General features: G+C 36.4%; 62 protein-coding genes, 1 pseudogene and 1 riboswitch (1 of these 64 running past the window's edge). Of the genes and pseudogenes, 22 read left to right on the top strand and 41 right to left on the bottom strand.

What is annotated here, in order from left to right; genetic code table 11:
* Positions 1–37 precede the first annotated feature (37 nt).
* Together GFO_RS05385 and GFO_RS05380 are read right to left on the bottom strand one after the other, a co-directional pair.
* Entirely contained in the window at positions 38–1,114 is a 1,077-nt protein-coding gene (locus tag GFO_RS05385; protein WP_011709041.1) for a polysaccharide lyase family 7 protein, read from the bottom strand.
* A 6-nt stretch (positions 1,115–1,120) separates the two neighbouring features.
* Positions 1,121–3,421, bottom strand: a complete 2,301-nt coding sequence (locus GFO_RS05380; RefSeq protein WP_011709040.1) for a chondroitinase-B domain-containing protein — start codon at positions 3,419–3,421, stop codon at positions 1,121–1,123.
* A 179-nt stretch (positions 3,422–3,600) separates the two neighbouring features.
* Here GFO_RS05380 and GFO_RS05375 point away from each other — a divergent pair, with 179 nt between their 5' ends.
* Positions 3,601–4,548, top strand: coding sequence for a sugar phosphate isomerase/epimerase family protein (locus GFO_RS05375; RefSeq protein ID WP_198408248.1), 948 nt, complete (start codon positions 3,601–3,603; stop codon positions 4,546–4,548).
* Positions 4,549–4,615: 67 nt separating this feature from the next.
* Positions 4,616–5,683, top strand: coding sequence for a polysaccharide lyase family 7 protein (locus GFO_RS05370; protein ID WP_011709038.1), 1,068 nt, complete (start codon positions 4,616–4,618; stop codon positions 5,681–5,683).
* A gap of 432 nt (positions 5,684–6,115) precedes the next feature.
* On the opposite strand, the gene GFO_RS05365 is transcribed toward GFO_RS05370, so the two are convergent.
* The 11 genes and pseudogenes from GFO_RS05365 to GFO_RS05320 all read right to left on the bottom strand — a co-directional run bounded on the left by GFO_RS05365 (position 6,116) and on the right by GFO_RS05320 (position 13,131).
* On the bottom strand, positions 6,116–6,691 hold the full coding sequence (locus GFO_RS05365) for a TMEM175 family protein (RefSeq protein ID WP_011709036.1): 576 nt from the start codon (positions 6,689–6,691) through the stop codon (positions 6,116–6,118).
* Positions 6,688–7,581, bottom strand: a complete 894-nt coding sequence (locus tag GFO_RS05360) for a pirin family protein (protein WP_041250019.1) — start codon at positions 7,579–7,581, stop codon at positions 6,688–6,690. The genes GFO_RS05365 and GFO_RS05360 overlap by 4 nt, the downstream gene beginning before the upstream one ends.
* Positions 7,582–7,888: 307 nt before the next feature.
* Positions 7,889–8,173: a GNAT family N-acetyltransferase gene (locus GFO_RS05355; protein WP_011709034.1), complete on the bottom strand. Its 285-nt coding sequence runs from the start codon at positions 8,171–8,173 to the stop codon at positions 7,889–7,891.
* 250 nt (positions 8,174–8,423) lie between these two features.
* Positions 8,424–9,302, bottom strand: coding sequence for a pirin family protein (locus GFO_RS05350; RefSeq protein WP_011709032.1), 879 nt, complete (start codon positions 9,300–9,302; stop codon positions 8,424–8,426).
* Between the two features lie 36 nt (positions 9,303–9,338).
* Positions 9,339–9,452, bottom strand: a complete 114-nt coding sequence (locus GFO_RS18115; RefSeq protein ID WP_423738265.1) for a hypothetical protein — start codon at positions 9,450–9,452, stop codon at positions 9,339–9,341.
* A gap of 13 nt (positions 9,453–9,465) precedes the next feature.
* Positions 9,466–9,792, bottom strand: a pseudogene (locus GFO_RS17925) (YceI family protein).
* Positions 9,793–10,224: 432 nt separating this feature from the next.
* Positions 10,225–10,818 carry a Crp/Fnr family transcriptional regulator gene (locus tag GFO_RS05340; RefSeq protein WP_011709029.1) on the bottom strand — a complete coding sequence of 198 codons (594 nt, stop codon included), beginning with the start codon at positions 10,816–10,818 and terminating at the stop codon, positions 10,225–10,227.
* Positions 10,819–11,802: 984 nt separating this feature from the next.
* Positions 11,803–11,961, bottom strand: a complete 159-nt coding sequence (locus GFO_RS05335) for a type II toxin-antitoxin system RelE/ParE family toxin (protein ID WP_011709027.1) — start codon at positions 11,959–11,961, stop codon at positions 11,803–11,805.
* Complete coding sequence (locus tag GFO_RS05330) at positions 11,961–12,179, bottom strand: hypothetical protein (protein WP_041250256.1); 219 nt, start codon at positions 12,177–12,179, stop codon at positions 11,961–11,963. Before GFO_RS05330 ends, GFO_RS05335 begins: the two co-directional genes overlap by 1 nt.
* 299 nt (positions 12,180–12,478) lie before the next feature.
* Positions 12,479–12,787, bottom strand: a complete 309-nt coding sequence (locus GFO_RS05325; RefSeq protein ID WP_011709024.1) for an SUMF1/EgtB/PvdO family nonheme iron enzyme — start codon at positions 12,785–12,787, stop codon at positions 12,479–12,481.
* Between the two features lie 50 nt (positions 12,788–12,837).
* Positions 12,838–13,131 (bottom strand): hypothetical protein, encoded by a 294-nt coding sequence (locus GFO_RS05320; RefSeq protein WP_011709023.1) that lies wholly within the window; start codon positions 13,129–13,131, stop codon positions 12,838–12,840.
* 227 nt (positions 13,132–13,358) lie between these two features.
* On the opposite strand from GFO_RS05320, the gene GFO_RS05315 reads away from it, so the two are divergent.
* From GFO_RS05315 to GFO_RS17920, 4 genes are read left to right on the top strand one after another with little or no spacing between them, the layout of a single operon-like run.
* On the top strand, positions 13,359–13,730 hold the full coding sequence (locus tag GFO_RS05315; RefSeq protein WP_011709022.1) for an ArsR/SmtB family transcription factor: 372 nt from the start codon (positions 13,359–13,361) through the stop codon (positions 13,728–13,730).
* 1 nt (position 13,731) lies between these two features.
* Complete coding sequence (gene merTP / locus GFO_RS05310; protein WP_011709021.1) at positions 13,732–14,346, top strand: mercuric transport protein MerTP; 615 nt, start codon at positions 13,732–13,734, stop codon at positions 14,344–14,346.
* Positions 14,347–14,351: 5 nt separating this feature from the next.
* On the top strand, positions 14,352–15,698 hold the full coding sequence (locus GFO_RS05305) for a dihydrolipoyl dehydrogenase family protein (protein ID WP_011709020.1): 1,347 nt from the start codon (positions 14,352–14,354) through the stop codon (positions 15,696–15,698).
* A gap of 13 nt (positions 15,699–15,711) precedes the next feature.
* Positions 15,712–15,918: a GDCCVxC domain-containing (seleno)protein gene (locus GFO_RS17920; protein ID WP_083830800.1), complete on the top strand. Its 207-nt coding sequence runs from the start codon at positions 15,712–15,714 to the stop codon at positions 15,916–15,918.
* Between the two features lie 193 nt (positions 15,919–16,111).
* Here the strand turns inward: GFO_RS17920 and GFO_RS05300 are convergent, their stop codons facing one another.
* The 9 genes from GFO_RS05300 to GFO_RS05260 form a co-directional block, all read right to left on the bottom strand.
* The gene (locus GFO_RS05300) at positions 16,112–19,192 is read right to left on the bottom strand and encodes an efflux RND transporter permease subunit (protein ID WP_011709019.1); all 3,081 of its coding nucleotides are present in this window, start codon (positions 19,190–19,192) and stop codon (positions 16,112–16,114) included.
* 25 nt (positions 19,193–19,217) lie between these two features.
* Positions 19,218–19,574 (bottom strand): four helix bundle protein, encoded by a 357-nt coding sequence (locus GFO_RS05295; RefSeq protein ID WP_011709018.1) that lies wholly within the window; start codon positions 19,572–19,574, stop codon positions 19,218–19,220.
* Positions 19,575–19,719: 145 nt separating this feature from the next.
* Positions 19,720–21,222 carry an efflux RND transporter periplasmic adaptor subunit gene (locus GFO_RS05290; protein ID WP_011709017.1) on the bottom strand — a complete coding sequence of 501 codons (1,503 nt, stop codon included), beginning with the start codon at positions 21,220–21,222 and terminating at the stop codon, positions 19,720–19,722.
* A gap of 15 nt (positions 21,223–21,237) precedes the next feature.
* Positions 21,238–21,516, bottom strand: a complete 279-nt coding sequence (locus GFO_RS05285; RefSeq protein ID WP_011709016.1) for a hypothetical protein — start codon at positions 21,514–21,516, stop codon at positions 21,238–21,240.
* 15 nt (positions 21,517–21,531) lie between these two features.
* On the bottom strand, positions 21,532–22,716 hold the full coding sequence (locus tag GFO_RS05280) for a TolC family protein (protein WP_011709015.1): 1,185 nt from the start codon (positions 22,714–22,716) through the stop codon (positions 21,532–21,534).
* A 72-nt stretch (positions 22,717–22,788) separates the two neighbouring features.
* A complete protein-coding gene (locus GFO_RS05275; protein ID WP_229664769.1) occupies positions 22,789–23,172 on the bottom strand; it encodes a hypothetical protein in 384 nt (127 codons plus the stop codon).
* 161 nt (positions 23,173–23,333) lie between these two features.
* Positions 23,334–23,756 carry a DsrE family protein gene (locus tag GFO_RS05270; protein ID WP_011709013.1) on the bottom strand — a complete coding sequence of 141 codons (423 nt, stop codon included), beginning with the start codon at positions 23,754–23,756 and terminating at the stop codon, positions 23,334–23,336.
* Positions 23,753–24,160: a DoxX family protein gene (locus tag GFO_RS05265; protein WP_041250017.1), complete on the bottom strand. Its 408-nt coding sequence runs from the start codon at positions 24,158–24,160 to the stop codon at positions 23,753–23,755. The genes GFO_RS05270 and GFO_RS05265 overlap by 4 nt, the downstream gene beginning before the upstream one ends.
* A gap of 65 nt (positions 24,161–24,225) precedes the next feature.
* Positions 24,226–24,588, bottom strand: coding sequence for a hypothetical protein (locus tag GFO_RS05260; RefSeq protein WP_041250016.1), 363 nt, complete (start codon positions 24,586–24,588; stop codon positions 24,226–24,228).
* 144 nt (positions 24,589–24,732) lie between these two features.
* Here GFO_RS05260 and GFO_RS05255 point away from each other — a divergent pair, with 144 nt between their 5' ends.
* From GFO_RS05255 to GFO_RS05245, 3 genes are all read left to right on the top strand, one after another.
* Positions 24,733–25,119, top strand: coding sequence for a DUF302 domain-containing protein (locus tag GFO_RS05255; RefSeq protein ID WP_011709010.1), 387 nt, complete (start codon positions 24,733–24,735; stop codon positions 25,117–25,119).
* Between the two features lie 242 nt (positions 25,120–25,361).
* On the top strand, positions 25,362–26,333 hold the full coding sequence (locus tag GFO_RS05250; RefSeq protein ID WP_011709009.1) for a TerC family protein: 972 nt from the start codon (positions 25,362–25,364) through the stop codon (positions 26,331–26,333).
* 131 nt (positions 26,334–26,464) lie between these two features.
* The gene (locus tag GFO_RS05245; protein WP_011709007.1) at positions 26,465–27,415 is read left to right on the top strand and encodes an aldo/keto reductase; all 951 of its coding nucleotides are present in this window, start codon (positions 26,465–26,467) and stop codon (positions 27,413–27,415) included.
* A 76-nt stretch (positions 27,416–27,491) separates the two neighbouring features.
* Here the strand turns inward: GFO_RS05245 and hisS are convergent, their stop codons facing one another.
* On the bottom strand, positions 27,492–28,862 hold the full coding sequence (gene hisS, locus GFO_RS05240; RefSeq protein ID WP_011709006.1) for a histidine--tRNA ligase: 1,371 nt from the start codon (positions 28,860–28,862) through the stop codon (positions 27,492–27,494).
* Between the two features lie 133 nt (positions 28,863–28,995).
* Between hisS and GFO_RS05235 the strand changes: the two genes are divergently transcribed.
* Positions 28,996–30,234, top strand: coding sequence for an ABC transporter permease (locus GFO_RS05235; RefSeq protein ID WP_011709005.1), 1,239 nt, complete (start codon positions 28,996–28,998; stop codon positions 30,232–30,234).
* Between the two features lie 62 nt (positions 30,235–30,296).
* On the opposite strand, the gene GFO_RS05230 is transcribed toward GFO_RS05235, so the two are convergent.
* The 4 genes from GFO_RS05230 to rpsF form a co-directional block, all read right to left on the bottom strand.
* Positions 30,297–30,770: a DUF6495 family protein gene (locus tag GFO_RS05230; protein WP_041250254.1), complete on the bottom strand. Its 474-nt coding sequence runs from the start codon at positions 30,768–30,770 to the stop codon at positions 30,297–30,299.
* A gap of 139 nt (positions 30,771–30,909) precedes the next feature.
* Positions 30,910–31,359, bottom strand: a complete 450-nt coding sequence (rplI, locus tag GFO_RS05225; protein WP_011709003.1) for a 50S ribosomal protein L9 — start codon at positions 31,357–31,359, stop codon at positions 30,910–30,912.
* 12 nt (positions 31,360–31,371) lie between these two features.
* Positions 31,372–31,671 (bottom strand): 30S ribosomal protein S18, encoded by a 300-nt coding sequence (rpsR, locus tag GFO_RS05220; protein WP_011709002.1) that lies wholly within the window; start codon positions 31,669–31,671, stop codon positions 31,372–31,374.
* Between the two features lie 2 nt (positions 31,672–31,673).
* Positions 31,674–32,012, bottom strand: coding sequence for a 30S ribosomal protein S6 (rpsF, locus tag GFO_RS05215; protein ID WP_011709001.1), 339 nt, complete (start codon positions 32,010–32,012; stop codon positions 31,674–31,676).
* 163 nt (positions 32,013–32,175) lie between these two features.
* On the opposite strand from rpsF, the gene GFO_RS05210 reads away from it, so the two are divergent.
* Positions 32,176–32,889, top strand: a complete 714-nt coding sequence (locus tag GFO_RS05210) for a LytR/AlgR family response regulator transcription factor (protein WP_011709000.1) — start codon at positions 32,176–32,178, stop codon at positions 32,887–32,889.
* 50 nt (positions 32,890–32,939) lie between these two features.
* Here GFO_RS05210 and priA read toward each other — a convergent pair whose 3' ends face one another.
* From priA to nadC, 5 genes are all read right to left on the bottom strand, one after another.
* Positions 32,940–35,393 carry a replication restart helicase PriA gene (gene priA, locus GFO_RS05205; protein WP_011708999.1) on the bottom strand — a complete coding sequence of 818 codons (2,454 nt, stop codon included), beginning with the start codon at positions 35,391–35,393 and terminating at the stop codon, positions 32,940–32,942.
* Positions 35,394–35,536: 143 nt separating this feature from the next.
* Entirely contained in the window at positions 35,537–35,962 is a 426-nt protein-coding gene (locus tag GFO_RS05200) for a DUF2147 domain-containing protein (RefSeq protein ID WP_011708998.1), read from the bottom strand.
* A 1-nt stretch (position 35,963) separates the two neighbouring features.
* A complete protein-coding gene (locus GFO_RS05195; protein ID WP_011708997.1) occupies positions 35,964–36,524 on the bottom strand; it encodes a chalcone isomerase family protein in 561 nt (186 codons plus the stop codon).
* A gap of 27 nt (positions 36,525–36,551) precedes the next feature.
* Positions 36,552–37,475 carry a YihY/virulence factor BrkB family protein gene (locus GFO_RS05190; protein ID WP_011708996.1) on the bottom strand — a complete coding sequence of 308 codons (924 nt, stop codon included), beginning with the start codon at positions 37,473–37,475 and terminating at the stop codon, positions 36,552–36,554.
* Position 37,476: 1 nt separating this feature from the next.
* The gene (gene nadC, locus GFO_RS05185) at positions 37,477–38,334 is read right to left on the bottom strand and encodes a carboxylating nicotinate-nucleotide diphosphorylase (protein WP_011708995.1); all 858 of its coding nucleotides are present in this window, start codon (positions 38,332–38,334) and stop codon (positions 37,477–37,479) included.
* Positions 38,335–38,385: 51 nt separating this feature from the next.
* Between nadC and rlmH the strand changes: the two genes are divergently transcribed.
* The 4 genes from rlmH to GFO_RS05165 all read left to right on the top strand — a co-directional run bounded on the left by rlmH (position 38,386) and on the right by GFO_RS05165 (position 42,281).
* Positions 38,386–38,859, top strand: a complete 474-nt coding sequence (gene rlmH / locus GFO_RS05180) for a 23S rRNA (pseudouridine(1915)-N(3))-methyltransferase RlmH (protein WP_011708994.1) — start codon at positions 38,386–38,388, stop codon at positions 38,857–38,859.
* Positions 38,860–38,868: 9 nt separating this feature from the next.
* The gene (locus tag GFO_RS05175; RefSeq protein ID WP_011708993.1) at positions 38,869–39,441 is read left to right on the top strand and encodes a non-canonical purine NTP diphosphatase; all 573 of its coding nucleotides are present in this window, start codon (positions 38,869–38,871) and stop codon (positions 39,439–39,441) included.
* Between the two features lie 206 nt (positions 39,442–39,647).
* The gene (locus GFO_RS05170) at positions 39,648–41,441 is read left to right on the top strand and encodes a DEAD/DEAH box helicase (protein ID WP_011708992.1); all 1,794 of its coding nucleotides are present in this window, start codon (positions 39,648–39,650) and stop codon (positions 41,439–41,441) included.
* An 87-nt stretch (positions 41,442–41,528) separates the two neighbouring features.
* Positions 41,529–42,281: a carboxypeptidase-like regulatory domain-containing protein gene (locus tag GFO_RS05165; protein WP_011708991.1), complete on the top strand. Its 753-nt coding sequence runs from the start codon at positions 41,529–41,531 to the stop codon at positions 42,279–42,281.
* Here GFO_RS05165 and GFO_RS05160 read toward each other — a convergent pair.
* From GFO_RS05160 to GFO_RS05150, 3 genes are all read right to left on the bottom strand, one after another.
* The gene (locus GFO_RS05160; protein ID WP_011708990.1) at positions 42,278–42,808 is read right to left on the bottom strand and encodes an SRPBCC family protein; all 531 of its coding nucleotides are present in this window, start codon (positions 42,806–42,808) and stop codon (positions 42,278–42,280) included. The genes GFO_RS05165 and GFO_RS05160 overlap by 4 nt on opposite strands.
* Before the next feature lie 36 nt (positions 42,809–42,844).
* A complete protein-coding gene (locus GFO_RS05155) occupies positions 42,845–43,498 on the bottom strand; it encodes a TrmH family RNA methyltransferase (RefSeq protein ID WP_011708989.1) in 654 nt (217 codons plus the stop codon).
* 64 nt (positions 43,499–43,562) lie between these two features.
* Positions 43,563–44,390 carry a CHRD domain-containing protein gene (locus GFO_RS05150; RefSeq protein WP_011708988.1) on the bottom strand — a complete coding sequence of 276 codons (828 nt, stop codon included), beginning with the start codon at positions 44,388–44,390 and terminating at the stop codon, positions 43,563–43,565.
* Positions 44,391–44,592: 202 nt separating this feature from the next.
* On the opposite strand from GFO_RS05150, the gene GFO_RS05145 reads away from it, so the two are divergent.
* From GFO_RS05145 to purB, 3 genes are read left to right on the top strand one after another with little or no spacing between them, the layout of a single operon-like run.
* The gene (locus GFO_RS05145; RefSeq protein ID WP_011708987.1) at positions 44,593–45,273 is read left to right on the top strand and encodes an SIR2 family NAD-dependent protein deacylase; all 681 of its coding nucleotides are present in this window, start codon (positions 44,593–44,595) and stop codon (positions 45,271–45,273) included.
* A gap of 2 nt (positions 45,274–45,275) precedes the next feature.
* Complete coding sequence (locus GFO_RS05140; protein WP_011708986.1) at positions 45,276–45,821, top strand: hypothetical protein; 546 nt, start codon at positions 45,276–45,278, stop codon at positions 45,819–45,821.
* Between the two features lie 56 nt (positions 45,822–45,877).
* Entirely contained in the window at positions 45,878–47,215 is a 1,338-nt protein-coding gene (purB, locus tag GFO_RS05135) for an adenylosuccinate lyase (RefSeq protein ID WP_011708985.1), read from the top strand.
* Positions 47,216–47,264: 49 nt separating this feature from the next.
* Here the strand turns inward: purB and GFO_RS05130 are convergent, their stop codons facing one another.
* From GFO_RS05130 to GFO_RS05115, 4 genes are all read right to left on the bottom strand, one after another.
* Positions 47,265–47,894: a DUF4252 domain-containing protein gene (locus GFO_RS05130; protein WP_011708984.1), complete on the bottom strand. Its 630-nt coding sequence runs from the start codon at positions 47,892–47,894 to the stop codon at positions 47,265–47,267.
* Between the two features lie 63 nt (positions 47,895–47,957).
* The gene (locus tag GFO_RS05125) at positions 47,958–48,485 is read right to left on the bottom strand and encodes a DUF4252 domain-containing protein (RefSeq protein WP_011708983.1); all 528 of its coding nucleotides are present in this window, start codon (positions 48,483–48,485) and stop codon (positions 47,958–47,960) included.
* A gap of 11 nt (positions 48,486–48,496) precedes the next feature.
* The gene (locus GFO_RS05120; protein ID WP_011708982.1) at positions 48,497–48,943 is read right to left on the bottom strand and encodes a hypothetical protein; all 447 of its coding nucleotides are present in this window, start codon (positions 48,941–48,943) and stop codon (positions 48,497–48,499) included.
* The gene (locus tag GFO_RS05115; protein WP_011708981.1) at positions 48,930–49,439 is read right to left on the bottom strand and encodes an RNA polymerase sigma factor; all 510 of its coding nucleotides are present in this window, start codon (positions 49,437–49,439) and stop codon (positions 48,930–48,932) included. Before GFO_RS05115 ends, GFO_RS05120 begins: the two co-directional genes overlap by 14 nt.
* A 140-nt stretch (positions 49,440–49,579) precedes the next feature.
* Here GFO_RS05115 and GFO_RS05110 point away from each other — a divergent pair, with 140 nt between their 5' ends.
* Positions 49,580–51,070, top strand: coding sequence for a S41 family peptidase (locus GFO_RS05110; protein WP_011708980.1), 1,491 nt, complete (start codon positions 49,580–49,582; stop codon positions 51,068–51,070).
* A 69-nt stretch (positions 51,071–51,139) separates the two neighbouring features.
* Here GFO_RS05110 and GFO_RS05105 read toward each other — a convergent pair whose 3' ends face one another.
* Both GFO_RS05105 and GFO_RS05100 read right to left on the bottom strand, forming a co-directional pair.
* Complete coding sequence (locus GFO_RS05105) at positions 51,140–52,183, bottom strand: YncE family protein (RefSeq protein ID WP_011708979.1); 1,044 nt, start codon at positions 52,181–52,183, stop codon at positions 51,140–51,142.
* A gap of 12 nt (positions 52,184–52,195) precedes the next feature.
* Positions 52,196–54,031, bottom strand: a complete 1,836-nt coding sequence (locus GFO_RS05100; RefSeq protein WP_011708978.1) for a TonB-dependent receptor plug domain-containing protein — start codon at positions 54,029–54,031, stop codon at positions 52,196–52,198.
* Positions 54,032–54,063: 32 nt separating this feature from the next.
* A riboswitch (cobalamin riboswitch) is annotated at positions 54,064–54,281 on the bottom strand.
* A gap of 70 nt (positions 54,282–54,351) precedes the next feature.
* Here GFO_RS05100 and GFO_RS05095 point away from each other — a divergent pair.
* The 3 genes in view from GFO_RS05095 to GFO_RS05085 are tightly spaced (each overlapping or abutting the next) and all read left to right on the top strand, a layout consistent with a single transcriptional unit that may run on beyond the window.
* Entirely contained in the window at positions 54,352–55,485 is a 1,134-nt protein-coding gene (locus GFO_RS05095) for an ABC transporter substrate-binding protein (RefSeq protein WP_011708977.1), read from the top strand.
* On the top strand, positions 55,485–56,516 hold the full coding sequence (locus tag GFO_RS05090; RefSeq protein WP_011708976.1) for an iron ABC transporter permease: 1,032 nt from the start codon (positions 55,485–55,487) through the stop codon (positions 56,514–56,516). Before GFO_RS05095 ends, GFO_RS05090 begins: the two co-directional genes overlap by 1 nt.
* Positions 56,517–57,042, top strand: partial view of an ABC transporter ATP-binding protein gene (locus GFO_RS05085; RefSeq protein WP_011708975.1) — the 5' portion only. It continues 266 nt past the right edge of the window; only the first 526 of its 792 coding nucleotides appear in the window; the start codon lies at positions 56,517–56,519; its stop codon lies off the right edge, out of view.

Below are 57,042 nucleotides of genomic sequence, written 5' to 3'. Positions count from 1 at the left end.
CTAGGAATACGCTGTTTGATTGTTGATTCTCTAATGCCTAATCATTTTTAGTAAAATAAGCTTTATTAGAAATGGCTGCATCACTAATAGTTATGCTTGCGTCCTTAAACCATACTTCAGCATAGTTCCCGTCTGCATATTGTTTTTCTATATCGCCTCCATGGGTTTCTGCCCCGGAACACCAATTTTTATTTACTATAGGTGATTTTCCATTAGTTTGATTGTAAGCTCCCAACTTAAAAAAACATCCCTCGCCAGCATACGCGTTCTTACGCTCCACACCATCCTGCCCAACTGGTACAAATAAATCCTGTGTTTGCTTAGGTATCTCAGTAGTTATGGAATATTCAGATTTGGTTAGATTTTTTGTAAAGGATTTGGTTTCATGTTCTTCACTAGTGAATTTTAAGTTCATAATACCGCCTTTCACCTCGATTTCATAACTGAACTCTTCACCCAAAGCAATCCCATCCTCTGGTTCTTCAGGATACGTGCTTTCATCAGGGCCAACTACCGAAAAATCATGCCCCCAAACCGCTGTGGAAAAATCCCATCGTACAGAATTATCATCTCCGGCAGTATTAATTTCATAATGCCAAAACACCGACCCCTTAGTATGACCAGGAAATTTCTTGTAAAATATTTTAAGCGGCTCGTTCTCGTGGCCATCGGCGCTATGAATCTGACCGACAACTACCGAGTAGGAAGCAGCTACCCGGGCATCCCCGGTAGAAGATACATTCATTACTTTGAGTGTAGCTGAAAGTTTATCATCGGCGGTTGCGGGATACCATTTTTTAATTTGAGCTAATTCAGTTCTCGTATTGTTTGAAGTACCATGCGTGTCTCCTCCATTGGGAGCCTTAAAAACTATCCAGTTCCCAGAATCTTCAGTTTCAGTATAAAAGAAATCTTCATCTTCAAAATTATTTGCAACACCAGCATTTGAACCATCGCCCAATATTAATTTCCAGTGATCAAAAAATGGAATAACATCACTTGGGTATTTTGTTGTATCGCCTTTTTGTTCGATTTCTTTAGATGTTCCTGCGGTATTATCTTTACAGGAAAAAAAAGCGGAAAATATGAATATGGCTATGAATATTTTTTTCATGATGAATTAGTACATTAATTTCTGCTTGAGGTTTTCCTCCACTTTAATCTCGCCTGAATTTTCAATAGTATTATTCACCGGCTCCTGACCTTTGGCTCCCCAAAGAATCGCAATAAATTTCACTGGATTATCAATAAAATTGTTGTTGGCCATTTCAACATTTACAATTCCCCTGGTTTTTAAAAGAATCTCCGTAGCTTCTGATGTACCCGAATTTTTGATGGTATTACCTGTAAAGACCAGATTGCCACCTATCGTTGATTCATCATAACCGCCACGATGATAATCAAGTACTTCATTCTGGATATTTTCAAACTCAGAATTGGTTATATAAACGAATTCGGCATTATATTCACCTTTGTCATCGGTCTCCTCAGCAAGATTAATCCCCGCCTGAAGATCTTTAACACTTGAATTTGTAATAGAAATGGTATCGGCAAAAGAACGTTGTGAGACTTCCAGAAGATTTTTAAAATCCTTTATTTCAGAATTATCTACCCATAAATTATAGGCGCTGGACATATTTTCATTCAAAGTCCCAAAAGCATCACGGTTTTTATTTCCGCTTAGATCAATATTTTCAATTTTCAGGCTTCCTCCCGGGTTCATTTGAAATGCAGGAGTGGAATTACTTTCTGAAAATTGCAGTTTCGCCTTATTTTTTGATCGAAGACTAATTCTTTTATCAATAACAATCGAATTCTCAAGCTTATAAGTTCCGGACTTTAATTCGATTATGCCGCCCGACTTTGCGTTTTGTAAAGCTTTAATTAATTCTTCTGAAGTTGAAACCTGCACTACTTCAGCCTTTTTCTTTTCTATCTCAGGGTTAAACCAATCAGGACCATATAATTTTTTATTTACAAGTTTTGCATTATTAGAGACCGGTAAAGTAACCGCTCCAATACTGTTATCTTCTGTCCTATCATTTCCGAAGAGATCTTTCTCAATAGTTTCAAAATCAAAACCATCATAAACATCATTAAGATTTTCGGCAGGGGCATATAAATATTCTGAAAGCTGTTTTATTTCAAAATCCTGCGTTATCATTCCTTTATCCTGAACCTCACTCTCATTAGGACTATTTAAAATATTATTTTTAAACTTCACACCGTCTACCGTATCGTAGGCTACCACAGGAAGTTTCTGTTCCGATTCACTATAAATTAAATTATTGGCAACCAGTATCCGCTCAGGTCTGGCAGAACGAATTTCAGAAGCAGGCAAAACCTCGCTTTTATCTACATTAGACCCAACACTAAAATGCCACGGAGATTTATTATCAATAAAAGAATTATAAGCAACCACTACGTCGGTTACCTGGTTATAACGGTTAAGTGGAGATTTAGGGATTCCATTCATCACTGCTAAGGGAGCCCTAAACTCGGTTCCTTTGAGCTTATAAAAATAATTATTGGTGATCCAGTGCCCGGTATTGATTACCCGAATACCACCTATAAATTCTGAATTATCATTCCCAATAAAAATATTACCATCTATCGTAGCGTAATTCCCATGCCTTAACACCAATGAACCTTCAGATTCAAAAAATACGTTATTCTTAAAACTATTGAAATTAGACTTGCTGGAAATGATCTCTACCTCACCGTTACATCTATAAAATAAATTTTCAGAAACATTTACGTACGCTGGAGTCATCGAAGTTTCACTGGAACCTATCTGCATAGTTTCACCATGCGGACCTCCCTTTCGTGGTCGTTCCCCGAAATAATTGTGAGTTATCTGGTGATGGGTATTGATATTCTCATTTCCTTTCAGAAAAACCCGTACGGTAGGACCGGTATTTGACTTTCCCGCGATATAATTATTCTTAAGGGCATTATTCCTCCCCCAAAGTTCTACCCAATGATCTTTTGTATCCCTGCTCGGCTGGGTGAAGTTTTCAATGACACAATTCTGGACCGTGCTATTATTGGCAATATTTTCATCATCAAGCCTGTATTCAATTACCGAGTTTGATGGTGTATAGCCGTTTTTGAAATAAAGGCCATCTACAATAAGAAATTCCCCTGCTAGTTTTAAAGACGATTTTCCCGCAAGAGTTACTTTTCCTTTACTTTCAACATTTAAGGTAATAGGCTGGTCTTTAGTTCCATTTCCCTTAAAAATCAATTCTGCATCTTTCCACACCCCGTTGGCCAATGTAATTACATCACCTGGCCCGGCTTTTTCCACGGCACTATTAAATTCTGAAATGTTCGTAACAGGATTTTTAGTCGTTGTAGAATCTTGACCGACGCTAATTCCGGATACAAATAAAAAAAAAGTAAATAAGATATTTTTCATAATTTCAACTGGTTTACCAAATTGGTTTACCAAATATATGTATATTTGTTCGACTTGCAAATTTTTAACATAATTACAGTCAAATAGTATCCTATAAAAGTATTTATATGCTAATAAGCCCAATAAGTTTCGATTATCTTGAAAAGTGAGGATATCTAATAATGCTAAATTTTGATTATATGAACATGCCAAGAAGAGAGTTTATAAAAAATGTAGGCGCGGCAGTAATCGCTATGCCCTGGATCACATCTCCGTTCAGTATATTCAATTTTGATAAGTCTGATGATCCTTTAGAAGTCCATCTCTTCTCTAAACATTTGCAGTTTTTGGATATAAAAGAAGCTGCCAGAATTGCAGCGAAATTAGGATTTGAAGGGTTGGACCTGACCGTGCGCCCCAAAGGTCACATCTTACCTGAAAATGTTGAAACTGAATTACCTCAAGCCATACAGGATATAAAAGAAGCCGGATCGTCCTGTAAAATGATCACCACTACCATAAGTGATGTTAAGAATACAGATGATTTAAAAATTATCAAAACAGCTGCGGAGAATGGAGTAGAGTTTTATAGAAGCGATTGGTTCAAATATCATAAAGACAGATCCATGCAGGAGTCTATCGATATCTACCAGCAACAAATCAACGAGCTTGGGGAGGTAAATAAACAATACGGCATTACTGGCTGTTATCAAAACCATGCGGGCACAAGTATCGGTTCTACTTTCTGGGAGGTAAAACAACTTCTGGAAACGGTTAATCCAGATTGGTTCGGGACCCAATACGACATTCGTCATGCCATGGTAGATGGTGGCTTATCCTGGGAGAATGGTCTTAGGTTACTGAAAGACCATATAAAAACGATCGTTTTAAAGGATTTTAAATGGAAAAAAACAAACGGTAAATGGGAAGTTGTGAATGTGCCGATAGGCGAAGGGATGGTAGACTTCAAAAGTTATTTTAAACTTCTGAAAGATTATGATTTAAAACCTCCTGTTTCTTTACATCTGGAATATCCTCTGGGTGGAGCTGAAAAAGGAAAATCTGAAATTACCGTTGATAAGCAGTTTGTTTTTGATGCCATGCAAAAAGACCTGGCCACCGTGCAACAATTATGGCAAGAAGCTTAAAATCAAGATATTAATAAATAACGATACAAAATAATCGACAGAATTTTAAACCTTAAATATCTACTAAATGAAATTTTTTAAATTATCGTTCAAATCTTTTTTAATACTCGGTTTAGTCTTATCACTAAATAGTTGTGCAGATAATGCCAAAAAAAACAAGGAGGAAAAAGAAAAAACTAATGAAAAAGCCGAAGTTTATCCAAGCGATGTAATCTCTTTTATGGATGAATGGAGTATCCTTTTAGGTAATGGTACTCGTACAGAAGAATTGGAAGATTTTAAGCATAAGGATTTTTTCTATGTCGAAAATGAATACAATACAGAATGGGTTGTGTATAAAACACCTAATTCTGGTGTTACCTCTAAAACCTCAAGCAATACGAGAACGGAATTAGGCCAATTAGAACACTGGACTCCTGAAGAGGGAGGGAAATTAACCGGCACACTAAAAGTAATGCATGTTTCCACTTCCGGGGATGCCAGGGTCGCTGCTTCTTATTCAGTAGTAGTGGGTCAGATTCATAGCGATGAAGGTCATGAAAACGAACCTCTGAAAATCTTTTATAAGAAATTTCCAGGACACACGAAAGGTTCTGTGTTCTGGAACTATGAAATTAATACGAAAGGTGATAATTCAGAACGATGGGATTATTCCACCCCGGTTTGGGGACATGACATGTCTGTTATAGGTTCAGCCCCTGATGCCTATCCTGAAGAACCTGAAAATGGTATTGAACTGGGGGAAGAATTCAGCTATGAAATAAACGTACATAAGGGAACCATGTATCTTACTTTTAAAAGTGAAGGCCACGAAACCAAAACCTTTACCAAAAACCTGCTAAAATCAGAATTTGCAAGAACTGAAGATATTCCACAGCAAATATTAACCTTATATGAATCAATAGGTCGTGACGGAATAGAACGTGAGGAAGCATATTCAGGGGAATTAAATTACTTTAAACAAGGAGCTTATAATCAAACTAACGGAAAATCCCCGGAAGAAAACCTGGTTTGGAGCACGGGAGCAGATATTTATGAAGGTGATATCGCCAAACAATATGCCAATGGAGACTATGCAGAAGTTTGGTTTAAAGATGCAACGGTAGGAGCAGGTTCATCACCTGAGGAAGATTAACTTTCGTAGAAAATTTGTATAAAGAACTGAAAAATGGGCTTTCAGCTATGAAGAGCCAAAATTTATAAGGGGATTAGACCTTGGATCAATATTATCCAATTGAATCTAATCCCCTCTCGTTTAGATTAAAAATAAAATTAGAAAGCTTAATCGTTCTCATTGATAACCAGAATTATTCCACCTTAAGAGTCATTATTTGTAATTATTTGGGCCTAAGATCCCACTATTTCTGGCTTCATCATTCACATGTTATTTTTAAATTTTTGAAAATCGTTTTTTTAAATTATTAACCAGCTACCAATTATTTTTTGCTCTAACTCTTTCCTGATTTTTTTTGGTAATATTTTCACACATATTTCCGAATGAATGCATTTTTTGACTTTTCATTAGACAATGATTTCTCTGTTGGATATTCATTTGTTTTTACCTGATTTATTTTTTAAATGTTTGTTCAATTCTTTTATCTGGTAACACCCACAGAAGAGCAGCGACTAAATATATTAAGAGGCCTAGGAATGGTTGTAAAAATGATATGGCACTACCAGTTAAGTATAGTAAAAGTGAAATATTCAACTTTATATCATTACTGTAAACTTTCCCTACATTCGATTCTTTGCCTTCATTCTTTATAACGTAATAAACAAATATTTTGAATGCCAGAGCAGCCAGGAATAAAACCATCCCATACAATGCGGTTGGGTTGGTTTCAAAATGATTTTCTCCCATCCAACCTGTAACAAATGGAAAAAGAGAGAGCCAAAACAATAAATTCAGGTTCGCCCACAAAATTTTCCCATTTACCTTATTAACGGCTTGTAGTAGGTGATGGTGGTTGTTCCAGTAAATTCCTAAGTAAATAAAGCTCAAAATATAGGTGAGAAAAACAGGCAGAATTGGCTTTAAGACATCAAAACCGGCACCTTCCGGAACTTTCATTTCTAATACCATTATAGTGATGATAATGGCCAAAACGCCATCGCTAAAGGCTTCTAATCTTCCTGTTTTCATAATTTGCGTGGTTTTGGTAGAGGCACATATTCCTCTTCATCTCCAGGCACCTTCGGAAAAGCTTTCAGATTCTGGTCTTTCCAGTCCTTTTTAGCTTTTTCAATAACCTCCTTATCAGAGTTCACGAAATTCCAATATAGAAAACGTTCTTCTTCAAACGGAATTCCTCCAAAAACATAGAGCGTTGTGTTTGGTTCCATGTCAAAGGAGCACAATGTACTTTCCTTGGCAACTAAAATTTGTTTAGTACCATAATGATGTCCATCAGCAGTTACGCTCCCTTCTAAAATGTACAAAGCGCTTTCCCCATAGAGCTCTTTCCCTATATTTATCTGTTGTTTTTCCTTACTTTTTATCTCAATGAAATACAACTCGCTATGAACAGGAACCGGGGAAACTTTTCCAAAAGCCTTGCCAGCAATTAACTTAAATTGCGCGCCTTGCTCGCTCCAATGTGGAATATCTTTCTCTTCAAAATGAGCAAAGGTGGGTTGCATTTGCTCTAAATTTTTAGGTAATGCCACCCAAATTTGCAATCCGTGTAAAGTCTTATCTGAATCTCGTAAATATCCAGGTGTTCTTTCTGAATGTACCACCCCTTTTCCTGCAGTCATCCAGTTTACCGAACCAGGTTTAATTTCCACCTCAGAACCTAAACTATCTTTATGTACAATTGATCCTTCAAATAAATATGTAAGGGTAGACAATCCAATATGTGGGTGTGGCGGAACATCGAGATTTTCATCCTTGCTCATTCTGGCTGGCCCCATATGGTCAATAAAAGTAAAAGGTCCAACGGCCCGTTTCTGCCGGAACGGTAACAAACGACCGACCATAAAATTACCAATATCGGCTGCACGTTCTTTTATAATCAATTCTGTATTCGACATATTTTTAAAATTTAATTCACTTCTATTTAGAGACCTAAGATTATTTCTTGGTACTGTGGGCGTAGTTGAAAGGTCAATCAAAAATGTCTCGACTCCAGCCTGTCTTGAGCGAAAACGAAAGGCACAACATGAAAATTTTAATCTTGATTTGCCTGATAGGTACTTTAAAGGAAAAGCATATAAAGTGTTATCGATAAATTCTGAAAAGCCCATTCTCACCTAATTCCCATATTCTGGAAATACTGACATTTTCAGATACTACTATTATTAATTAATAGCGCAATTCAAATAATCCTTAAGATTTTACTCACGCCAAAACATCTCCTATACTTCTATCTCTATCAAATCTACTTTTTGCATATGGACAAAGCGGAATAATTTTTACATCGTTCTTCCGGGCAAAATCAACACCGGCCATTACCAATTGTTTGGCAAAGCCTTTCCCTTCAAACTTATCTTCTACTCCGGTATGGTCAATTATAAATTTTGTTTTTCCGGCCCAGGTATACGTCATTTCTCCTGCAACTTCACCATCCTCATCAATGATAAATCTTCCCTTTTTACCATTGTCTTCTCGTTTTATTTCCGCCATATTTTTTTGATTTAGTATGTGATTTAAAAGCAGTTTTTACCTACTCTATTTTTCTATACTTTTTTAAGCTTTTTCCTATTTCCTATTTAGTGAAAAGTAGCTTAATAGAATTACTCAATCTTTATGAGTTTCAAAACCCTGTCTTCATTGATAAGTTAAGTAAAAAAGGAATGATTATTTATATTACATCATTCCTTTTTTGGGTAATTTCACCAATTTCATTACTAATGATTCGCAAATAGTCAATTATTTAATCCTCTAAATAACCAAACTTCCCGGTATTAAAATCATTGAAGGCTTGTATCAATTCTTCCCTGGTGTTCATTACAAAAGGACCCTGGGCAGCAATGGGTTCATTGATAGGTTCACCACTAAGAACCAGTACCACGGCATCATCTTTTGCTTCGATTTCAAAAGTTTCGCCATCATTAGCCATTAATGCCAGGTGATCTGTTGGAGTTTCTTCTTTCCCGTTAACAATAATGCTTCCTTCCAGGACCAGAAGTACCGTATTATACGCTGCCGGAAATTGAAAATCTGCCTTTCCTCCTTTTTTCAATTTGGCATTGAACATATGTATGGGTGTAAAAGTTGAAGCCGCTCCTTTAGTGCCATTATATTCGCCTGCAATAACTTCAATAATTCCAACGTCATCCTGCAATTTATAGCGGTTGATATCTTCATATTTTATAGCCTGGTATTTGGGATCGCTTTTTTTGTCTTTGGCGCGCAGGTTCACCCAAAGTTGTACCATTTGAAAATCACCACCTGTTTTGCTCCATACTTCTTCGTGGTATTCTTTGTGCAATACTCCACTGGCCGCGGTCATCCATTGAACATCACCTTCGCCTATTACACCCCCACCACCACTGCTGTCATGATGGGCAACCTTACCTTTATATGCAAGCGTTACGGTCTCAAAACCTTTATGTGGATGGACTCCAACCCCTTTTGGTTTTTCTGAAGGTGGAAAATTATAGGTCGAATTATAGTCCAGCATAATAAACGGGCTCATTCGCTGCATATCCATCCGAAAACCACTTGGTATGAAATTATGTACCCGAAACCCGTCGCCCACAAAATGAGGCTCCCTTGGACTTGCTACTAGCTCTACTGTTTTAGTTCTCATTATATTAATATTTTAAATTTAACAATTTTTACATTCTTACTTTTCCTGCTTAAATCGAAAATCGACACCCAACCTAACCTTATCACTGACTACGACATTGCCGGTTTCGGTTACTGCATTCCAGTTTAAATTGAAGTCTTTTCGGTTAATAGTTCTTGAATCTTCAAAACCGGGTTTGGTCTGTCTGCATAGGATTCACCGCTATTCCATTAAAATCAAAGTCATGGGAAATTTCTTTGGTTACATTTCTAATCGTCAAGTTTCCCACCATAGTACTTCCGTTAAAAGATTTTGATTCAAAAGTCAGATCGGGGTATTTTTAATTATTCAAAAAATCCGCCGATTTCAAATGCGCATACTTTTCCTTGTTATTAGTACTGATAGAATCCATTTTTGCCGTGAAACTGAAATCTGCATCCTTAAAATTTTCTTTATCCGTTTCGATATTAGCATCAAATCCTTTTAGATTTCCAGAGACAGTAGAAATCATCATATGTTTTATTTTAAACCCGATTTCAGAATGAGCCGCATCTACTTTCCATTTTGTATTTTCTATTGTTTCCATTTCTAAGATTTTAATGTTAAACATCTTATTTGAAACAAAATTAGATGATCATAGGATGCTGTGCATTGATCTACGATAAGAAGTCAATTTACAGACTATCAATTTCTTACATCATTCTTAAACACTATGCTGAATTGAAATATTATTGAAACACTCTAACTATTAAGAGCAAATATTGTGTTTGTACAAGAACAAAATTGCTGTTGAATGGATCTCTTTTAGTAACTCGCTAAAAATTTTGTCAGTTCCATAGACATTATAGAAAGACTGTTAGAAATAACCCATTAAGTTTTAAAATTAATAAGACAACTAATATATGGGAGGTTTCGCTTAACTACATTTATGTTTGGTATGAAACTACTTTTTGAAGTGTTCATTAGCCAATTCCTTCCGTACCCTGCTCAAACTTTCAGGGGTAATTCCCAGATAGGAAGCTACCATTGTTTGGGGAACACGTAAAAGAATATCGGGGTACATATCAATAAATTGCAGGTAACGTTGCTTTGCACTAGCGCTTAACAACAGGTTAATTCGTTTCTGCAAATGTCGTATATGGTTATGCAGTAATTTATTATTGAAACCTGAAAAATCAGGAATTTTTTCTGAAAGAAGCTGAATGAAATTTTCATCAATTATAACCACTTCGCTCTCTTCCAATGCTTGAATATAATATGCTGATGGCTGATTGAAATATGCGCTTTCGCGATCGGTTACAAACCAATTCTCAGGCGCGAAGGATATCGTGTGTTCTTTACCTTTCTCATCTATTGAATACTGTCGTAAAAGTCCATTTCCTACAAAAAAAGTATGTTTGCAATGTACATTTTTTCTTAAAAGGAACTCATCCTTTCGTACCTTTTTAACCGTACAGCTTTCAATTATTGAAGAAATGTCCTTTTCGTCAATATCAAGGTTTGATGTCAAATAAGTTTTGAGATGTGAACTTTGCATTTTTGGTTCGAATGGTTCTTTTTAGAATATCTGCAATGGTTACGGTTCATATATTGCGGGATTATGGACGCAGACTTTTAGGATAAACAATTTTGTTCAGGTTTCTAAAATTACACTCTTTCGATTAAACCCGTAATTTGCGATTAATTGATGTTAGGCTTTCGTACTTTACTCTATATCCTTTTTTAATTTTTGAGGATGTTGTCGTGTGTCGAAAATAGTTATTATTTCTATTTCTTTTTTCGAGGAGAAAATGCGATAATAAAAAGTTGTATGCTCTGTCACAACGCATTTATAAATATCTTTAAAATTAGATGATTTTGGACAACGGTTTGCGGTTATCGCAAGTTGCGGGATTAGGAACGCGGAATTGTCGGATTTAACATCTTCTTTCCTGGTTTCTAAAATTATACTTTTTCTGCACAACCCGTAATTTGAGATGAACCGCTGTTACCCACAGTAATGTAGAATTACTTGTTGATAATTCCTGAAAACTATTTTATATCTAACCGTTATATTTTTTTAATTTAGTCCAGTCGATATAACAGTCGAAAAAGTTCTTTGTAAAAATTTGGTGTTCAGACTCTTTACTTTCATTCAAAAGTAACTAAAATTAATTATAAACCACAATTATGAAACAGATGGTATAGAATGAATTATTAAGATTATGTCTAAAAATAGACACCAAGAATCCGACCCCTCAAGGAGGAAAGGATTCAATTTACATGTGCTACTTTTTATAGCTGAAATTGCTTGGGAATTAGCGAAGATTTTTTTAGGAATATAAAATCTTCATGATCTTAAACTTTAACTAGACGGTTAATTTTATTTCAAAAATGGGAGATTGCTTATGTGGTGTGAGCAATCTCTCTTTATTTTTAAGATCAATCAAATTTACAAATTTTAAGTTATTATATATATGATGTATATAATTTAGAATCAATTTAAATTACTTTTTTATTTTCTTAAGTTTAAATTTTGTGATTATTGTGGGTAACTTTCAGGATAAAGGGATATTTGTTCTATTTTTTCCGACAGCTTTTGAATGAATTTATCTCTAGTTTTCTTATTCCAATTTTCTAAAAGATATTCATTAAGTTTTAAAAGTTTTGTTTCGGCAAGCTCGGATAAAAAAACTTTCATTAAGAAATTTTCTTTAAGAATGAATCGTAAGAGACTCTCTTACCTTGATTGAGTTCCTCAATACCCTGTTTAATTTCTTTTTGTTCAGAAGCACTTAATTCATCCCAAAAATCAACTTTTTCTTTATTGATAAAATCAGCAACTTTTTGAATAAAATCATTATTATCGATTTCTAGTATTGCTTTCACTAATTCGATTTTTGTGGTTTTAATATCCATCTTCCTTTTCATTGTTTTCAAATATACAAAAAATAAGAATTGACCTAAGACCTTGATAAAGTACGAAGCCCAACATTTTATAAAGTCTTTAAATATACAAACACCAGGATTTTTTAGGGGTGAAATCGTACTTCAATATTTAAGTTTCAGTCGGGGATATAATTTTATTGGGCTCGAATTGATTTGGCTTCTTTATAAATCCTCTCAGAATTTTTCAGTTTTAAAAATATTTGGTTAGTTTTTGTGATTGAATGTCTAAACTTACATTAGCCCGCTTTGAACTCTTAGAATTACTGAACTTAAGAAAACGCATTGGTAACTTCAGTCTGATCTATAAAAAAGCCATTCACAGCTACGAGGTGAGCAGGTCTTTCTCTTGGTAACGCCATAGGATCCCCATTTTGAGCTCCCATTGTGAAATTAATACCAGAGACCCACACCATGCCTTCTGGAGACAACATACTGTCAGGTTTTTCTTTTATCAACTCATATTCTTTCTTTACTGTCTCTTTTTCCGAAGCCGTTGACTCAGTAGATTCCTGCTTTTTATTCTTGCAAGAGGCCAGTATTATCAAAAATGCCAGTAATATTTTGAAGTTTTGTTTCATAAATTTTAAATTAAAAAAAAATGGCTGAATATACCCTCTTTTTCTTTCTATTAATTATTCGTCTTTACCTTGTTAATCTCTTTGCGCGCTTCTTTTAGATCATCATCTTCGACTCCAGATTTTTTCACTTTTCTAATCTTCTTAATTCTTTCAATTTCGAAAACAGTGATTTTTCCCCGTTGTTCTGCGGAAATTGCCTCGCCTTCACCGTCTACGATCTGCTGATTTAATTTTTCAACTTTTTCGGTAACTTTCTTCATCAATTTATCAGATTGAGCAGATCCTGTAGCTACAAATCCTAAAGTGAATACCAGTGCAATAATTAGTTTTTTCTTTTTGTTCATTAATTAAAGTTTATAAAATGTTGGTTTAGCTTAAAAAAGACGGTTTTAATACTACAACCGCCTTTTTTCCATCTAAAACTATTTTATCGCTTCGAGTAAAGAAGTATAAACAACGGCTCTCCGCCTATTATTCTTAAGACATTACTCTGTTATGAATAATTATACTTTTATTTAAGTATTTGCTTAAATACGTATTTTATTATACATTTGAAAAATAATTGATTGACATGAAACTGGAAATAACCTGTACAAGAGCACAAGCTGACCATAAACAACTTCTAAATTGTAAATCAACTTTAGAAAAAATGGATGAGAATTTTCAAGAAATGACAAAACTGCTTTCAATTGCTGGTAGTGAAGTACGATTAAAAATATTATTCCTGTTAAATATGGAAGATGAATTATGCCCTTGTGATATTGCTGATATTTTGGAAATGAGTGTTCCAGCGATATCTCAACATATTCGTAAAATTAAAGATGCCGGTTTTATCACTTCAAGGAGAGAAGGACAAACTTTATATTATTCGTTAGTAAAAAATAAAACAGCTGTTCTTGATTCTATTTTCACTACGATCAGAACAGTAAAGAAAATTGCCTGAAATGAAAAATTCAAATAAGTCAAACAGCCCGGCTTACTTAAGCTTAATTACTGCCATAACTGCTTCACTATGCTGTATTACTCCCCTTCTGGCTATTTTAGCAGGAAGCAGCGGACTTGCCACCATGTTTTCGTGGTTAGATCCTTTTCGTCCTTATTTGATTGGGCTTACCATAGGAATTCTTGTGTTCGCCTGGTATCTTAAATTGAGGCCTAAAACGCAGAAGGAAATAGAATGCGCATGTGACGAAGAAGAAAAAACTTCCTTCTGGCAATCTAAAAATTTCCTTTTTATCATTACAATATTTACTGCGTTAATGTTAGCTTTTCCCTATTACTCTGATATTTTTTATACTACTACAAAAAAAGAGATAATGGTAGTGGCTGAAAATAACATAGAGAAAAAAGTTATTGAAATAGAAGGAATGACCTGCTCGGGATGTGAAGCTCATGTAGAAAGCGAAGTAAATAAACTACCGGGAATTATTTCAGTAAAAGCTAGTTATGAAAATTCAAACACCATAGTTGAGTATGATAAATCGCTTGTTGAAGAAGTTGAAATTTATGGGGCTATCAATAAAACTGGATATAAAGCTATTCCAAAAAATAAAGAATAATTAAGATGAAGGAGTATGATGTTTTTATAATAGGTTCAGGGATGTCCGGAATGACCATTGCTAATAAATGTGCTTCAAAAGGACTCAGCGTTGCCATAACAGACGAATTGCCTTATGGAGGCACCTGCGCCTTGAGAGGATGTGATCCAAAGAAGGTGATTATTGGTGCTACTGAAGTTTGCGATTTCGCTGCGCGGCTTAAAACAAAGGGTATTGATAAGGTTCCAGAAGTGAATTGGGCAGATATAATGGCTTTTAAACAATCTTTTGTAGATGCGATGCCTCCCAAAATAGAAAAAGGATATGACAAAAAAGGGATCGACACCTATCATTCTTCAGCTCGATTTATTTCAGAGAATACTTTAAAAATAGGCGATACAGAGATTAAAGCTAACAAAATAGTAATCGCAACCGGGGCAAAGCCCAGAGAATTAAAATTTGAGGGTGGAGAACTAGCTCTTTTAAGTGCAGATTTTTTAAATCTGGAAAAACTTCCAGAATCTCTTTTATTTATTGGAGGAGGTTATATAGCCTTTGAATTTGCCCATATAGCAGCACGTTGCGGGTCAAAAGTTACTATTTTACATCGGGGTGCAAAACCTTTAAAGAATTTTGAACAGGATATTGTCAAACATCTGGTGACAGCTACAACAGATTTAGGAATTGAACTAATTTTAAATACTGAAGTAAATTCAATCAACAAAAAAGATCAAAAGTTTTATGTTGAAGGAAAGTCCAACCATGGTTCAAAGATTTTTGAAGCAGATGCGGTATTTAATGCAGCCGGCCGCCCACCTTCCATATTCGATCTGGATCTGGAAAAGGCAAATATTGCGTATTCAGAAAAAGGAATTAAAGTAAATTCCTTTCTTCAAAGTTCTTCTAACCCTGATATTTATGCAGCTGGAGATGCTGCAGATACTGCAGGCCTACCCCTAACGCCTGTAGCTGTCCTGGAAGGTCATACGGTGGCCTCCAACATTATTAAAGGCAATAAAAAGGAAATTAACTATCCTCCTATGCCCACGATTGTATTTACTTTACCTACACTCGCAAGTGTTGGGCTAAAAGAAAATGAAGCTGAAGAAAAAGGATATGCCATAAAAGTTAACCATCAGGATGCAAGTGAATGGTTCAATGCCAAAAGGTTGAATATAGATCAATATGTCTTTAAAACTATTATTGATAAAGAAAAACAAACACTTTTGGGCGCCCATTTGATCGGACCTCAATCAGAAGAAATAATAAATATTTTTGCACTGGCTATTAAAACGGAGATCCCCATAAATGATTTAAGAAAAATGATATTTGCCTACCCTACATTGGCTTCAGACATTCCGCATATGCTTTAACCTTAGAAACAATATGAATATAGAAATAGAATCAAAAATAACCTGTCCGCATTGCGACCAAAGCAAATTAGAGAAAATGCCAACGGATGCATGTCAGTTCTTTTATACATGCGATAATTGCAATGAAATATTAAAACCAAAACAAGGCGACTGCTGCGTGTTCTGTTCTTATGGCACCGCTGCATGTCCCCCTATCCAAAAAAATTCCAGTTGTTGTTAAGAGATCTTAAATAGTAGTTCTTAAAAAATGAAGCTGCCCTAAAAGTCGATTTTTCGTCAAGCTGTTCCGATAGTTATCGGAATTGTTTCAGCTTCTAATTTGTTTTTCAACTTGTTAAGATCCTGAAATAAATTCAGGATGACGTGTTTCTTACTATTGGGACAGCTTCATTTAATTATTTATTAGAGCAAGATTAATCTTTCCTGATTACCAGTTCATACACACAAGGTATCACCAAAAGATTTAGAATTGTTGCTGAAAGTAATCCTCCCAGGATCACCACCGCCATAGGGCTTTGAATTTCACTCCCCGGTTCCCCTCCTTTTAGGGCTAGCGGAATAAGTGCCAGACCCGTAGTAAAAGCGGTCATCAAAATAGGATTCAGCCTGTCTAAAGCTCCCGTTTTGATAAGTTCGTAGCCTTTCCAACCTTCTTTTCTTAAGTCTTCATATCTCGATACCAGTAAAATACCGTTCCGGGTTGCGATTCCGAAGAGACTTATAAATCCAATGGTGGAAGCTATACTTACAATCCCTGAGGTAAAGTAAACGATCAGAATTCCACCGATCAAAGCCAGTGGCAAATTGATGAGCACCACGAAAGCTAATTTCACGTTATTGAACTCAAAATACAACAACAGGAATATCACAAAAATGGCTATCACCGCAGTGATCAAAAGCATTTGTGAAGCTCTTGATTCACTTTCAAACTGGCCGCCATACTGTACTCTATAAGCTTCCGGAATATTCACCGACGAATTTACAGTCTCCCGGATCTCTTCTACTGCACTTCGCAAATCACGGCCCTGCACATTAGCGGCAACAACGATCTTACGCTGCACATCTTCCCTGCTAATGGTATTGGGACTACTAACAGAAGAAGCCTGAGCAAGCTGTTCCAATGGGACCTGTGATCCATTTGGGAGACCTATCAAAGCGGTTTTTATTTTCTCGATGCTATTTCTGAAGTCCTCTTGATAGCGCACTACCAGGTCAAAATACTTCTGACCCTCGTAGATCTCACCTACTTCGTGACCGGCAAAAGCAACATCTACCTGCTCCATCAGCTGGCCAACGGTCATTCCGTAGGCCGAAAGGATCTGGCGCTTTGGAGTGATCTTGATTTGCGGCACTTCTATCTGCTGATCTACCGCTACATCGGCAAGTCCGTCGATTGGTTTAATATTCTCCTCCACGCTTTTACCTATTTCATATAGCTGCTGCAGATCCGGGCCAAAAATTTTGATTGCGATATTGGCTCGAGTTCCGGAAAGCATATGATCTATACGGTGAGCAATAGGCTGCCCCAGGGTAATATTTACACCAGGAACGATGCTGAGTTTATTTCTGACATCTTCAAAAAATTCCTCCTTGGATTTATCTTCCAGGGTAAACGGTACATCGATCTCGGCAGCATTCACTCCCTGGGCGTGCTCATCCAGTTCGGCTCTACCCGTCCTTCTGGTAACCACCGCAACTTCAGGCATTTCAAGTAACAATTGTTCAACCTGTTTCCCGGTCTTATTACTTTCTTTAAGTGACATTCCCGGAGGTCCAACCACGCTGATCACCATAGAACCTTCATTGAATTCCGGAAGGAAACTTCTCCCCAATCGAGTAAAAAGGGCAATGCTCAGTAAAAAAGCGATGACAGTAACGGCGATCACCGTTTTAGGTATTTTCATCGCACGACTTAAAATATCGGCATACCCATTTCGCAACCATCTTTCGACTTTAGTACCTTCAGCTTGCTTCTTCAGCATTTTCTCCTTTTTCAGAAGATAGGTACACAATACAGGAGTCACGGTTACCGCAACTATCAAAGAAGTTAGAACTGAAGTTATAAATGCAATTCCGAGAGGTTTCAATAATCTTCCTTCCATTCCGCCAAGGAAAAACAGCGGCACAAAAGAAACAATGATAATAAGTGTAGCAATTATAATGGAACTTCTAATTTCCACGGATGCTTCCCTTACCACGGTAATAACCCCCTGCCTTTCAGCTTTTGGTTTTCGAATGTTCTCCCGTAGGCGTTTGTAAACGTTCTCCACATCAATAATCGCATCATCTACCAATGCTCCTATAGCGATAGCCATACCTCCCAGACTCATCGTATTGATGGTATATCCAAGCATTTTCAGGAAAATAATCGAGACCAGTAACGATATAGGGATTGCCAGCAGTGAAATTAATGTAGTACGCCAGTTCATTAAGAAAATAAACAGCACGATCACTACAAAAAATGCTCCTTCAAGCAGCGTCATATTCAGATTGCTGATGGAAGCATCAATAAAATCGGCCTGGCGGAAGATTTGACTCTTGATCTCTACGCTTTCAGGCAGACTGGTTTCCAGTTCAGCAATTGCTTCGTCCAGTCTTTCCGTTAGCTCCAGCGTATTCACATCGGGCTGCTTAGAAATCGTCAGAATAACCGCTGGTTCTGCATTCAGTGATCCATCACCAATCTTATCTGCAGCTCCAATCTTTACTTCAGCTACATCTTTGATCTTGATACTCTGTCCATTCACTTGTTTTACAACGGCTTCTTCCAGATCTTCCAAAGCATAAGCTCTACCGCTACCTTTGACGATATACTGGTTTCCATGTTGGTTCAGAAAACCACCGGGCGCATTAGTATTCGCTTGCTTCACTTTTTCAGTGAGTTCTTCAAGGCTAACGTCGTAATATTTCATTTTTCCGGGATTGGCAAAGACCTGGTATTGCTTGTAGTCCCCTCCAATTACCACCACGTTGGCGATTCCCCCGATAGCTTTAATACGTGGACGTATCTGCCAGTCAGATAAAGTCCTTAGTTCCATTGGGCTAAGACTGTCTGAAGTGACTCCCAATAGCATTACTTCTCCCATAATCGAGGAGATAGGTGCCATGGTAGGAGCTCCGATTCCACTGGGCAGGTTTTCCCGAACCATTGGAATACGTTCACTTACAATCTGTCTTGCCTTGTAAATATCGGTGCCCCAGTCGAATTCAACCCAGACGATAGAGATTCCCGCTGCGGAAGAAGAACGAATTCTTCTCACATTTGGCGAACCGTTCATTGCGGTTTCGAGCTGGTAGGTCACCAGTTTCTCAACTTCCTCAGATTCCATTCCGTGGGCTTCTGTAAGTATGGTCACCGTTGGTGCTGTAAGGTCCGGAAATACATCCACGTTCATAGTACGTGCGAGGTAAAACCCGGTAACACTAAGCACAACAGCTCCCAACAGCACTAGTAGCCTGTTATGGAGTGATATTGATAATATTTTGTTTAACATCTATAAAGTTTTTAGTGTTGAGTTATTAGTTTTGAGTGGATTGGGAGGTTTTCACAATGGCCGTGAGCAATCGGACAATTTCGTCGCAGGCTGCAATTTCTTTTGTAAAGTCATATTTAACTAATTGACTTTCCTGTAACAAAAAAAGCCAGTATTTGGTTTCCCTTGCTTCTTTAGAAGAAATTGACATTTTTGCAATAAAATCTTTCCGGGATTGTCCGGCCAAAGCTTCAGAAATATTGGCACCAATAGAAGTGCCACTTTTCAACAGCTGTTTGGATATCACGAACTCCTTTTCTTTTACTAAAAATTTATAAAGTGAAATAATTTCCAATGCAAATTTTATCGCCATATCCTGAACTATACTCCGCTTAGTCACCATTATCTATAGTTTTTAGTGTTGAGTTATTCTCGAAAATAAAATGAAAATTCCTCTCTGGTAAAGAAGTAATTTTAGATAACTGAAAACTTAAAATTCACGACTCAAAACTCCCAGTTCAAAATTCAAAATTCATAACTCAAAATTATTAGTGGTCGTGACCGTGTGCAGGAGTTGTACCGGACATAGAAGCCATTTTTACCTGATAGAAACCTGTAGTAACTACAACTTCTCCAGCTTCAAGTCCGCTAAGAACCTGTGCATTCCGGCCATTTCGCTTTCCGATCTTTACAGGTCTTCGTTCAAAACTTTCACCGCCAGTTTGTACGATCACAGAATAATTTCCGTAATCTTCAAGTAAAGCAGCTTCAGGCACTACAATTCCGGCTTTGGCTTCACCCAGAGCGATCTGGACTTCAGTAAAACTACCTTCAGGCATTTCAACCACATCATTTACCTTGATAAATACAGGGATCATCGGTTTGCGATCTTCCACTTCCTTACCTACCGAAATTATTGAGCTGCCTGCTCCTTTCACTTCTTTCCAGTCTCCATTCTCAGTCTTATACCAGACGTTAGCGATAGATTCTTTACTTGGATTATTAGACGCACTTAACTGGGTTTTCAATAGGCGCAATCTATCCGTTCCAATGGTGACCAGGTTCGCTCCCTGTTCCTCATAATTTCCATTAGAAGTGCTGATGGATTTTATAAAACCATCAAATGGAGCCCTTATCTGCTTCCCGCCTGCTCCATAATTGGAGCCAAGCGCCCGGTAGTTTGCTTCGGCTACGCGAAAATCACTTTCTACTTTTTCAAATTCCGCCTTGGGAACGATCTTATCCTCGTAAAGCTCTTTTTTCCGTTCATATTCTGCTTTGGCCTGATCATATCTGGCTTTAGCCTGAGCGATCTCTGCCTGAATGTTATTAGAAGAAAGTCCTTCACTGCTAAGGTTCATCAATAACTGACCTTTTTTCACTTCGGTTCCTTCCGTCAGGTTGTCTGAAACAAAATTCACCATTCCATTGGCTCCTGCCGCCAGAATCTTATAAGTGCCCGGAGCAGCTTGCCAGACTCCGGAAGTATGAACAACCTCGTAAACTTCTCCCTTTGTTACAGGTGCTGTTTGAAAATCGATCTTCCAGGCCTGCTCTTTTAAAAAGCTAATCCCACCATCTGCTGCTTCTGCCACATTTTCTGAAGCATCTGCGGCTGAGGCATACACCCGGACGTCCTGGATCACGATCCTGTCTGAATATTCAGGGGTTTTCAGATCAAAAACCAGATCATAGGTCCCTGGCGCTTTCGGTTGTAAAGCCGGTGAAAAAATTCCCGGAGAAGAAGGCGAATCCACTTTATGACGAATACCACTTTCTCCCTTTATAAGACTCACCGTTACTGAACCTTCACGAACTGGTTGATGTTTATCCAGCACGGTAAAATGAGCTGCAAATTTGCTGGTTTTACCTTCCACTAAAGCCGGAAATTCTACGAAAAGTTCCGTCTGGTCTGTCCAGATGGTTTTACTAATTGCAGGAACTTCTGAGCTTACATGGTTTCCTTCTGCATCATGCGCATGTTCTGCTTCCTCATTATTTCCGCAGGAAAACAGAAAAAGTGCGATGCATGTTATATAAATATATTTCATGTTCAATTTCTATTTTTAATGATCCCCATGCTCGGTTCCGTCATCATGCGTATGATGATCAGATCCTTCATGCTTTTCCAGTGAATCTTCACCTACTTTAAATTCTTCCTGTTCCCCATGCTCGTCGTTCATATGGTTCCCATCCTCATCGTGTGCATGTCCATGCTCTTCTTCCTGCGCGTGAGCTTCAGCCCCTTCTTCATGCTCATGGCCGTGTTCTTCATTAGCAGTTTCTCTGCAAGCTGAAAAACTAAATATTAACAGGGCTGCAATAAATAAATTTTTAAAAGTCATAATTTTTATTTTTAATTATAATTGATGTTTTAATAGTGTTGCTTTTAGCTGAAGAAGTTCTTTTTCCATCTCCAGCTTCTTGTTATAGGCTTGCCGGTAAAATTCAACTTCCCGGTAATAATCCAGAAATGAAAATTCACCCAGCTTATAGGCTTTAAATAAAAGTTCTTCGGAATTCAGGTCCTTAAACGTCTCCTGGTATTCTTCAAACTTTCTTTTTAAAAGATGATATTGCTGATAATTTTCCTGAAATCTGGTATAAAATTGAGCAGTTTCAGCTCCGGTATTGGCCTGGGTATATTCCAGGTTTGCCCTCGCGGCTTTCACTTTATTATTGCTATTCCAGAGGGGAATTGAAAGTCCGCCCAGGAAACCGGAATAATTACTGGAGTTCACTCCCTGATAATTATAACCTATGCTTAGGTCTGGAAGTACCTTATTCTTTTCCAGTTTCACCTGCTGCTCGGCCAAAGCTTCACGGGCAGTTAATTGCTGAACCTGGGCATCTGCGGAAAGTTTTTCTTCCCAGAGCCCTTGCATGGAAGCCAGTTCAGCATCTTCCATTAAATAGAACTGATCTTCATTAATGGCGTTTCCACCATTCAGTTTTTGAAGCTCCAGGAACGTGTTTTTGATCTCGATCTCAATTTGATCCATTTCAAACTGTTCCTGCAACCAGGCAACTTTTGCCTTATTAAGTTCCAGGATTCCAATCTGTTCCGCATCAAATAACCGCTGGATCTGATCGTAAACCTGTTTGGCCTGCTCCACCCTTTCCTGCTCAAGTTCCTTTCGTTTTTGCAGGATCTGCAACTCTAGAAGCTGTTTTTTTGCATCCAGAAGTACTTCCTGTCGCATGGTATTGTACTCAAGCTCAAGTAATTCTTTCTGCTTCTCTATCCTTTTGCTTCTAGCTCCATAAACCGTGGGAAATTCAAAACGTTGAGATACCTGGTATTCATAATAATCATCGGTCTCATGCTCTCCAAACGGAAGATAAAAGGCTGAAACCTGAGGATCCTGTAGGTTGTTCTCTGTCTTGTTTCCAAGGTTCTGACTGGCCATATATGACTGATAAGCCTTTAGTTCCCTGTTATTCTTACTTATTTGATTCAGAATATCTTTTATGCCGGGACTTTGGGCAAAAGAGCCAATAGAGATAAGGATTCCGCAAATAGCGGAAACTATATATCTGTACATAAATATTGATTTTAGTTTAATCTGTATAATAAAGGTCTGCCTGCTGTTAAAAACAACGGCATGACTTAGTGATCAAACTAATTGGGGTGGTCCCCGGAGCGAGAGTAAAGATAAATAGGGATTAAAATATTTCCCTGGAGGTTGATAATTTATTGCATTTACCGATTCCTGATCAGTTAACACCCAATCTTCCTCGTAATATTTCTGTTCGGTCTTATTTTTAGTTTCGGTCTTTTGAAACCTGAAATTTTCCGAATGTTCTTTTAGAACGGGAATTTCATTAGAAGTAGTGGTATGGGAATGCATCGCAAATAAAAAGGACAGAAAGCCTTCAGATTTACCCTCTTCCTTCTTATCCTGGTGATGATGATCTTCCCCGGAATGATGATGCGCAATCTCCTTTTTCTCCTCCTGGTGTTCATGATGTGCATGAGGGATGACCTGATGAAAAGACATCAGCATAAAAATGCCAAGAAGAAATAAGGCTTTTATTTGATTTTTTATTTGCACAGGTTACAAAAATAGTAATTTACGAGAGAGATTAGAGGGAAAATAAAATAAACCATAAGAACTTTAGCTCTTATGGTTTATACTTTACCTAAAAAATATCCCAGATATTAGAGTTCTATACTTAAATATCCTTTCTTCTGAAGTTGAAAATCATGTAAGATTCCATTGTCCACAACTTCCAGCTCGATAGGGATATCTTTTTTATTCACTTTAAACTTTTTTAAAGAAAATCCGCATACAACGATTTTCACGTGCGCTTTTTCAGCTTTTTCAATAAAGTCTTTCATCATTTCGTTATCCTTAATGTCTTGTACGGTTTTTCCGCAGATAATCGCCTGAAAATCGCCAAAACTCTTTCCATCTTCTTTCGCCAGAGCCTCAGCCGTTAAAATTATTGGCTGGAGTTGGGGGATCTTTTTAGTGAGCACCACATAATTATGTGAATGCTGATCCTGTTTTGAGGTTTGCGCGTTTAATACATTCGTGAATGTAAGTGTAAGGATAAATAATCCTAAAATTAGCTTTTTCATGGTTCTTGTTTTTTAAAAGTTTGTATATCGTTTAATATAAAAAATAGGAGTCCTCCCAGAATTGCAATATTTTTAAAGAGAGGGCCTAAAGTATGTATTTGGCCTACCTGAACGGTTAGGGTTATGGGAATAATAACTGCTGCCAGTGCCATTGCAGCCCACCGGCTTTTGTACCCAATCAGAAGGCAAAAGCCTGCTATCATCATTACGATGCCTGATATAATTACCAGGTATTCCGGATTACCAAAAAAATAGGCAATTCCTTTAAACCTTGCCTGGTCTATACGCTTGATTGTTTTTTCCAAATTTAAAATATGGTTAAAACTCGCCACTAAGAATATTCCACTCAGTAAAATGCGCAATAGCTGTACCGATCTATAGGAAACTAAAATTCTTGCTTTCATTGAATTCATTAAGGTTCGTGAATAATTAGGCCGGGAAATAATCTATGTTTCCAGGCTATTTTAAATCAGGTCGCTAATGAATATTGCGGAGGTGGGTATAATTTTCTGGGATCAATACTGGCAATCAATTGTTTTCTATACACGAATAGCCTGTAATCTAAAGTAAAAATTTTAGAATTCTCTTTTTCTACACTCAGTTGATAATTATTAGAACAGGTCCTGGCAAATTTCAGTATTTGAACTGGAGAGGCGGTTTTAAAGTTTTCACCCGATTCCTGAAAATCCTTTTTCTTATTTTTACAGGAAAAATTTATAAGGACTACCTGGTTCGCATCTGCTATAAAATTCAGTATATCAGTATCTACCGTAACCAGTTCCCCTAAAAAAACGGTTAGTAGAAATATCGCTATGATTTTTTTTACGTGCATAGAAGTTTTCAAATATATTAGATTAAGCTCCCACTGCATGTAACCTTTGTTACATAGATATAGTCACACTGTTTATGTAACATAGGTTACGGAAAATCATTAGGTATAGCCGTATATTTATCATATCCATTTAAATAAAAAATCATGAAATATTATTTCGATAAAACGATTACTGGAGAGTTTGAAGAGGTTATTGATAAAGTGACCGGGAAACTGGAGGAAGAAGGCTTCGGCGTATTAACAGAAATTAATGTTACCGAAACTCTTAAGAAAAAACTTGATGTAGATTTTAAAAAATATCGCATTCTGGGAGCCTGTAACGCCCCATATGCGCATAAGGCTTTAAAGGCTGAAGATAAAATTGGTACCATGCTGCCTTGCAATATAATTGTTCAGGAATTAGAAAACGGGAAAATTGAAGTCGCGGCAGTAAATCCTATGGCTTCCATGCAGGCTGTAAAGAATGATGACTTAGAAATGATCGCTATAGAAATTGGAGAGAAGCTGGAGAAAATTATACGTGGGTTATAATTGCAATATTTTCAAATTTCAGAAATTACACTAAAAAAGCTCTTTCTGCTTAGAGATTTTCTGTGCTGATTAAAAAAAAGTATTGTAAAATTAAATCCTGCTCCAAAAAATACCTTTTACGCTAGAAAAATTTTTGCGTTTTCCGGGCTGGCTTATTATAATCTGATTTTCTGTTATAGTTGTTTTAAATCTTAGGTGTCCCTGCTTAAAAAAACTTTTCTTTGATCCTCATTAAGTTTTAGATGCAGAATTTCCTACTTTCCTTTCTATTTATACAGGCAAACCCAGCGTCTGCAAGTCCTGAAATTGATACCTGGATATGGATTGCTTTTGCTGCTTTTATAGTGCTGCTTCTTATAGTAGATTTAAAGCTCGTAATGCGTAATCCTCATAAAATAAACACCCGGGAAGCTGCATGGTATAGCGCTGGCTGGATTAGCCTGGGAGTTGCTTTTACAGGAGTCATCGCGTGGTGGCAGGGAACCGGAGCTGCAGGGGAATATATTACCGGGTATCTTATTGAGAAGTCCCTTTCTATGGACAATGTATTCTTATGGGCGGTGTTGTTCACCTATTTTAAAGTTCCGAAAGAATTTCAGCATAAGGTTTTATTTTGGGGAATTTTTGGTGCTTTGGTTTTAAGAGTCGCTTTTATTCTCGGCGGAATCGCATTAATAGAAAAATTTCACTGGATCATCTACGTTTTTGGAGCCTTTCTATTATTCACTGCTTATAAGATCTTTAAAAGTAAAACCTCCGGAACCGATCCTGAAAACAACCGGATATTTAAATGGGCTAAGAAAATAATCCCACAAACCAATAAGTACGTAGAAGATAAGTTTTTCGTCATTGAAAATGGTAAGCGTCTTGCAACTCCGTTGTTTGTAGTATTAGTGATCGTAGAACTCACCGATATTATCTTCGCATTAGACTCTATTCCCGCTATACTCGCAGTAACAAGAGATAAGTTTATTGTTATAAGTTCAAATGCTTTCGCGATTCTGGGACTTAGGGCTTTGTACTTTTTACTTGCAGATATGAAAGATCGTTTTGTTTTTTTGAATGAAGGTCTTGCGATTATTCTCGCATTTGTAGGAGTGAAATTTCTAGTAAGCGAACAAGTTGAAATTCCAATCTGGATATCTCTGGTTTTTATAGCTGTCATTCTTACCGGCTCCATTCTGTTGTCATTAAGGCATAAACCCAAATCTTAACAGAACACTAATAATATCTATAATTTTAATCATTAATTTATTCTTAGAGATATTTTCTTCTGAAGGCATTCCGAAAGGTAAGATGAGAATTCAGAAGAAAACTATAGAGTTCAATTTAATAAAAAGCAAAGATGGAAAAGAAGCTATTAGGAAATACAAAACTTGAAACTGCTCCAATTATTTTTGGGGGAAATGTATTCGGATGGACAGCAAATGAAAAGGAATCTTTTGAATTGATGGACCAGTTTCTGGATATGGGATTCAATATGATTGATAGTGCCGATGTATATTCGCGATGGGCAAAAGGAAATTCTGGCGGTGAATCTGAAAGCATCATTGGAAAATATATGAAAGCCCGGGGAAATCGGCATAAACTCACGATCGCTACTAAGGTTGGTTCCAGTATGCAACAAGGTGGGGATAAAAACATCTCAAAAACTCATATTCTAAAAGCAGTAGAAGACTCCTTGAGACGTCTCCAAACCGATCATATTGATCTTTATTTCACGCATTGGGATGATGACAAGACACCTGTGGAAGAAACTTTGGAAGCTTACCAGAAACTTATAGACCAGGGAAAGGTGAGATATATTGGCGCTTCTAATCTATCTCCTGAAAGACTTAAAGCTTCACTTGAAGCCTCAAAAACGGAAGGCTTACCGAAATACGAGGTTTTTCAGCCGGAATATAGTTTAATGGTTAGAGATAAATTTGAAGGTGACATACAGGAGATCTGCAAAAAGAATAATTTGGGGGTCACGAGCTACTTCTCACTAGCAAGCGGATTTCTAACAGGAAAATATGATAATTTAGAAGGTATAAAAGGAACTGAAAGAGAGCAGTTTTTGAAAGAATATTTTAATGATCGTGGTAAAAAAGTTTTAAAAGCTCTAAAGGATATTTCAGATCATCATAATATATCCCAGGCGGGTATTGCTTTACGATGGATTATTCAACGTCCGGGAGTCACCGCCCCTATTGCCAGTACTACAAAACCGGATCATTTCAAATCTTTTAAAGAAGCTATTTCTTTTGAATTAACTTCAGAAGAAATGACGATGCTCAATAACGCCAGTTCTTAAATTTCCAAGCTGAACTTGTTTCAGTCTATAAATTAGATATTGAAACAAGTTCAGAATAATGGAGGTTTCCTAAATGTTATTTAAGAGCACCCGAAAGTCCGTTAAAATCTAAATTTGATTGTTCTCCCGATTTCATATGCTTTAGAGTGAACTTTTTATCGTTTATTTCCTCTTCCCCGGCTAGAACCACATAAGGAATACTTCTTTTATCGGCATATTTCATTTGTTTTCCCATCTTGGCTGAATCTGGATACAACTCTGCGATAATATTTTCCTCTCTAAGCCTTTTGACTGCCTTCATAGCATAAAGCGCTTCTTTTTCTCCAAAATTGATAAACAGAACTTTTGTATTTTCAGTAACCGTAGCCGGGAAAAGTCCAAGCTCTTCCAGTACAAGATATATTCTATCAAGTCCGAAGGAAATTCCTATTCCACTCATATCTTTCAATCCAAAAATACCTGTTAGATCGTCGTAACGACCTCCACCACCAATAGAGCCCATTTTTACATTTTCGGGAGCGGCAACTTCAAAAATTGCTCCTGTATAATAATTGAGTCCGCGAGCCAGGGTGACATCTAAATCAAGTTTTGCCACCGATAATGGCATTTCTTCAATCGCATTTTGAATAAACTGCAATTCTTCAATTCCTTTCTGTCCTGTTTCAGAACCTTCCAAAATAGTTTTTAATCCTTCTATCTTTTCAGCAAAATTTCCATTTAGATTAAAAATTGGCTGAATCTTGTTTAATGCCTCTTCAGAAATACCTTTTTCACGCATTTCCTTTTTAACTCCCTCCTCACCTATTTTGTCAAGCTTGTCCAGGGCAACCGTAAAATCGATTAATTTATCCTGCTCCCCGATCACTTCAGCAAAACCGGAAAGAACCTTACGATTATTGATCTTAATCGTCACTCCTTCTAAACCAAGCTTATTAAAAACAGCGTCGTATAACTGAACAAACTCCACTTCCTGCCAAAGACTATTGCTTCCAACTACATCTGCATCACACTGAAAAAATTCTCTAAATCTTCCTTTTTGAGGACGATCTGCCCTCCAAACAGGTTGGATCTGGTATCTTTTAAACGGGAATTCAATTTCATTTTGATGTTGTACCACATATCGCGCAAATGGAACCGTAAGATCATAACGCAAAGCTTTCTCACTAATAGAAGAAGTTAGTTTTAGACTATCGCTATTAGCCAAGGCGTCCTTATCAGCTTTTTTAAGGAAATCTCCTGAATTCAGGATTTTAAAAATCAGGCGGTCACCTTCATCTCCATATTTCCCCATAAGGGTGGAAGAATTTTCAAAACTTGGGGTTTCAATTGGCTGAAATCCGAAGCCTTTAAATTCTGTTTGGATGGTATTAAAAATATAATTTCTCTTTGCGACTTCTTCCGGTGAAAAATCTCTCGTACCTTTTGGTATAGACGGTTTTTGTGCCATGATATATTTTAAGCTGAATTGCTATTTAGGAATGCAAATATCTTAATTTTTAACCGAACCCAAACAAAATTGAAATTTTAAGTAACAAAGTTCTAATTTTATAGTCTAACCGGTAAGCCAGAAAATTCAAACCATGTTTTCACTCTTTAGAGAAAATATAAGGATAGCCCTTAATTCTATCAGAAATCAATCCCTTAGAACCATTCTTACGGTTCTAATTATCGCTATTGGTATTACGGCGCTAGTGGGCATTCTAAGTGCTGTCTCGGCACTGGAGAACACCATTAGTAAAGATTTTGCTTCTATGGGTTCCAATACCTTTAATCTGCAACGATATGAATTCCAAACACAGAGTTCCCGTAGTGAGGACAGAAAAGTGAATCCTGTAGTAAGTTATCGTGAAGTGATGGAGTTTAAAGAAAAATTTCAATACCCATATACAGAAACGGCCATTTCTTTCACAGGAACCGGATCTGCAGAAATTAAATATGAAAATGAAAAGACCGATCCCGAAATTTCGGTAATGGGAGTTAATGAATATTATCTCGAAAATTCCGGATTAAACGTTGAAGATGGAAGAGAATTTAACGTTTTTGATATTGAGAATAATAATAATGTTGCTGTTATAGGTTCAGATTTTAAAGATGGAATTTTTAAAGGTTTCGATCCTGTAAACCGAACTATTAGTGTTCGCGGCGCAAAATTTAAGGTTATCGGGGTATTGGAGTCAAAAGGAAGTACTTTTGGAAACAACCAGGATCTTCGGGTATTTATACCTATTCAGCATGCTCGTTCTATTTTTTCACTACCAAACATCAATTATAGTTTAAGCGTCAAAGTGGAAGATAAAGAAGTGCTGGATGCGGCGATGGATGAAGCAATTATCACCTTTAGAAATATTCGCGGATTAAGTCCAAAAGAAGAAAATAACTTCGGATTGGAAAGAAGCGATGATCTTATTAACCGAATTCTTTCGATAACGGATGCCCTCAATATTGCAGCCTGGATCATCTCCATAATTACCATTTTCGGGTCTTCTATAGCTCTGATGAATATTATGCTGGTTACGGTAACAGAAAGAACCCGTGAAATCGGGGTTCGGAAGGCATTGGGAGCTAAGAAAAATACGATTGCCACCCAGTTCTTTTTAGAAACGCTGGTTATTGGTCAACTTGGGGGACTATTAGGGATATTACTTGGAATTCTTATTGGTTATGCTGTTGCAACCTCTCTTGACTTTGATTTTACCACACCTTGGAAAGCCATGTTCTGGGCCACGGGAATTACCATTCTAGTAGCAATCCTTGCGGGAAGTTATCCAGCAGCCAAAGCTGCAAAACAAGATCCTATCGAGTCACTTAGATATGAATAAATAAGTTTGAAAATGAATCAATTTGAAAATCGAAAGATTCAATAACTCATTTTCAAATTAATTTATCCCTTAACTACATCCTTAAAATAACCGTAAAGCGCTCCTTGTGTGATATTAGCACCTTGTTTGATAAGGGCAAAAATATCCTTATTTCTATCATCACTAATTGCTCTGGTAGAAGTATAAATATTTACAGCATCGTCCATCAAATTAGTTTGCAACCACTGATAGCCTTCTCTGGTAGTAATATCTATTGCTTCATTTTCTATCTTCACCGCTATTAATTCTATCGTAGCGGTAGTGATATGGAAAAGAAACATCTGATTTGGAGAAAAATGTTCCAGATACTCCACTTTATTTAAGACACCTTCCCAAACAAGATCACTAAATATATCTAATTCTTCTTCAGCAGTCTCAGGTTTATCTTTTTTGATCTTCTGCCACTCATCTCCAGTAATAGACTGTGTGGCCAGAAAATTGATGAATTCCTGATGCATTTCTTCTAACTGCTCCTTTGTTAATCGTGCGTATTTCATAAATTCTTTCATAATAAATCCTGCTAGTCTACAGGATTAGTTCAACAAAGAATTTTGATAAAAAATCAAAATTCAGTTTCACTAAAAAAGAAAAGCCCACTCAAAGAATGAGCAGGCTTTTTTCTATAAATAAAATAAATTAAGCGTCTCCTACAACGTCAAAAGAAAAGTTAGATATTACTTCACGATGAAAACGTAAAGTAGCATCATACTGTCCTAAACGTTTGATGTTTCCACCAGCAATGCTAATATATTTCTTTTCGATCTCTACACCTTCTTTAGCAAGAGCATCAGCTAAATCTCCATTAGTAATGGATCCAAAAAGCTTATCCCCTGCACCTGCCTTAGCAGTAATCTTAATTTCCAGGTTATTAAGCTTTTCAGCTTGTTTTTTAGCTTCGTCAATATGCTTTTGTTCTTTATAGGCTCTCTGCTTCAAAGTTTCAGATAAAACTTTTCTTGCAGAAGGAGTTGCTAATTCAGCAAAACCATGTGGAATAAGATAGTTTCTACCGTAACCGTTCTTAACAGCTACAAGATCATCTTTAAAACCTAAATTATCTACGTCTTTTTTAAGTATCACTTCCATAACTGCCTCTTTTTATTTTAATAAATCACCTACGTAAGGCATTAATGCTAAGTGACGAGCACGTTTTACGGCTGTAGCCACTTTTCTCTGGAACTTCAAAGAAGTACCTGTTAAACGACGAGGTAACAATTTACCCTGTTCGTTTACAAAGCCCATTAAGAAATCTGGATCTTTATAATCGATATACTTGATACCCGATCTTTTAAACCTACAGTATTTCTTAGCCTTGGTAGTCTCTATATTAAGAGGAGTAAGATACCTGATCTCTCCGTCTTTTTTTCCTTTTGCTTGTTGTTCAATAGATGTTGCCATGGTTACGCTTTTTCCTTGTTACGTTTTCTTCTTTTTTCAGCCCAGGCGATAGCATGCTTGTCTAACTTTACAGTTAAATAACGCATCATACGCTCTTCTCTTCTGAATTCTAACTCTAGCGGCTCAATTGCATCACCAGGAGCTTTGTATTCAAATAAGTGATAAAAACCACTTTTCTTGTGTTGGATTGCATAAGCCAGTTTTCTTAGGCCCCAATCTTCTTTAGCTACCATCTCAGCTCCTTTAGAAACAAGAAAATCTTCGTATTTCTTAACTGTCTCCTTTATCTGCTCATCAGATAAAACGGGATTCAAGATGAAAACAGTTTCATAATTGTTCATAAAAATTATTTTATATTAAATCGGCTGCAAAAATAGAATTATTATTCGTTATTTCAAAGTAAATTTACAAGGATAAAACACAAATATTATCGGTCAAAATGGTTTTTACCTTGTATTTCTTATTATTAATGAGTAATATTGTTCTTGACTAACCTAAATAATCGTGGAAGAAGTTTTACTCAAATGTGCTGTCGTAGACGACTCTAGCCTTCAAAGGCTATCTATCGTCAAATTAATTAAAGACCACCCGAATTTAAAACTGGTAGCTGAATATAATAATGCTATCGAGACTAAAAATGGTTTGTTGGATACCGAAACTGATCTAATTTTCCTGGATATAGAAATGCCAATATTATCTGGATTTGAACTTCTGGATAATCTTCCTAATAAACCGCAAATTATATTCGTAACCGGTAAAACCAAGTACGCATTTAAGGCTTTTGATTATGATGCGGTAGATTATATTCATAAACCCGTTACAAAAGACAGGTTTAACAACGCAGTAAATAAAGCAGTTAATTTATATAACCTGAAACATCAAACCCCGGTTCCGGAAGATGATGATTTTATATTTGTAAAAAGTAATTTAAAGAACAGGAAAGTATTTTTAGGTAAACTGAAATATATTCAGGCTCTTGGTGATTATGTGAAGTTTGTTACTGAAAAAGACAATTTCGTTGTACTTGCGACTATGAAGTCTTTTGAAGAGCAATTACCAAACGAACGCTTTTTACGAACCCATAAATCTTACATTGTAAATCTTGAGAAAATTGAAAGATATAACAGTAAGAATATAGAGATAGATAAGCAAAAACTACCACTTAGTCGTCACAAGAAAACAAACCTTGTGGAAGCACTAAGTGCCATTCAGCAATAAATATTTACACCTATTATAATAAGATTAAAGCCATTTAAAGATGGCTTTTTTTATTGTGGATCAACGTTTACCACCACCCTTACAGACCTATACGCTCCAATAGCATTAAAACTTTTTAAAATACGGTGCACCATATTTTTTGTTTTCCCCAATGATCGCTTTTGAGGGATTTTAATCAGGATATTTTTATAGTACTCATTTCTAATTCTTGCTACGGGTGGAAACTCTGGCCCAAGAACGTACCGGTCAAATACATTCTCTAAAGCTCGGGCTAACCAATCTGCTGCTTCATTAGTTTTTGAATAATCCTTACATTTTAGTGTTAACCGTATTAATCGGAAATAAGGCGGATATTGATATTGATACCGATCTTCCAGCTGCTCTTTATACATTGCTAAATAGTCCCCGGTTGAAACCTGCTGAATAATTTGATGATGAGGGTTGTATGTTTGTATTAAAACTTTACCTCGTTTCTTTGTTCTCCCAGATCTTCCCGCAACCTGTAGCATTAACTGGAAACTTCTTTCATGAGCTCTGAAATCAGGGAAATTTAGAAGATTATCTGCATTCATTATCCCCACCAGGCTTACTTTCCTAAAATCCAACCCTTTGGTGAGCATCTGTGTTCCTATTAAAATATCGGTTTCATGATTTTCAAAAGCCTGAATAATTTTTTCATAGGCATGTTTTCCACGAGTCGTATCCTGATCCATCCTGGCGATCTTAGATTTTGGAAACAAAGCTTTTAATTCGGTTTCCACCTGCTCTGTACCAAAACCTTTGGTCGTAACCTCATTACTTCCGCAAGCCATACACTGAAGTTGCATAGCAATATGATACCCGCAATAGTGACAACGCAATTGGTTATTATGACTGTGATAGGTTAGACTTACATCACAATTAGGACATTGGGGAGAGTGTCCACAAGTATTGCATTCAAGAATTGGCGAAAATCCTCTTCTATTCTGAAATAAAATAACCTGCTCCTCCTCCGTAAGACTTTCCTTGATCTCTTCAACAAGTCTTTCAGAAAAGTGTCCCGTCATTTTCTTTTTACGATGAGCAGTCTTGATATCAACGACTTCAACTTCCGGCATCAAAACATTTCCGTAGCGCCTGTTCAACTCCACCAGGGAATATTTGTTATGCTGCGCATTAAAATAAGACTCTATAGAAGGTGTTGCTGAACCTAACACAATGTTAGCCTCAAACATATTCGCCAATACCACGGCTGCATCTCTGGCGTGGTAGCGTGGCGCCGGATCAAATTGTTTAAAAGTAGACTCATGTTCTTCATCTACCACAATCAATCCTAAATCCTGAAACGGTAGAAATATACAGGATCTTGCTCCAATGACTATTTTTCCTTTTTCAGAATTATCTAATACTTTTTTATAAATCTCTACCCTTTCATTTACAGAGTATTTACTATGATAAACCAAAACTTTATCTCCAAAGTAATTCTGAAGACGTTTTATTAGTTGTGTAGTAAGCGCGATCTCCGGTAGCAAGTACAGAGCCTGCTTCCCTTTATTTATCGCTTCTTCAATTAAACGGATATAGATTTCTGTTTTACCGGATGAAGTAACTCCATGTAATAAGCATACCTGTCGCTCTTCAAAATTATCCTTGAGTTCCTGAAATGCTTTTTGCTGAATTTTATTGAGAATTATTTCATGTTGATTGATTTCTCCTGAAAAAACGACCCTATCTGTCTCTTCATAGTATTCTTCAAAAATTTTCTTATCAATAAGGCTCTTTAAAACCGTATTACTGGCTCCGGAAGCATTTAATAACTCTTTTACCTTGAGAGGCTTCTTTGAATGAGCTGAAATTGAAAAATAAGACAATACAATTTCTCTTTGTTTTGGTGCTCTTGAGAGATCGTCCAGAAGCTGATGCATTTCAACTTCAGCTTCGTAAATCGAATTCAGTTTTATATATCTTACTTGCTTAGGTTTGAATTGTTCGTAGATCTCCTGATTTAAAGCTACCAGATTCTTCGCTACCAGATTATTTATAACCGGTAATACTTTTTTACGATCCAGTAATTGCTCTACCTCTTGAATCTTCATCGATGATTGTCGCTGCAAGGCTTCAACAACCAGGTATTCATCATCAGTTAAAACTTCGTTTTCTATTTCGGTATCTTTCGAAAGCTTCACGATACTCTCGCTTTCCAGTAAAAATGCCCCAGGCAAAGCAGCCCGCATTACATCTCCCTCAGCACATAAATAATAGCTTGCAATCCATTTCCAAAAAGCAAGTTGTTCTTTGGTTAATAATGGTTTCTTATCAAGGATCTGATGTATTGGTTTTGCTTCATATATTGTGGGTGGATTTTGGTGGATTTCTGCGACAATCCCTGTATATATTCTGCTTTTACCAAACTGAACAGCTAACCTCATTCCCGGCTGGATAAATTCAGCTTCTTCCTGAGAAAGGCTATAGGTAAAGCGGTTTTCAAGAGGTAAAGGCAGGATAAGATCAGCGAAATAAGGCATGTAAAACTTATTGGTTTATATAATAGAAAAAGCTGCTTATAAAGCAACTTACTTCAAACTATAGAATTCAAAAATATTAAGAATCTTTAGTTTTTTAAAAGTAAACTGAAACTTTAAAAGCAGCTTTTAATTTTCTGAAAATATTATTCAGCTCTGCGCCATGTTTTCGTTCTATAAAAAAATGAAATATATCCGCGAATCTTTAAAAGATCTGGATTGTCTTCGTCCAGCCAAATCTTAGATCGGTATTCCTTTCCATTTTTAGGATCTACAATGGTTCCCCCCACAAACTCATCACCGTCTTTCTTAAATCCTTTCATCAACTCCATTCCTTCAATAGGCACATTTTTCAACTCACCCTCACATTTAGTACAAACGCGATTGCGATCCTCTTCTTTCATTATTCGATCTACTTTACCGTAAATCTCACCATTTTTTTCATAGATCTTAATTATGGAATTCACTTTCCCATCTTCGTTCGTATTTTCCCATCTTCCAACCACCTCTTCCTGTGACTGAACAGGCAGAAAAACACCAATAAAAAGAAGAATAAATATCGCTGTTTTCATACTACTTCCCTAGCATAGCCTCTTTAAGATCGTCATCTGCCGGTCTATTAGATAACCAAATTCCAAACAAGGCTTTTTTGAAATCCATCCCTTCGATAGTTCCTAATTCCTTATCGTTTTTATAAGCTGTTACACCGGTTTCAGGTATATAAACGATATCGAACACATCGTTTTTCTTAATTTCAGCTGAAAAGAAACTTCTGAATTTTTCAATCTTAGAAGCTAAAGGCTTGGTATTACCTGAAGTAGAATTCTCAAAACCTTCATTCACAGCATCAATCATTTTATCACTGGTAATTAATTTCGAAACAATATGAAGTTTAATACTCATAGCTTCGTTTGCAGAAACAATTTCAGAAGCATTTGAAGATTTTTTCGAAAGATAAAGTCCCCCGGCATAAAGATCTATCCATAATTTCTCTCTAACCCCTGCCCCATTTAAATTAAGAGTTTGCTCTTGATAGGTTTCAGTATCTGGCAGGTTAACTCCACCAACTTTAGTTTGAGCAGACATAAGGCCAATACTCATAATGGCAATCATTGTAAAGACTAATTTTTTCATAGAAATTTGATTTTAATTGGATTAAAGTTATTTAAAATTTTTCTTCAGTTTTATTAAAGATGCATTAAGTTCAAAACCTAAAAGTAACATATTGGAATTGAGCCATATATAAAACATTAAAATTAATAATGCCCCAATAGAACCGTATAATTCATTATAATTTGAAAAGTTCGTAATATAAATACTAAACAAAACTGTGGTTATCATTATAAGTATCGTGGTAAATAAAGCACCTACTGAAAAGAACTTTGCCTGCCTCGCTTCCCTGGTTCCAAAATAATATAAAATCGCTACCGCCGTATATATTAGTATCACAAATCCTATATAGTTAATAAGCCTGGCTCCTACACCATCGGCATTTACCAATCCCAAATTACTTAGGTCGTCTATGGCATAAGTAATATAAACCGCACCTACCACAGATATTAGCAACAACAGTGCCAATATAAGCGAAACCCCCACTGCTACAGCATATTGCCGCGGGATAGAACGGTTTGTTTTGGTATGATAACTAAATTCAAAACCTGTAAATATCGCATTAATCCCATTGGTCATTAAAAAAATGGATAATATAAATGCTACAGATAATAAACCTCCCCTGGGGGTGCTTGCAATATCCTCGAAAATATTACCAAAGAAATCTGAAGTTTCCGGTGGTAACAATGTATCCATGAAAAGGAGAAATTCTATTTGAAAATCATCAATAAAAGTGATGTATGGAATAAGGTTAAGAACAAATAATAGAAAAGGGAAGATGGCCATAAAAAAACTGAAAGCGATAGAACTTGCCCTGGTAGAAAAAGTCCCTCTGACAATACCACCCCAGTAGATGATCCATAAATTATAAAGCGACAATCCTTCTAGACCCGGCAATATAATCTTCTTGGACTTTTTTTTCCACCAATCAGAAATTTCACTGAGTTTAGATTTAGTCGCTTTTTCCGGGGCCATATTATACGGCTTTTAAGCTCAGGTCGAGATTATATACAGAATGTGTAAGCGCTCCGCTGGAAATAAAATCTACGCCACATTCAGCATAATTTTTAGCGGTTTCCAATGTAATACCACCACTAGATTCTGTAAAACATTTCCCATTGATAAGATCAACGGCCTGTCGGGTTTCTTCATAATTGAAATTATCTATTAAGATTCGATAAATTCCATCAGATCTTAAAATCTCTTTAATTTCCTGGATATTTCTGGCCTCCACAATAATTTTAAGATCCAGGTTCTTCTCCTTTAAATAAGTTTTTGTTTTATCTATTGCTTTGGTTATACCTCCTGCAAAATCTATATGATTGTCTTTAAGCATAATCATATCATACAACGCAAAACGATGATTCTCTCCTCCTCCTATCTTTACAGCCCATTTTTCAATGGCTCTAATTCCAGGAGTCGTTTTACGAGTATCAAGAATTTTAGTTTTTGTACCTTCTAATTTCTGAACGAATTCTGCTGTTTTAGTGGCAATAGCACTCATACGCTGCATCGCATTTAAAACCAGTCTTTCAGACTTTAATATAGACTGTGAAGAGCCTTCCACATAAAAAGCGATATCACCTTTTCTTATCAAATCACCATCCTTCATTTTGAGATTGATCTTAAGGTCTGGATCTACGTATTGAAAAACTTTCTTAGCAAATTCTATACCTGCCAAAACTCCCTGGTCTTTTACCAGTAATTTGGCTTTTCCAATCGCACTTTTGGGAATACAGGCGAGGGAGCTATGATCACCATCACCTATATCTTCCCTTATCGCATTTTTTATAATTAAATCAATTTCTTTTTCAAATTGTTCCGGTGAGATCATTTTCTCTGCTTATTTTTGTAAATGTAGTAAAGTCTGTACTAAAATCACGGGATGACCATAAAATTAGTCTGTATTGGAAAAACAGATAAAAAAGAGCTGGAAGCGTTGATAAAAATCTATTCAGATAGGCTTCAGCATTATATAAAGTTTGAGTTTGAGATAATTCCGGATCTAAAAAAGACCAAAAATCTGGATGAAAATCAGCAGAAATCAAAAGAAGGTGAATTAATCCTTTCTGGAGTTCAAAATTCAGATTTCGTTGTATTGCTTGATGAAAACGGAAAACAATTCTCTTCGGAAAGCTTTTCAGAATATATTCAAAAACGAATGAATACAGGATTGAAAAGACTGATATTCGTCATTGGAGGGCCGTATGGCTTTTCAGAAGAAGTATATAAAAGAGCCGATTCAAAGATTTCGCTATCAAAAATGACATTTTCGCATCAAATGGTGAGATTATTCTTTACTGAACAATTATACAGGGCATTCACTATATTAAAAAATGAACCTTACCATCATAGATAATCCAGCAATATGAAATTAGTTTTTGCAACTCATAATCCGAATAAATTCAGGGAAATTAAAAGTCTTGTCCCCAAGCATATTGAACTTCTTTCACTTTCAGATATCAACTGTAATGAAGATATAGAAGAAACCGGTGATACTATTGATGAAAATGCCATGATAAAAGCAGATTACGTTAGAAACCACTATGGCTACGATTGCTTTGCTGATGATACGGGGCTTGAAGTACATTCGCTTGCCGGTGCTCCCGGAGTTTATTCTGCCCGATATGCGGGTGACGAAAAAAATGATGAAGCCAATATAGAGAAGTTATTAGAGCAGCTCAAAAAACGTGACGATAGAACCGCACGCTTTAAAACAGTGATAGCTCTTAATTTAAAAGGAAATCAAAATCTTTTCACCGGGATTTGTGAAGGTGAAATTTTAGAGGAGAAAACTGGTACTAAAGGTTTTGGCTACGACCCAATTTTTCTTCCAAACGGATTTGAAAGTAGTTTTGCTGAAATGGAGCTTACTGAAAAGTCTAAAATTAGTCATCGCGGTATCGCATTTAGAGAATTGATGGAGTATTTATCTAAGTAATCAATCTTAGCAAATATGAAATTACCCAAAAAACACTGATTTTCAAATACTTAAATAATTTTATACATAATCAAAATAAAAGACTATATTTGCCGCTTGAAATTCCTCAGGGTGAGGATGTGTTGCTAGAAGTTTAGGTTTTAAGTATGTCGATTCGCTTCTTATGTAACACTTACATATCATAATCGAATACTTACATAAAACGAATGAACGCATTCCAAAAACTTGGACTTGACGCAGACTTGCTTAAGGCCATCGAAGACATGGGATTTGAAACCCCAAGTGAAGTACAGGAAAAATCAATCCCAATTTTATTAGAAAAAGAAACAGATCTTGTTTCTTTAGCACAAACCGGAACAGGTAAAACTGCTGCTTTTGGTTTCCCGCTAATTCAAAAAATTGATGCCAATTCTAAAAAGACTCAGGCGTTAATCCTTTCTCCTACCAGAGAGCTTTGTTTACAGATCACTAACGAGATCAAGAATTACTCAAAGTATAAAAAATCTTTAAATGTAGTTGCCGTTTACGGTGGCGCCAGTATAACAGATCAAGCTAGATCTATTGAAAGAGGAGCTCAAATTATTGTAGCTACTCCAGGTAGAATGCAGGATATGATTAGAAGAAGGTTAGCTAACATTTCCTCTATCGGGTATTGTGTCCTTGATGAGGCTGATGAGATGCTGAACATGGGATTCTATGAGGATATTAAAACCATTCTTTCTCATACTCCTAAGGAAAAGAAAACATGGTTATTCTCTGCAACTATGCCTAAGGAGGTTGCTAAGATTGCCAAAAAATTCATGACAGATCCTATTGAAATAACTGTAGGGTCTAAGAACAAAGGAACCTCTAACGTTTCTCACGAGTATTACCTGGTGAATCACCGTAACAGATACGATGCCTTAAAAAGGCTTGCAGATGCTAATCCGGAGATATTCTCAGTAATATTCTGTAGAACAAAAAGAGACACTCAAAAGGTTGCTGAAAAGCTTATTGAAGATGGATACAATGCAGCGGCACTTCACGGAGATCTAAGTCAGAATCAGCGTGATTTGGTAATGAAGAGTTTCAGAAGCCGCCAGATCCAGATGCTTGTGGCTACAGATGTAGCTGCTCGTGGTATTGATGTAGATGATATTACTCACGTAATCAATTATCAATTACCTGATGAAATAGAAACCTACACTCACCGTAGTGGTAGAACTGGTAGAGCCGGTAAGCAAGGTGTTTCTATGGTGATCATTTCAAAAAGTGAAGTTCGTAAGATCAGAACTGTTGAAAAGATCATTCAGCAAAAATTTGAAGAAAAAACTATTCCAGACGGAAAAGAGATTTGTAAAACTCAGCTTTTCCATTTAGCGAATGATATCAAGAAAACAGAGATCAATCACGATATTGATCCTTATTTACCAACGATAAATGAAGCGCTGGAAGATTTCACTAAAGAAGAATTGATCAAAAAATTCTTTTCTGTAGAATTTACCCGTTTCTTTAATTATTACGAAAAAGCTCCAGATCTAAGTGCAGAATCTGTTGGGGGAAGACCTCCTGTTTCTGAAGGGAACACGAGATATTTCATCAATATTGGATCTAAAGATGGGTTTGACTGGATGAGCCTGAAAGATTTTCTTAAGGAACAGTTGGATCTTGGTAGAGATGATGTATTTAAAGTTGATGTAAAAGCCAGCTTCTCTTTCTTTAATACCGATGAGCAGCATACAGATCTTATTCTGAAGACTTTTAGCGAATTTAATCATAACGGTAGATTCGTTAACGTTGAAGTTACTAAAGATCAAAAATCTGAAAGAGGTGGAGGCCGAAGAAAAGAACGCGGTGGCGGCGGAGGAAGAAGAAACTCTAAAAGCTACGACGATAATAAAGGTGGAAAATTCAGCGGAAAAAGGAGATCAGACAGAAACAACGATAAAAAAGGTCCAAGAAAAGGAAGCCGAAATAAAAATATTGATAATTCTGTAAAAAGGAGAAGATCTAAAGCTTAATTAAAATAATTTAATAGATGCCAAACTTAAATCCATAAGTTTGGCATTGTTTTTTATAAGGATTTTATATTTTTAGCCCCGATTGTTATGAAAAACACTTTACTACTATTTTTCCTCCTGTTAACAGGCTACGCATCTGCACAGGATATCGTTTCGGGAACTGTCATGAATGCTGCAAACGACAAGCCTATTGAGAATGTGCATATTGTAAATCTAAACCAGGTGAAGGGTGCAGTCACCAAAGAAGATGGAGGATTCGAATTACAGGCAACTGTAAACGATACCTTATATTTCTCTTACTTAGGTTTTAGATCTATTCGAGTTCGAGTGACGAACGACTGGTTAAAGTATGGTAATGTAAAAGTAAAGATGACCGAATTAGGTTTTGCACTTGAAGAAGTGACCGTGAACTCTGTAAAACTTACTGGATACCTGGAAATTGACGCAAAGAACATACCTATCTATGATAATTACAGATATAGTATTTCCGGGTTAAATAGCGGCTACGAAGGTGGTGATGGCTCTCCAAATGCAGTTACAAAAGCTTTGAGGTCTTTATCTAATCCTGCAGACCTGGTTTATAATATTTTTGGAACGAGACCTAAGCAAATGAGAAAACTTAGGCAAATGAAAAAGGATGATAATATTAGAGATCTCCTTAGAAATAAATTTGACCGGGAAACATTAATGGCCCTGCTACAGGTAAATAGAGCCGAAATAGATGAGATTCTTAATAATTGCAATTATTCAGAAGATTTCATGAAAACTGCAAATGATCTCCAGATTCTGGATGCCATAAATAGTTGCTACGAAGAATATAAAGTACTTCAGAAAAATTAGCGGGATTCTAATAGCTTTTTTAAGTCTTTTAAACCCTGATCAAAATTTTCACCCAGCGCTTTTTCAGGAGAATAAAATATACTTATAATTGTTAACGGAAATGCCAAATGCCCTTTGGTACCCCACACCATTTTTGTTTTTTCAGCTTCTAACTCTTTTACACCTATATAAGTCAAAGCATTAACTTTTACCGGCTTTACAAATAGAATTTTAGTTTCGTATACTCTGCCCTGTTTGGCTTTTGTAACTCGTTGAATCCCCTCGCCTACCTTACTGTTTCCTTTCCAATAAAAACTAGAACCAACCTTCCCGTCGTTACCCTTATATTTCATTATAGCATTCGAGTCTCTTTGAAACCAGGGATTCCATAAAGGCTGATTTTTAAGCTGTCTTACGAAAGTAAAAACCTCTTCTCTGGGTTTTTTTATCACCACTGTTCTACTCACATCATAATCCTTCTTGACCCAGGCATGCAAAAATGCAAAAAAAGTTATAAGCGCAATTATTAAATAAAAAAACAGAGTCATGGAATAGCTTTAAAGGCGATTAAAAGTTACAAATATTTACTGATTCAAGAAGTGTTCAATGATCTCTTCTGAATTTTTTACTGTTTTTTTAGTCCAGTTCATTCTGATTAGATTTTTTTCTTCTTCTGAAAATTGCCATTCGACACCTGACTTCCTCAGTTTAGTGGTTAAGCTTTGTAATATAATAGCCGCTGAAACTGAAATATTCAAACTTTCGGTAAATCCAACCATAGGTATTTTAACAGTAGCATCCGCTTCTCTCATAACTTCTTCAGACAACCCGTCTTTTTCAGTTCCGAAAAAAAGAGCTGCCGGAGTAGAAATATCAAAATCTTCCAGTAACTGGGAATCGTCATGCGGACTGGTAGCGACAATGCGATAACCTTTCTTCTTCAAGTTTTTTAAACAGGTCGTGGTAGAAGTATACCTGTTAATATCTACCCATTTCTGAGCTCCCATTGCGATTTCCTTATCTATTCTTCGTGGAATTTTCTCCTCGATCACGTGGATATTCTGAATCCCGAATACATCACAGCTTCTAACCACCGCACTGGTATTATGTAATTGATAAACATCCTGCGCAACTACAGTTAAATGATCTGTGCGTTGCGCCAGAACCTTTTCGAATAAAGCTTTTCTTCTGGGAGTTAAAAAACTCTGTAAATGATCTAAAGTATTTTTATCGTTCATAAGAAAGCTAAAATTAAAAAAGCCCAACTTAAAGTCGGGCTTTTATCTATGAAAATTTGAATTCTTACTGATTAGATCCAATATTTCCCTGAGCGATAAGTGTTTCTAGATCCTCTGCACTTTGGTGTACATTTATGTAACCGTCATAAGCGATAAGATCTTCGTAAGAAATACTTTCTTCCGCATCAGTTTCAGAAATATTGCTCATACTCATCCCTGAAGCACCTTCAACAGAAGTCAAGGTAACAGCTATGTCGCCCGGTGCATCGGCTACAGCTCCCATGTGTATATGTGCCGGATGTGTATTCCCTTCTTCAGTTCCTTCAAGATCTAAGACCACTAAAGCTTCACCATTCGCTCTTTCAAGAAATGTAGCAGTTCCGCTAATCCCTTCAACATCTTTTGTAGCGAGCTCATAACTTACAGACTCTCCGGTAAGTTCATTTTCTCCGATATCTCCCTGTGCAAGAAGTGTATCAAGATCCTCTGCGCTGTTATGGATATTTATATATCCGTCAAAGCTCACCAAAGTCTCAAAGTCAATTTGGGTTCCATCATCAAGGCTTGAAATTTCAGTGGCACTTATACCTGTCTCACCATCTACAGGTTCAAGAGAAATAGCAATATCCCCTCCTTCTGCTGCTGAGTTAAAATGAATATGCGCCGGATGTGAATCACCTGCCTCGGTACCTTCAACCTCTAATTCCAATAATACAGAATTGTCTTCCAGCTCTGTAAATGTTGCCGTACCGGAAACTCCAGAGTCTGAAATTTCAGAAAGTTGAAACTCTTTGGTTTCTCCTTCAAATGGTGGATCAATGGGTGTGTCATCATCACTATCACATCCTACAAAGGCAATTACTGATAATACTAATAAACCAAACTTCTTCATTCTAAAAATAATTTTGAGTTTTATATTTAATTCAATCCTAAGATGGGAGAAGTTGCAAATCGTTGCGTCAATTTTTAACTGAATAAAACTATTTTCTGTAGAGTACTGGCAGCCAAATGCATGATATATTATTTTAACTTAAATTTAATTTTTAAGACTACAAGACTGTTCAATTTGAATATATTAAGGCTAAAATAAAAGCATGAAAAGAATAGTTGTACTTACCGGAGCCGGAATTAGCGCTGAAAGTGGTATTAAAACTTTCAGGGATGAAAATGGATTGTGGGAGGGGCATGATGTGATGGAAGTAGCTTCTCCGCTGGGCTGGAAAAATAATATTGAGCTGGTTCTTGATTTTTACAATCAACGAAGAAAACAGTTACTACAGGTAAAACCCAATGCCGCACATCAGGCTTTAGTCAAGCTTCAACAAGCTTATGACGTCCAGATTATCACCCAAAATATTGATGATCTTCACGAAAGAGCAGGAAGTTCGAAGGTTACCCATCTCCATGGTGAATTACTTAAAGCCAGAAGCAGTTTTGATGAGAATCTTGTAATGGACTGGAAAAAAGATATAAAGGTTGGTGACTTTTGCGAGCATAATTTTCAGTTAAGGCCACATGTAGTTTGGTTTGGTGAAGCTGTACCAATGTTTCAAAAGGCTGCAGAGATCGCTGAAACTGCCGATATTGTGATCGTGATTGGCACCTCGATGCAGGTATATCCGGCTGCCGGACTTGTTGATTTTGTTCCACGGTCTTCCCCAATTTATTTTATAGATCCCAAACCAAATATTTCTGAAAGCAAAAACCTGGAGATTATAAAGAAAACAGCAGTAAAAGGTGTTCCTGAACTTATAGAAAGACTTTTAAATGAGTAAAAATGAATGGTGAAAAGCTTTTACTTAATATGGATCTTAGTATTGCAGAGAGAAGATTTGCAGCTAATTTAATCCTGGAAAATCAGGATCTTCTTGATGAATTAATCGTTTTTATCAATAAAAATGAAAGTAAGCTCGCTCTTCTAGCGTTGAGAGCCATTGAAGTTCTAGCACAAAGCCATTTTGAGATTATTCATAAATTCATCCCGGAACTAATCCATTCGGGAAAATTATATTCTGATTCATCTTCAAGGAGATGTCTTGCAAAGATCTATGGTTTTGCTATTAAAGAGAATTCAAATAAAATTTCTGGGTTTAAATTAACTTCAGAATTAAAAAAAGAGATCATAGAACTCTCATTCCTTTGGTTGATCTCCATTGAGAAAACTGCGGTCAAAGTATTTTCCATGCAAAACATTTATGATCTAAAAATGGAAGAACACTGGATTGCTCAAGAACTTATAGGCGTCATTGAAAAGGAATTCCCAAATTCTTCCCAAGGATTTAAACCCAGAGCCATAAAGATTTTAAGGAAATTGAGAGAGTAGTTTTTTAGTAAAATTTGAAGCGGTATCTTTACGACTTTAATTTTTAAAAGTAAAAGATGACATCCCTTTCTGCAATTTCACCTATAGATGGTCGATACAGGTCTAAAATCGAAAAACTTTCAGCCTATTTTAGTGAAGAAGCCCTTATAAAATACCGAATTCTTGTTGAAGTTGAATATTTCATAGCTCTATACGAAGAAAAGCTACCTCAACTACAAGATGTTGACACCGAAAACTTCAAAAAATTAAGGGAGTTGTATAAGAATTTCACTCCGCTTGATGCACAAGCAATAAAAAAGATTGAAAAGATCACTAATCATGATGTGAAGGCCGTAGAATACTTTCTTAAAGAAGAGTTCGATAAACTTGGAATGGAAACTTCCAAGGAATTTATACATTTTGGTCTTACTTCTCAGGACATCAATAACACGGCTATTCCTTTGAGCCTAAAAGAGGCTATTGAGGAAGTTTATATGCCTTCTATTAACGAGGTTGTTGAGAAATTAGAATCTCTTGCTTCTGAATGGAAAGATATTCCTCTTTTAGCCAGGACACATGGTCAGCCGGCTTCCCCTACTCGTCTGGGTAAAGAGATTAAAGTATTTGCAATAAGACTGAAGGAGCAAATTAAACTTTTGAACCAGGTACCACACGCAGCTAAATTTGGTGGTGCTACAGGAAATTATAACGCTCACAAAGTGGCTTACCCCGATACCGACTGGAAAAAATTCGGCAGCAATTTTGTTGAAAAGAAACTGGGTTTACATCATTCTTTTCCTACTACCCAAATTGAACATTACGATCATACCGCAGCTTTGTTTGATGCTTTAAAAAGAATCAATACTATTTTATTAGATCTGGATCGAGATATCTGGACTTATGTCTCTATGGATTATTTTAAACAAAAGATAAAAAAAGGGGAAATAGGTTCATCTGCAATGCCACATAAGGTAAATCCTATTGATTTTGAAAATAGTGAAGGTAACCTGGGAATTGCTAATGCGATCTTTGAACACCTGGCAGCCAAACTTCCTGTAAGCAGATTGCAGCGTGATCTAACAGATAGTACCGTTTTAAGGAACATTGGAGTGCCTGTTGGTCACACTATTATCGCTTTTAAATCTACTTTAAAAGGCTTGAATAAGCTTTTATTAAATAAAGAAAAGTTGAATGAGGATCTTGAAAACAACTGGGCAGTAGTTGCTGAGGCAATTCAAACCATTTTAAGAAGGGAAGGTTACAAAAATCCGTATGAAGCTTTAAAGGGCTTGACCAGAACCAATGAAAGAATTACAGAAAAAAGCATGCAGGAATTTATTGATCAACTGGATGTATCAGACGATATAAAGAAGGAGCTTCATAAGATTACTCCTCAAAATTATACAGGAATATAAATAAGAAAAGCCCCGAAATCGGGGCTTTTCTTTTTCAACTAATTAAATACTACATTTTAGTAGTATCATTTTTTTTTAAAGCATCTTCTGCTTTATCTCCAATTTCAATTTTGCTCTCAATTCTAATAGAATCCTTTTCTTTAGAAGAATTTCCAAAAATCTCACTAAGGTCTTTAATTCCTTCTACATTTATATCATCACCATCCAGGGATTTCATAAGCTCCATGATCTTTTGAGGATTCATATTCTCTCCTAAAACTCTTGCGACCCCTAGCCCCTTCTCATCATCATATCCGTACACAATTAATTCGTCTATAGCATCTTCCTTCCCGGTAAAATAGAGAGCAGCTTTTCTATTTCCGCCACCGTACTTCATTAACAACTGGTATTTCTCATCTTTAAAGATTTTGTCCAGTTTCACTTTCTCCTCTTCAAATTTGTCAGGATCTTCTTCTTTTTTCAGAGCTAAAACATTGATCTTTTTAATGCTCTCCATAGTCTCTTTCTCCTCAACCTCGAGTGAAGAACTATTCGCAAACATACTCGTAGGGATGTCTAAAGCGAGAAAATCTGTGTCTTCCTGATTCTCCACATAATACTTTTGAAGTGACTGCTCATTATTACAGGAAGCTAGAACAGCCATAAATAGTATTGCGAATAAAAATTTAAATGATTTCATCTGTTTTGTTATTAGTTTTCAATTAGTTTTAACCAAAAGGATCAAGAATTTAGTTTGACTTATCTATGATTTTTTGTTTGCTTTCTTTAACTGTTCAGCTCCTGGCACTTTAAGATCTGATGTTAACTTAGATAGTTGTGATAAATCAATTTCACCGGTAATACTTAAAATCACGGTCATTGGCTTATCATTTTCAGAACCTTCAAGAAACATAAACAATTCTCTAACATAATTATCATTCTTACCTGGTAATGAATAGAATTTAATATTCTGGCCATTATCATTCACTCTCATCAATTCTTCCAAAGAACCTTTTTGAAGGTAAGATTTCACATCGGTTTCCATCTGAGACATTATATTGGCATTTGAGGACTTATAGATCTGGATACGATCTAGATTCTCAATAAGCTTCATATACTCTCTAGCCTCCGGATCGTTTTCACTTAAGTCCACTTTTGCCAGCATTTTAAACATTTTACTGGTCATTACCATGGCATCTACCTCTTTCATATCTTCATACTTGTCAAAATTCTGAGATTGCGAAAGCATAGGAGCAATGGCTAACAGGAGGGTAATTACTAATCTATTCATGATTTCTGTTTTTAGTCTATTTCTATTATTTTATTCTTGGTGTTATTAAATTCTTTAAGATATACGAGATCTGATTTTCCTTCATTCATAAATTGAGAAACCATATTTAATGTCTCCTTTGTTTTCTGTAGAGCCAGTTCTTCATCACTTATGGTTCCTAAGTCATTGTTATTAAGCATACGGGACGAATCACTATAGAAAAAGATACCCAGGGCTACAATAAGTATTGCCGCTATAGAGGTCCAGGCATACCGGTTTTTAGCCGAATTTATTTTGGGTTTCTCTTCAAATGTCTCTTCTGCTTGTTTCGCTGAAAACGCGAACATTAATTTATAACTCATCAAATGTTCCGGAACGTCTTCATTTGAAAAATACTCACGAAGCAACTTTTCCTCTTTTAGTGAGGTCTCACCTTCATCATAACGATTCAGGAGTTTTTCAATATTATCTAATTCCATAGTTATGTTTCTTAATTAAATTTTCTCTGATTGCTTTTCTAGCCCTGGACAAAGCTACTCTAATGGCGGTCTGCTTCATTTCCATAATTTTGGCAATCTCATCATATTCATAATGTTCTATATCCCTTAACTGAAATACCATCTTCTGTTGTTCTGGCAATGTGGCAACAATCTTGCCTAACCACTCCATTTCATCATTGACTTCAATTTCAGATTGAAGAGAGGTATTTTTACTTTCATAATTCTGATGTACTATTCTAAGATTATTATTCTGTTTCAACTTTAACTGATCTAAACAGTAGTTTTTAGTCATCGTCATTGCAAAAGCTTCAATATTGGCATAATGATTGATTTTATCTTTACGGTTCCATAATTTCAGAATCGCTTCCTGAGTAGCATCTTCGGCTGCTTCTTTAGAAGTTAACAGTCTAAGAGCCATTCGATACATTTTATCCTTTACAGGATTTATAATATTCAGGAAGGTACTTTCTTTCATATTGGTTGCGGTTAGTTCACTATCGCCTTCTTAATATTACGACGAATGATAAAGAGATTTGTTACAATTAATTTTTTAATTGTGAATATGTGACTATTTTTAAAAAAAATTGAGAAAAATTATTAATCCTAAATTATATTATGAAAATATATAACTATTTAATGCTTTTTGTCCTGGCTGGAGGTCTTTTTACCTCCTGTGATAAAAACGATGATACTATCGATGAGATAGATGATTCAACAACCGGAGTTGAACAGACGCTGGAACTGGAAATTAAAAATTTTGAGTATGAAGCGATGGATATCTGGTATTTGTACAAAGATGAAATTCCGGAGTATAACGACGATTTTTTCGCCAATCAGGAAGAATTAAACGTATGGCTGGATGAATTTGATTCTCCTGAAAGTCTTTTTTATGACGGATTAGTTTATCAATACGAGGTAGTTGATGAATTTAGCTGGATTGTTGATGATTATGAAGCATTGGAGAACCGTTTTGCAGGTGTAAGCACCGGTACCGGTTTAGATTACGGTCTGTCCCGTTATTGTACTGGTTGTGATGAAGTTTTAGGTTATGTACGTTATGTTATTCCTAATACTCCGGCTGCTGAGGCTGGATTCGAAAGAGGAATGGTTTTTACTGAAATTGACGGGCAACAAATAACTGTTTCCAATTTTCAAACTTTATTAGCTCCTGAAACCCTGACTTTTGGTCTTGGCGAAATTGGAGAGGGTGATATTGTAAGTACAGATCAAACCATTACTGTAACCAAAGCTACTATAAATGAAAATCCCGTACATGTTGCTAAAACTCTAAATGTAGATGGCATCAAGGTTGGATATTTAATGTATAACAGTTTTACTGCTGATTATGATGATGAATTAAATGAGGCATTTGCACAGTTTCAAGCAGATGGTATTACTGAATTGGTTCTGGATTTGCGTTATAATGGAGGTGGTCGAGTTTCCTCTGCCGTAGCTCTGGCAAGTATGATTACTGGTCAATTTGAAAATGAAGTGATCATTAGAACGAGATATAACAGTTTTCTGGAATCTCAATTTGATGAAGACGATAAGGTAACCCGTTTTAATTCTAAGCTAAATAATGGTGCTCAGGTGAATAGTCTTAATTTGAATAAAGTATATGTACTTGCCACTGGTTCATCTGCGTCGGCAAGTGAATTAATAATTAATGGTTTAGCTCCGTATATTGATGTAGAGCATATTGGAACCAAAACTGTTGGTAAAGTTCAGGCGTCAGTGACGTTATACGATGCAGAGTTCCCATATACTAATAAAAATCGTATAAACACTGAACATAAATATGCTTTGCAACCATTAATTTCTACTTCGGTTAACGCGGACGGGAATGCATTCCCTGAAGGGCTCATTCCGGATATTGAGCAACAGGAGTTTATTAGTACTTATGGAACCTTAGGAGATCCAAGTGAACCTTTGCTTGCAGTTGCTCTTAATGAGATTAGCCCGGGCTCTACAAGATCTGCATTAGAGTTTTCAAAAGCATATATGCCGGTAAGATTGGTTAGTGAGAAAGGTGCAGAATCACCTGATTATCAAAAAATGTATGTTGATGAAGTAAGCTTGCCAAAATTAAAACAGAAAAATAATTAGAATTTCAATCTATAAACAGAAAACCCCGCAAAAAGCGGGGTTTTTCTTTTTTAAAATAAAATCGGCTAATTAATCATTGAAATAAAATCCGTTAGGAGCTATTCCAGCTTCAAATTCGTCTACTAATCCCCCAGAAATAGTATAAACTCTTACTGTTCCATTAGATGCGAAATCCCCAGCATCTGATATGTAGATATACTGATCTTCGACATTAAAAGCATACATCTGCCCGTATTGTGAAGTACTTTCATAAGAAAGCAATGCCTCAGTTGGCTCTTCTTCAAAATCCTGGTTCAGCTCATAAACAGAAGTCCCGGAAGTAAAATAGATCATCCCATTCTCAATATCCAAATTATTTACTCCAGGAAAGTTTTCAGAAAACTCAATTTCAGATATTACAGTATCTGTATTTAGATCTATTCTCTCCAACTTGGTGGAAGAAAGCGCAAAAAGGCTACTCCCCTCAATTGCAAAAGAATTCAATGCATTATTTGTGGGAATAGATTTGGTAAAAGTTAGGGAAGCAGGATCAAAAACTTCTATAGAATTTCCTGCACCATAAGCGGCCCCTTCAACATAAACCAATCCGTTATCTACCATAACTTCAGATAAATAGGTTCCGGCAACCACAGTTTCCTCTACTTCCAGATTCACAAGATCAATCACTGCTATAAAATCATCTTCTGCCGAAGCAAAATCTGCTACATTAGAAACAAAGGCTTTTCCATTACTTACAGCTCCAAAAAGCGGTACATTCAACCCACTATCTACTGCACCTTTAAATTCAAAAGTATATCGATCTACTACGGTTATTAAATTAGATCCGTTCGAGATGATATAGGCATTTTCTTCATCAAAAAAGATGGATTGCACAAAAAGTCCAAGATCCATATCTACATTCACTGACTCAAAAATATTATTCTCAATAGAAGAATAATCTGCTTCCAGAAATGAAACGGTTCCAGCCGATTGTGAACCTTCATTTAAGATAAGAATACCGTCACTGTAATCATCTTCAGCTACTACATCTGGCATATCATCATCATCGGTAGTACACGAATTCATTAAAAAAGAGCCGACAAGCCCTAAAATAAATAGTTTTGTAATTTTCATTGTTAGTTAGAATTAAAATTTGAAATTTATATAAAGATTAAAATTGATTCCCGGCATCCACCGGTCTTCGACGTTTTGGTATTCAGTATTAAATAAGTTATTTACTCTCCCACCTAATTCCCAATCTCTTTCTTTATCGATGGTATAAGACATTCCCAGGTTAGCTAAAAAATAGCCCGAAAGCTGCTCACTATAATCTGTTCTGGTGTACACTGAACCATTATAAAGTACTTGAAGAAAAGGTGTAAATTGATGAATTTGATAGCTCAGATTTCCCGTTACTTTATGATAGGGAACATAGATTAACTGCTTATTGGTTTCCGAATTTTTAGAAATAGTATAAGCGTAGCTGGCTCGGGCTATTAAGTTGGTTTCCTTAGAAAATGATTTTTTACAGTTCACAAAAGATTCCAGTCCATAGATGTTAACTTTATCCTCATTTCGGGGTCGCCATATACCGTCCCCTCCGGGAAGCCACCGTATCATGTCGCTCACATCATTATAATACATGCTAATCCCCGCCTCCATATTTTCAAAGCGAAAATGATTTCCTAGCTCGGCCTGTAATGATGTTTCGGGATCCAGATCTGGGTTTCCTGCTGAAGACCAGTATAAATCATTATACGTTGGGATTCTGAAATTCTTTGAGGCATTCAATTTCAGTGTATAGAAATCGTTCATCTTATAATTTGCTCCGAATGAAAATAAAATCGGGCTCTCATAATTTCCGGTTATTTCCTTTCTTAATCCAGCCTCATACTGTAAGCTCTGGGTTATTGAATGCTTCCCAAGAATAGCTACAGATAAAATATTACGATCGTTATTTGCTATATTACTGCCCTCTCCATCAGTATATGTATTCTGTACCACAGTATTTAAAAGTACATCTGAATTCAGGTTATAACCCAGGTCATACTTGGCTATATAGCTTTTTGCGGTTCCGTAAGAATAAGTATCAGAATCAATATTCGCGAAATACTGATAATCTTCCCGTAAAAAAGCAAGACTTGTAATTTGTTTAAAATTTGAAAACTCACTATTCCATTCCAGTAAATTCCGATTATTAAGATCCCTGTATTTAGTTTTATTTTCTGTTGGACGAATTAATGAGAAATGACGTTCACCATCATAGAGCTCACTAATAATTTTCAGTGTATTAGCTGAATTAAAGCGATACCCAAAAGCAACATTCACACTATTATTAGAATACTCCCCATTAAGATTTTTGCCACGCTCATTTGGATAATCATAATCATTATCACTGCTATTTCTGGAAAGTGCCAAATTTAAACTCCACTTATTTTTGGCCAGTTTAAAATTATAACGTGCATCTATTGTATTAAAACTCCCATATTGCAAGAGAAGTTGATGTTCCTGCTTTTTCTTAAACGATAAGGAATTATTTAAATGAACACTTCCACCTATAGCTCCTGTACCATACACCACACTCCCTCCTCCTCCTCTAACAGAAATCTGATCATAAGCGCCCGTATTTACAGTATTAAAATCAAGCTGACCGTTGAATTGCGAATTAATATTGATACCGTTCCATACAACAGCGATTTGTGAAGCAGTAGTACCACGAAACGAAGGGGACGAAACCATTCCACGTCCATTTTCTTTGAAGTAAATAGATGAATTAAAGCTTAGAATTTCGGTTAACTGAGGTTGATTTTTTATGAGCAATGAATCTGAAAGTTCATTGATATGTTTTCCGGTAGAAAATTGTTGAAGTTTTACATCACTAAGTCTAACTTCATCAAGCCAGTTGATAGAATCGTTTTGTGCCGTTGCGTGTAGGCAACCACAAATAAATAAAGCGAATAAAAGATATAAGTTTCTGTTCATAATCTGCCGACCTTTATCCCGAAAGTCACTCGATACTGGTTGAAATTCAGGCAGGTCTCCTGGCTCACGTACTGCAATTCACCTTCCCATTCCTAAGAACAGTGGTTTGAAGAATTATTGCAGCCACCCTTGCGGGCAAAGCTTACAGTTGCGGGAACAGCTCAGGTTTTTGAAGTTTACACTTCTCCCTGATTCCCTTTTAATCCGCACAGAAATAAATCGATGCTGAACCAAAATTTCGAGGCAAAATTAAACAAATAAGTTTGGTAACAGCCTCAAAAATTTAAATAATCTTACTTTTGAACTCAAATTAAGCCGTCTTGAAAAAAATTATTTTCGTATTTCTATTGCTTTGTATTTCTTCCTGTAAGAATGAATCAGAAGGTAAAACCGCTGAAATTCAACAAGGAAAAGAAGTAGTTATCTCGAATGCCCGTGGTTTTCAAATCACCAAATTTGATGATTATAGTTTAATGCAAGTAAATACACCATGGCCAGAGGCTAAGGATCCATTTATTTATTTATTGAATGAGAAAGATGCTGAAATTCCTGAAAATATTGAATACGATCAAATAGTTGAAGTGCCGGTTAAAAAAATCGTAGTTACCTCCACCACTCACATCCCTGCATTAGAAGCTCTTGAGGAAGAAAAAACCCTGGCTGGGTTTCCGGGATTAAATTATATCTCCTCAGAAAAGACCAGAAAATTGATAAAAAATGGTTCGGTTTCAGAACTAGGCCAGAATGAAAATATTAACACCGAAGTTCTTATAGATCTATCTCCCGATGTGGTCATTGGATTTGCTATAAACTCTTCTAATAAAAGCTTTGAAACTATACAAAAGACAGGCATTCCAGTAATTTATAATGGAGACTGGACCGAATTAACTCCTTTAGGTAAAGCTGAATGGATCAAGTTCTTCGGAGCTCTTTACGGGAAAGAAGAAAAAGCTGCAAAAATTTTTCAGAATATCAAAGATGAATACATTAAGGCGAAGGAATTGGCTAAATCTGCTAAATCCAGTCCGAAAGTAATTAGCGGCTCCATGTATAATGATAACTGGTATATGCCTTATGGGAATTCCTGGCAGGCTCAGTTTATCAAAGATGCTAATGCAAATTACTTGTACGCTGATACCGAAGGCGATGGTAGTTTGTCTCTTGCCTTTGAAAGTGTGCTGGAAAAAGCAGAAGATGCTGAATATTGGATTAGTTCCGGTCAATTCACTTCGTATGAACAGCTATTCAATGAATCTGAACATTACAGGAGATTTAAAGCGGTAAAAGATGAAAAGGTCTATAGCGTAAGCCTTTTCCAGGGAGAAACCGGCGGAATTATCTTTTATGAATTAGGTCCACAACGCCCTGACCTTATTTTAAAGGATCTTATTTCTATTTTCCACCCAGAACTTTTAAAAGATCACGAACAGGTATTCTATAAAGCGCTTAATTAATGCTGAACCAGAAGAAATATACGATTGCTATTATTTTACTATTTCTGGCAGTTATTATAACAGCTCTACTCAATATTAGTCTGGGCTCAGTGAATATTCCAATTGAAGAAGTAACCGCATCTTTATTGGGTTTTGAAGTCGAAAAAAATACCTGGCGCTATATTATTCTAAATTACCGTCTGCCAAAGGCGATCACCGCGATCATCACAGGTTCTGGCCTCGCAGTTAGCGGACTTTTAATGCAAACACTTTTCCGAAATCCTCTCGCAGGGCCTTATGTATTGGGACTCAGTAGTGGGGCAAGTCTTGGTGTCGCAATCGTTTTTATGGGAGCTTCAGTTTTTGGTGCTTCATTTGCTACAATTCTATTATCTGAATGGAGCTTAGTAATTGCTTCCAGTCTTGGGAGTTTATTGGTGTTATTTGCGGTGATTTTAGCTTCTATAAGATTGAGGGATACCATGGCTATTCTCATCATTGGATTAATGTTTGCCAGTCTTACTGCAGCGATTGTCAGCGTTCTGGCCTATTTCAGCCCGGCTTCTCAATTACAACAATACGTTTTCTGGTCTTATGGAAGTTTAGGAGATTTAAGCTGGAATGAAGTTTTAATACTTGGTTTGTTCTGGATCATTGGGATTTTGATCGCTATAGGAAGCATCAAAAACCTGAATTCATTGTTGTTAGGTGAGCAATATGCCAGGAGCCTGGGTACAAACATCAGGAAAAACCGGTTTATGATCATTATAGCTACTAGTTTACTGGCTGGAAGCATAACCGCCTTTGCCGGTCCTATAGCGTTTGTTGGCCTTGCTGTACCGCATTTAATAAGGCAGATTATCCCTTCTGCAAATCATATTACTTTAGTTCCTGCCGTAATTTTTGGTGGTGCGATATTAATGCTTATTTGCGATATTATTGCCCAATTACCAGGAAGCGAATTCAGCCTACCAATAAATGCCATAACTTCTTTAATTGGAGCACCGGTAGTGATCTGGTTACTTGTTAGAAAAAGAAAATTCAATTTTTAGATGAGTTCAGAAACCTCAAATATTGTCCTTAAAACCGAAAACCTTAGCATAGGTTACAGGAAGAAAAAAAAACAACAAATTGTTGCTTCCGGGATAAATATTGAAATAAATTCAGGTGAGTTGGTCGCTGTTATTGGAGTAAACGGTGCTGGAAAATCCACCTTACTCAAAACATTAAGTGGTATAATTCAAAATATTGATGGTCAGGTTTTTATATCTAAAAATAAACTCTCGGAAACAGAGCCTGACAAATTGGCAAAAGACATAAGTTTAGTGCTAACCGAGCAAATGCTTTCAAAAAATCTGAGTGTAATAGAACTGGTAGCTTTAGGTAGACAACCATATACAAATTGGATTGGTAGACTCACCAAGAATGACCTGAAAAAAATAATGTACGCCATCAAACTGGTCAATATTGAAGATCTGAAAAACAGGAAGTGTCACGAGCTAAGCGATGGTCAATTTCAGAAAGTTCTTATTGCCAGAGCACTTGCACAGGATACTTCTTTGATCATTTTGGACGAAC

It is taken from the genome of Christiangramia forsetii KT0803 (assembly GCF_000060345.1).
In the GTDB taxonomy this organism is placed as follows: Bacteria; Bacteroidota; Bacteroidia; order Flavobacteriales; family Flavobacteriaceae; genus Christiangramia; species Christiangramia forsetii.
The sequence above is the reverse complement of the archived record's forward strand: the minus strand, read 5'-3'. Positions and strand labels throughout refer to the sequence as shown.

Coding starts and splice junctions, on each gene's coding strand:
- merTP (WP_011709021.1), top strand. CDS start 13,732: ATGAAAAATTCAAATAAGTCAAACAGCCCGGCTTACTTAAGCTTAATT.
- rplI (WP_011709003.1), bottom strand. CDS start 31,359: ATGGAAGTGATACTTAAAAAAGACGTAGATAATTTAGGTTTTAAAGAT.
- nadC (WP_011708995.1), bottom strand. CDS start 38,334: ATGATCTCACCGGAACAATTTGAAAAAGAAATTGATTTAATTATAAAA.
- GFO_RS05265 (WP_041250017.1), bottom strand. CDS start 24,160: ATGAAAGCAAGAATTTTAGTTTCCTATAGATCGGTACAGCTATTGCGC.
- GFO_RS05165 (WP_011708991.1), top strand. CDS start 41,529: ATGAAAAACACTTTACTACTATTTTTCCTCCTGTTAACAGGCTACGCA.
- GFO_RS05090 (WP_011708976.1), top strand. CDS start 55,485: ATGCTGAACCAGAAGAAATATACGATTGCTATTATTTTACTATTTCTG.
- GFO_RS05305 (WP_011709020.1), top strand. CDS start 14,352: ATGAAGGAGTATGATGTTTTTATAATAGGTTCAGGGATGTCCGGAATG.
- GFO_RS05330 (WP_041250256.1), bottom strand. CDS start 12,179: ATGGATATTAAAACCACAAAAATCGAATTAGTGAAAGCAATACTAGAA.
- GFO_RS05190 (WP_011708996.1), bottom strand. CDS start 37,475: ATGGCCCCGGAAAAAGCGACTAAATCTAAACTCAGTGAAATTTCTGAT.
- GFO_RS05300 (WP_011709019.1), bottom strand. CDS start 19,192: ATGTTAAACAAAATATTATCAATATCACTCCATAACAGGCTACTAGTG.
- GFO_RS05105 (WP_011708979.1), bottom strand. CDS start 52,183: ATGAAAATTACAAAACTATTTATTTTAGGGCTTGTCGGCTCTTTTTTA.
- GFO_RS05140 (WP_011708986.1), top strand. CDS start 45,276: ATGAATGGTGAAAAGCTTTTACTTAATATGGATCTTAGTATTGCAGAG.
- GFO_RS05170 (WP_011708992.1), top strand. CDS start 39,648: ATGAACGCATTCCAAAAACTTGGACTTGACGCAGACTTGCTTAAGGCC.
- rpsF (WP_011709001.1), bottom strand. CDS start 32,012: ATGAACAATTATGAAACTGTTTTCATCTTGAATCCCGTTTTATCTGAT.
- GFO_RS05160 (WP_011708990.1), bottom strand. CDS start 42,808: ATGACTCTGTTTTTTTATTTAATAATTGCGCTTATAACTTTTTTTGCA.
- GFO_RS05230 (WP_041250254.1), bottom strand. CDS start 30,770: ATGAAATACGCACGATTAACAAAGGAGCAGTTAGAAGAAATGCATCAG.
- hisS (WP_011709006.1), bottom strand. CDS start 28,862: ATGGCACAAAAACCGTCTATACCAAAAGGTACGAGAGATTTTTCACCG.
- GFO_RS05125 (WP_011708983.1), bottom strand. CDS start 48,485: ATGAATAGATTAGTAATTACCCTCCTGTTAGCCATTGCTCCTATGCTT.
- GFO_RS05365 (WP_011709036.1), bottom strand. CDS start 6,691: ATGAAAACAGGAAGATTAGAAGCCTTTAGCGATGGCGTTTTGGCCATT.
- GFO_RS05360 (WP_041250019.1), bottom strand. CDS start 7,581: ATGTCGAATACAGAATTGATTATAAAAGAACGTGCAGCCGATATTGGT.
- GFO_RS05200 (WP_011708998.1), bottom strand. CDS start 35,962: ATGAAAACAGCGATATTTATTCTTCTTTTTATTGGTGTTTTTCTGCCT.
- GFO_RS05120 (WP_011708982.1), bottom strand. CDS start 48,943: ATGGAATTAGATAATATTGAAAAACTCCTGAATCGTTATGATGAAGGT.
- GFO_RS05110 (WP_011708980.1), top strand. CDS start 49,580: ATGAAAATATATAACTATTTAATGCTTTTTGTCCTGGCTGGAGGTCTT.
- GFO_RS05350 (WP_011709032.1), bottom strand. CDS start 9,302: ATGAGAACTAAAACAGTAGAGCTAGTAGCAAGTCCAAGGGAGCCTCAT.
- GFO_RS05175 (WP_011708993.1), top strand. CDS start 38,869: ATGAAATTAGTTTTTGCAACTCATAATCCGAATAAATTCAGGGAAATT.
- GFO_RS05315 (WP_011709022.1), top strand. CDS start 13,359: ATGAAACTGGAAATAACCTGTACAAGAGCACAAGCTGACCATAAACAA.
- GFO_RS05155 (WP_011708989.1), bottom strand. CDS start 43,498: ATGAACGATAAAAATACTTTAGATCATTTACAGAGTTTTTTAACTCCC.
- GFO_RS05100 (WP_011708978.1), bottom strand. CDS start 54,031: ATGAACAGAAACTTATATCTTTTATTCGCTTTATTTATTTGTGGTTGC.
- GFO_RS05335 (WP_011709027.1), bottom strand. CDS start 11,961: ATGAAAGTTTTTTTATCCGAGCTTGCCGAAACAAAACTTTTAAAACTT.
- GFO_RS05295 (WP_011709018.1), bottom strand. CDS start 19,574: ATGGTGACTAAGCGGAGTATAGTTCAGGATATGGCGATAAAATTTGCA.
- rlmH (WP_011708994.1), top strand. CDS start 38,386: ATGACCATAAAATTAGTCTGTATTGGAAAAACAGATAAAAAAGAGCTG.
- GFO_RS17920 (WP_083830800.1), top strand. CDS start 15,712: ATGAATATAGAAATAGAATCAAAAATAACCTGTCCGCATTGCGACCAA.
- GFO_RS05250 (WP_011709009.1), top strand. CDS start 25,362: ATGCAGAATTTCCTACTTTCCTTTCTATTTATACAGGCAAACCCAGCG.
- GFO_RS05150 (WP_011708988.1), bottom strand. CDS start 44,390: ATGAAGAAGTTTGGTTTATTAGTATTATCAGTAATTGCCTTTGTAGGA.
- GFO_RS05320 (WP_011709023.1), bottom strand. CDS start 13,131: ATGAACAAAAAGAAAAAACTAATTATTGCACTGGTATTCACTTTAGGA.
- GFO_RS05145 (WP_011708987.1), top strand. CDS start 44,593: ATGAAAAGAATAGTTGTACTTACCGGAGCCGGAATTAGCGCTGAAAGT.
- GFO_RS05370 (WP_011709038.1), top strand. CDS start 4,616: ATGAAATTTTTTAAATTATCGTTCAAATCTTTTTTAATACTCGGTTTA.
- GFO_RS05195 (WP_011708997.1), bottom strand. CDS start 36,524: ATGAAAAAATTAGTCTTTACAATGATTGCCATTATGAGTATTGGCCTT.
- GFO_RS05245 (WP_011709007.1), top strand. CDS start 26,465: ATGGAAAAGAAGCTATTAGGAAATACAAAACTTGAAACTGCTCCAATT.
- GFO_RS05260 (WP_041250016.1), bottom strand. CDS start 24,588: ATGCACGTAAAAAAAATCATAGCGATATTTCTACTAACCGTTTTTTTA.
- GFO_RS05280 (WP_011709015.1), bottom strand. CDS start 22,716: ATGTACAGATATATAGTTTCCGCTATTTGCGGAATCCTTATCTCTATT.
- GFO_RS05290 (WP_011709017.1), bottom strand. CDS start 21,222: ATGAAATATATTTATATAACATGCATCGCACTTTTTCTGTTTTCCTGC.
- GFO_RS05115 (WP_011708981.1), bottom strand. CDS start 49,439: ATGAAAGAAAGTACCTTCCTGAATATTATAAATCCTGTAAAGGATAAA.
- GFO_RS05275 (WP_229664769.1), bottom strand. CDS start 23,172: ATGTCTTTTCATCAGGTCATCCCTCATGCACATCATGAACACCAGGAG.
- GFO_RS05380 (WP_011709040.1), bottom strand. CDS start 3,421: ATGAAAAATATCTTATTTACTTTTTTTTTATTTGTATCCGGAATTAGC.
- GFO_RS05130 (WP_011708984.1), bottom strand. CDS start 47,894: ATGAAATCATTTAAATTTTTATTCGCAATACTATTTATGGCTGTTCTA.
- GFO_RS05340 (WP_011709029.1), bottom strand. CDS start 10,818: ATGCAAAGTTCACATCTCAAAACTTATTTGACATCAAACCTTGATATT.
- GFO_RS05285 (WP_011709016.1), bottom strand. CDS start 21,516: ATGACTTTTAAAAATTTATTTATTGCAGCCCTGTTAATATTTAGTTTT.
- GFO_RS05355 (WP_011709034.1), bottom strand. CDS start 8,173: ATGGCGGAAATAAAACGAGAAGACAATGGTAAAAAGGGAAGATTTATC.
- rpsR (WP_011709002.1), bottom strand. CDS start 31,671: ATGGCAACATCTATTGAACAACAAGCAAAAGGAAAAAAAGACGGAGAG.
- purB (WP_011708985.1), top strand. CDS start 45,878: ATGACATCCCTTTCTGCAATTTCACCTATAGATGGTCGATACAGGTCT.
- GFO_RS05325 (WP_011709024.1), bottom strand. CDS start 12,787: ATGAAACAAAACTTCAAAATATTACTGGCATTTTTGATAATACTGGCC.
- GFO_RS05385 (WP_011709041.1), bottom strand. CDS start 1,114: ATGAAAAAAATATTCATAGCCATATTCATATTTTCCGCTTTTTTTTCC.
- GFO_RS05255 (WP_011709010.1), top strand. CDS start 24,733: ATGAAATATTATTTCGATAAAACGATTACTGGAGAGTTTGAAGAGGTT.
- priA (WP_011708999.1), bottom strand. CDS start 35,393: ATGCCTTATTTCGCTGATCTTATCCTGCCTTTACCTCTTGAAAACCGC.
- GFO_RS05270 (WP_011709013.1), bottom strand. CDS start 23,756: ATGAAAAAGCTAATTTTAGGATTATTTATCCTTACACTTACATTCACG.
- GFO_RS05375 (WP_198408248.1), top strand. CDS start 3,601: ATGAACATGCCAAGAAGAGAGTTTATAAAAAATGTAGGCGCGGCAGTA.
- GFO_RS05235 (WP_011709005.1), top strand. CDS start 28,996: ATGTTTTCACTCTTTAGAGAAAATATAAGGATAGCCCTTAATTCTATC.